The organism is Sphingobium sp. SCG-1 (assembly GCF_002953135.1).
Taxonomy (GTDB): Bacteria; Pseudomonadota; Alphaproteobacteria; order Sphingomonadales; family Sphingomonadaceae; genus Sphingobium.
Genome location: NZ_CP026373.1, coordinates 113,452 through 169,043, shown reverse-complemented (window position 1 = coordinate 169,043; position 55,592 = coordinate 113,452). Strand labels below are relative to the sequence as shown.

The window sequence follows — 55,592 nt, the reverse complement described above, 5'->3', positions numbered from 1 at the left end:
TTCTACTTTGGAGCTATGGGAAAGAATCACAGCAACCCGACCAAGCGTCTGGGCGTGGCGGCTATTGCGCTGTTCATCTGCAGCAGTCCCGCTGTCGCAGAAGTTCCAGCCGATCCGCTCCAGTCGCCTGTCTGGAAGGCGCTAGGTGAAACCTTTTTCGGAGACAGCGACGTTCGCTTCGACCCGCGCGTACGCGTGATCATGCCGCAGATCGCCGAGAACCAGCGCAGCTTCCCTGTAGCTGTGGACGCGCGAACAATTAGTGGCGTTAAGCGCATCCTCATTTTTGCAGATCTCAATCCGATACCGCTGGCCATCGACTATGTCCTGGCCGACGCCGCGCCCTATCTCGCGACCAACATCAAACTGGATCAGCGAACCCCGGTACGTGGCGCAGTGCAACTGAAGGATGGTTCCTGGCTCGTAAGTGGTGCGTGGGTGGATGCAGCGGGTGGCGGATGTTCGATGCCACCGCTGAGCCGTGCACGGGGCGATTGGTCACAGCATCTTGGCGAAATCCGCGGCGGTGCTTGGCACACCGAGGGCGGCGATCGCGTTCGTCTCGCCATGCGTCATCCGATGGATACCGGTTTTGTCGCGAATATTCCGACTTACCATCTCGAAAGTTTGGCGCTGACCGACGCGGATGGAAAGATATTCGGGAGCCTCGCTATAGAGGCATCCGTTGCCGAAGATCCAGTGATTACGGTAATTGTCGCTCCTTCCAAAAGCGCGAAGCTTCTGGTCACCGGTCGCGACACCAATGGGATCGACTATGATGCGACGCTGGCTATTATGGATCGTCCGGTTGGCTTGGCCTCTGCCTTGAAGTGATCAGTCGGCGCGATCTATTGGTCGCCACGGTGGCTTTGCCGGTGGCCGGCGCGGCATGGGCACAGTCGCTTCAATATACGATCACGCCAGTTTCAATCGGTGACGGGCTCTGGATAGTCCGCGGCGCGGACGAGCCGATAGCTCGTTCCAATGGCGGGGCAATCGCAAATATCACTATTCTGGCGACTCCCAAAGGCACCGTCCTGTTCGATTGCGGGCCGTCCCTACGCTATGGCACGGCGCTCAAGGCTCTGGCTGAACGATTGACGGGCATGCCAATCATTCGGGTTTTTCTTACCCATCTGCATCCTGACCATAGCTACGGTGATGGCGCATTCGACAAGTCGCTCGTGGCGGCCACGCCCGAACTAAATAGCGACCTTACGAGTGAGGGCAGGGTCTATTCCGATGGAATGTATCGTATCCTCGGTGACTGGATGCGCGGCACAGAACTGGTTTTACCAGGCCATATCATCTCATCCGATGTGGAGGACTTTGGTGATCGTCGCATTCGCATTCTTCCGTTAAACGGCCACAGCGCGGCAGATGTTGCTTATTTCGACGAAACGACTTCAACGCTCATCGCGGGCGACCTTGTCTTTCACGATCGCGCGCCTAGCACGCCCAACGCGGACCTGAGTCGATGGCAAGCGACGCTCGATACGCTCAAGTCGCTTGGGCACCGTTCCGTTGTGCCCGGTCATGGCCCTTTCGACCCAACCGCTTCCACTGCAATCGACCAGACCAAGGACTGGCTCGCCTGGCTGCAGACAGCGATCGAGACGGCGGTAGCGAGCGGCTTGGACCCTGTCGAGGCCGGTAACATCGAGATACCTGCGCGCTTCGCCGACCTCAAGGCCACGCGTTACGAACTTCAGCGATCGATATCGCATCTATTCGCGATAACGGAGGCGAGGATGCTTCCACGCGTCGACAACCGTTAGAAATAAGTGTCGCTGTTTCAAAGCCCGCAACTCTGAACTCGGGAACACAAGCTACTGTTGTACTTCTTGATGCACATTGGTGAAGCGCACCCATTCATGGAGCAGTTGTCAGACCAAGCGAATATTCTGCGAGCGTCGAGGACGTTCCACAATAATCTGTTTGGATGATAATAAAGCTTCTCGCGGTTGGACGTTAAGCTAACCACAAGTTGGCACCGGTGTCGCGCGCTCTAGAACGCAGCGCGCCGTACTTCTTTACATACTTTCTACAGATTGGTCGGATCTATAACCGGGCATGCAGACGTCGAAGGGCGGCTGACCAGGTACAGCATTATCGGCCGAGGCGGGATTAATCGCAAGGTGTGAAAGCTAAAATGACCGAGTTCAAACAGTGAATGAAGTATCGCGGGTTGGAGGAAAGCTCGGCTTTGCGGCGATTGCCGGGGCGATTGCAGTCGGCATTCTTGCGCAATTTCTGTACCAACCCGCCATTCAGCCAACGGCTGATGCGCCACGTGCTGTTGGATTGAATGAGGCGTGCGCTACTGGAAGTCGTCGCGGACACATCGATTTAGGCGACGAGCTGAGGACGAGCTCGGGGCTGCGGATCTGGGTTCGAACGCCACATAATTATAACGCCACCACGGCCTATCCACTGCTCGTCATATTTGCTCCGGCAGGCTTTGACAGGCATCGATCAGAATCATTCTACAATCTCACCACGGAGGCAACCCGGCGCGGCAACATCGTGGCCTATAGTGATCATGTTAGTCTTTCGCGCCGCGCGCTCGAACTCCAATCGGCTGTGGCGTCAACGATAGAACAAGGATATTGTGTCGACCAAAGAGCGATCGCTTATCTCGGTCATTCCGACGGTGGGTCCATGGCTGAAGGCATTCCCATATTTGCAACTAAGCAATTGCCAGTGCGTGCGGTTGTCGCGACCGCCGCTGGAATTGCAGAAGACGATCTTCAAGGTGCCAAATGTCCCGGCATCCCGGCTGTTTTGATCATCCACAACCCTGCCGACGAGCTGTTCCCCGACTTTGGGAGCGGGACCGCCGCCTGGTGGGCAAACTGCGCCAGGTGCACGCCAATCCCAGATCATTCTCTGGTGTCCGGGTGCCGATCCTTCAAGGGATGCGCCGCAGGCAAAAGCGTCACGTACTGCAGTTCGGCCACTCCGCACAGAACGTTTCCGAAAATGGTGCCGCAAATGCTGAACTTCATCGAGAACGAGGAACTGAATGTCGTCGCCCGGAAACACTCTGCACACTAGCCGATTCGCGCGATGCTATGGCTGCCAGGCGACTGCGCCAGCTGAACCGATCGGTGTTGTCCAACCAGCTGGTTCCGACTGGGGGGTTCGGATGCTTCGTAAACGGTTCTGCTCGCCTGAAAATGAGTTCGTTAACACTCCTGATATCGCAACTTGTGTCCGAGAAGTGTGATTCTCGGACAGTAGATTGATGCGCGGAAGGGGGTGCGTTAGGATCGCGTGATGAGTGATGACATGGACCCGTCGCGGCTGTTGCCGGTGGTGGCCGAGCAGCCCGCGCTGCCCGACATCCTCCACGCGCAGATCGCGCGCGCCGCCGACTACGCCAAAGCCTCGCGGGCGTCATCGACCCGGCGCGCCTATGAGGCCGACTGGAAGATCTTCACCGCCTGGTGTCAGCAGCACGGCATCCAGGCAATGCCCGCGAGCCCCGATGCGGTCGCGGTGTTCGCCAGCGCCGATGCCGATGCCGGCACCAACCCTCGTACCATCGGCAAGCGGATCTCGGCGATCGCCTATTATCACCGCCAAGCCGGTCATGCGCCGCCGAACACCGTGCCCGGCTCCGGCCGGCTGCTCGAGGTGCTCGCCGGCATCCGCGCGACCCACGGCAAGCCCAAGGTCCGCAAGCGCGCCGCCGACGCTGCCGCGCTACGCCATATGCTCGAGACGATCCAAGGCGATGGCCTGCGCGCGGTGCGCGACCGCGCGCTCCTCGCGATCGGCATGTCGGCCGCGCTGCGCCGGTCCGAACTCGTTGCGTTCGATGTGCCCGACGTCGGGCTCGTCGACAAAGGCATCGAGTTGATGATCGCCAAGTCGAAGACCGACCAGACCCGCGAGGGCGTTATCGTCGCCATTCCGGAGGGCAAGCGGATTCGTCCCAAGGCGTTGCTCCTAGCCTGGATGGCGGCGGCCGGCCATGCCGAGGGACCCCTCTTCCGGCGGCTCTCTCGCCGCGATGAGCTCACCGACGATCGCATGTCGGACCGCGCCATCGCGCGCCTGGTCCAGCGCTGCGCCGCCGCCGCCGGCTACGACCCGGCGCACTATGCGGGCCACTCGCTGCGCGCCGGATTCCTCACCGAGGCGGCTGCCAACCGGGCGAGCATCTTCAAGATGCAGGACGTCAGCCGCCACAAGTCGGTGCAGGTGCTCTCGGAATATGTCCGCAGCGCCGAACTGTTCGACGATCATGCCGGGGCGCAGTTTCTGTAGCGCACCCGGCCGCTGCCTGCTTGTAATTGTTGCTCAGTTGAGCTACATTTAATTAGAGATTTGACGAGGAGTCACACATGGCCGCGACCGCCTTCGTGCGCGCACGCATCGACGAAGCTGTAAGGGATGAAGCCGCCGCCGTGCTGGCTGAGTTGGGACTTACCGTGTCCGACGTCGTACGCATGACTCTCACGCGCGTCGCCCGCGATCATGCATTGCCGTTCGAGCTCAAAGTGCCGAACGCCGAAACGCGGGCAGCCATTGAGGAATCGCGCGCCTTGATGAAGGGGCGCCGCGCCCGTTTCACCGATGCCCAGGACGTTTTTGATGCCCTCGACCAAGACGCCCGCCAGCAGTAAGCGAGCGTCCCTTCTCCGAGAAGCCGCCTATACCAAAAGCTTCGTGAAAGATTGGGACAGGCTCTCGCGTTCTGGTCGGTACAATATGCACCAGCTCAAAGAGGCGATGCTTCTCCTGATCGCCAATGATGCGCCGCTTGGACCGGAGTGGTTGGACCATGCTCTGAAAGGAGAATGGGCGGATCACCGCGAGTGCCATATCGGCGGCGACTTCCTACTGATCTACATGGTCGAGAAAAATAGAATCAGCTTCACGCGGGCCGGAACGCACTCCGAATTGTTCGCGTGAACCAATAGGCCGTTGGCGAGGTCGACAAACATTAAGTAACTCTTGCGGGCAAGTGAGGCCAACCGTGGCGAATGAATATAAGACCGTTCCCATCGATGACGTTTTCAACAGCATGTCGGCGGAGCGGCAAGCACGCGTCAAGACACGCGCGAGCGCCTTGATCGCTGAAGAGCTGACACTGCGCGATCTTCACAAGGCGCTCAACGGAAATTAGCGGTCACAGATCCCCACATCCCCACCTGGGTCGGACCGGACTTGTCGGCAGGCTTGGGTGCGATCTTGATTGAGTCACGGCAGCCATGCCGTCGAGCATCGAACTGGCGATGGCTACGGGCACGGCCAAGGAGTCCGTGAGCCCCGGCGCGCCTCACTGGGTTGCGGCAGCATCCGGCCTGGGCACGCTTACCCGACTCCACCGAGGGCGCTTTCAGCCATCGGCTGTCTCGATATGCCGATTGTGGACAGCTTGCGGGTGCGGGTGGGCGGCGTGCTGTTCTCGAATATCGTCTTCATACTGAATCGACAGCAGTCGGTGGGCAGACGCTACGGCCGGGCTGACAGCCGACGCCGCTGCCTCAGCCTCCTGGCGCGCGCGCCGCTCATAAAATGCAAGATTTTCCTCGCACATGCTCGCCTCCATCGTGCGACTCACCTGCTCAGAGAGGTCGGTTTATGCGCCCATTGCGCGGTACTGAAAACCGCCTGAATCAGGCGGCGGGGCGGGGCGATGGATTCACACGTGTAAATAGGCGTCCAACCGGAACCCCTTATCGGCGTCGAACAGGGACCCCCTTTTCGATTGGCGGGACGAGGATGACGGGCGCTCCTTTCGCGCTGGTTGCGCCTCCGGTCGGGCTACGCCCGCCCTACGCCGCAAAAACCAGCGCGAAGCACTCCTGATCGACTGCCTGGGCGTCAGCTGCGGTGTTTGAGGCGCCAGCTGTCGTTGCCGGTCTCGGCGATGTCGCAGTGGTGGGTGAGCCGGTCGAGCATGGCGGTGGTCATCTTGGGATCACCGAACACGCTCGGCCGCTCGCCGAACGCCAGGTTGGTAGTGATAATCACCGAGGTGCGCTCGTAGAGCTTGCTGACGAGGTGGAACAGCAGCTGGCCGCCGGAGCGGGCGAACGGCAGGTAGCCGAGCTCGTCGAGCACGACCACATCCAGCCGCGAGAGGTGGGCCGCCAGGGTCCCAGCCTTGCCGATCCGGGCCTCTTCCTCGAGCCGGTTCACACTCATGCGCGACAAGAACGATCGGTCTCTGGTTGCCGCTGGATGAAAGGCGGCGGTCACGTCAGCCGCTGCCGAGGTGCCCCCGGATGATCGGGACGCGCGATGCCGGCCCGTCATCACCATTTCCGCGACCTCCGTCGTCTCCGAGAACTTGAGGCCGTTGTGCCCGTACGGCCACCCATCCGTATTTCCTCAATCGACAAGACGGCATGGACGGAGGCGTCGCGCCACGGCTTCCTGACGGGCGACCATCGCGGCATGGCCGCTGTTTTGGCCGCCGCGGCAATCCGGCGCGACCTCGCGCCCGAAGCGCGCATCGGTCCTGCCGGCGTCGCCATGCTGCCTCAGCGCGCCGCGCCAGAGGGCCAGCGCTACCGCGTGACGCTTGTCAAAGCGCGGGAGGAGCTGGACTGCTACCTTCCAGCCGCCCGTCTACAAGCCGCCGACCGGTTGCGCGGCTTGATCGCGGAGGGCGCCCCTTCTGCCGCGATTCGCTAACGCGCGCACGGAACTCGCCTATGTCCGGCACGCCAAGGGACCGGTCTACCAATCGCACCTGCTCACCTACCTCGGCGTCCGACAGGTCGATGCCGTTATCTCTTCCCAGCAGACGCCGCTCGCGCGCGTGCGGGAGATCGGCGCGGCGCTTGGGGTTCAGATCGACAACCAGCAGCCGGTGCAGCTTCAGCGCGCCGTCCGCTCCCTGGAGCGCCCCGTCTTGCCACCCGGGCACTCGCCGGGGCAGGAACAGCTCGCGGCGGAGTTCCTGAAGAACACGCCCGAGAAGAACAAAGCCGATCCACGCCTCGCCCCGCCCAGGCGATCGTCGATACCGCTTTGAAGACTGCGCGCGATCGGGGGAGAGTGCGCGCAAGGTCAGCACGATCGTGGAGTCGACGTGCCAGCCTGTCGCCGAGCGCATCAAGACGGGCGGCACTCTCGATGCCGAGATCGGCCGGGCGCCCAATCGTGGCCCCACGCCTGAGCCTCGCAACAGGGGCCGGAGCCACTAACCAGCCTCGTGGCGCACCGGCGATCCGCCAGTTGGCGGGCGCACCCTGCCATTTTAGGTCAGCGCCGCTTACCGCGCAGCGAAACTGCGTTCGAGGCAGTGAAGATGGCCTCTACGGCTTCCGCAAGCGCCCGCTGATCGAAAGGTTTCTGTAGCGTCGGGAGCCGGTGCGGCTCGTCTGGCGCGAACTCCACGTAACCACTCACCAGCAGCACGGGCAGGCTTGGCCTGCGCTTGATCAAAGCACCGGCCAACTGAACGCCCGTCATCTGCGGCATCATCTGGTCCGTGAGGACCAGATCAACTTCGAGACCATGATCGAGCTGCTGGATCGCGTCTGGCCCTGAAATAGCGGGCGCAACGCGGTGGCCGAGATCCTCCAGCATCGCGACTGTGTTAGCCAGCACCAGCGGATCGTCATCCACGACCAGGATAGCGCGCGATTCCAACGCCGGCAGCGAGGCACTTGGCTGCTGCTCGCGATCGTGGGCCTGCCCTGTTGCCGCCTTGGCGGCGGGAAGCCAGATCTCCGCTTTGGTGCCGTGGCCAACCGCACTTTGGAGCGTCAGACGTCCGCCCGATTGTGCTGCAAAGCCCTGCACCATCGAAAGCCCCAGGCCTGTGCCCTTGCCTACCCCCTTGCTCGTGAAAAAGGGCTCCGATGCTCGGGTGAGCGTCTCGCTGTCCATCCCCTCGCCGGTGTCTGCAACGACCAATCGGACGTAGCTCCCCGGCGCGAGATCCTCATTTGCCCCAACAATTTCCTCGGTAGCCGAAATCTCGACATCACCGCCATCCGGCATCGCATCGCGCGCGTTCACAGCAAGGTTAAGGATCGCAAGCTCTAGCTGGTGAGGATCGACTTCGACGGCGCTCAAGGCGAGGGGCAAACGAGTGCCGATCTTTATCATCGGGCCGAGTGAGCGCTGCATCATGTCGGACATGCCGCGCACGAGTTGTGAAATGTCCACCTGCTCAGGCTTAAGATCCTGCTTCCGCGCGAAAGATAGCAGCCGTTGGGTCAGGGTTGCTCCACGTCGGGCACCCTCGAGGGCGCTCTCCAGGAAGCGGGCCGCCTTAGGATCATCAGGCAACCGCTTCCTGAGCAGGTCGAGATTTCCGATCACTATGGCGAGCAGATTATTGAAATCGTGAGCGACACCTCCGGTGAGGTGGCCAACAGCTTCCATCTTCTGCGACTGGCGCAGTGCCTCCTCAGCCCTCTTCCGTTCCGTTACGTCAGTAAGCCCCGCGAGGACCTGGACGAAATTACCCTCGGGGTCACGTTCCACGCGAGCCGAGATCACGACGTCCAGGATCGCGCCTAATTTGGTGATGGCTCGATGCTCCCCGCCGCTAAGGTCCCCCTTCGAGAGCAGGCCGGGCCAGTCCTCTTGCAAGAATCGCTTGGCGGAGGCTTCCGTGAGAAAGTGGACGAAGGGTCGCCCGATCACCTCCCCGCGATCGTACCCAAGCAGCGCGCACCACGCATCGCTCACATGCTCAAGACAGCCAGCCTTATCGGTCGAATGAAGGGGAAGTGGCGTTCCCTTATAGAGCCTCCGAAACCTCTCCTGGTTTTGTCGCAGGAACTCTGCTTCGCGTTCGGCCATGGACGCCAGGCGACGGTCGAACATCGCTGCCGCAAGTGCCGTCGCGAGTATCAGAAAGGTCGCGACCGACACCGCAACCGCAATCGCCGCTTGCCCCAGCCCGGTTGGTCCGCTGGCCCTATCGACATGGCTTTTCGCTACGAAGACGGCCGCCTGCATACCGGCCAAGTGCATGCCGGAGATCGCCCCGCCCATAACGATGGCGGCGATGATCCGCTCGACATGTCCGCTTCGGCGCGAGGCGAGCCATAGCGCAGCCGTAGCTGCGCCAACGGCCACGAGGATGGAAACAGCGACCCAAAACCTGTCGTAGCGCAAGTCGGCTGCCATGCGCATCGCCGACATGCCCATGTAGTGCATCGCGACCACGCCAAACCCCATGATCAGGCCAGCGCCGATCAGCCTTGGGCCCGTCGGCAGCGAGTGGCGGCTCATGATGGTGAAACCGATGCCGGTCGCCGCAATGGCTACCAACAGCGAGGCGAGTGTCAGCCCCAGGTCATAATCGGCTTCCATACCTGGCATGCTGAAGGCGAGCATCGCGACGAAATGCATTGCCCATATTCCGCCCCCCATTGCCAAGGCGGCGGCCGCCAACCAGAGCCGCTTTGCCCTGTCCTCCGACGCCCGGACACGGCCGACGAGGTCGAGGGCCGTATAAGAGGCGGCAATGGCGATGAGGATTGAGATCCAAACCAAGGCAAAATCGTGCGTGCCGGTAAGCGTCATACTGAATTTGAGTCCCTGTGCGCCGTCTGCCAAACCTCGCGAGGGCCCATCCTAGGCGGATCACAGGCGATCACAAAGGCGGGGCGATGCCCTTCCCTCCGAAGGCTGGCCGTCGCCCGGTCAGCCTGACGACCACGCTTGTTCATCGTCCTGAGCGCTGTTCGTGCAGCTGAGCCTTGATGTACATCTCCTTCCATGCCGAGGCGGCACGCAACGAGCGCTCCCTCACGCACGGAAGGGAAGCACCCCTAGCTTCTTCGAGGCACGCGTTCTTGCGGCTTAAGTAGAGTTCGCTGTTGCGAGCGAACGACTTGACAGGCGACCTTGGCGACATGTTGTCGTACCTTTCTGAAAAAGGACAAGTGATGATCGAGGGCGATCCGATATTCCGCTGGACTATGTCCTCTTGCGGACAAACTCTGCGCGCAGGACGAGCCCCTTGATGCCCTCATAGCGGCAGTCGATTTCTTGACTATCGCTGGTTAGACGAATCGATTTGATCAGCGTCCCGCGCTTGAATGTCTGACCAGCGCCTTTCACCTCTAGATCCTTGATCAGTGTGACCTGATCGCCATCTGCAAGCAGATTACCAACTGAATCCCGGACTTCTGTCCGCTTAACTGCTGCTTGGCGGGATGCTAGCTCGCTAGGGGGCATCCATTCCCCTGAGGCGTCATCGTATACGTAATCGTCATCACTCATGGAGAGATCCTATTGCTGTCGATGCATCGCATTTGAATATAACTTTCGCCAAGCGGGGGCCCGTCCCCGCAGGCTTCATACTAACAAGTCAGCCTTGTCGCGCAGGAGCTTGCCGAGCTCGAGCACAGAGCACGCCGCGAAGAAGCTGCTCAGGCCGCAACCGCGCCCAGTCCCGATTGCATCACCGCCAAAGCGGTCATGTTGGAGATTCCACGAGCTGTGACGGATGGCGAAAGCACATGGAGTGGCTGCGCTGGCCCCAGGAGGATCGGCCCCACCACAAGCCCCTCCTCTGCGGCAGCCAGCAACGACAACGCGATATTGGCGGCATCAAGCGTCGGCATCACTAGCAGGTTTGCCGATCCGAGGAGCGGGCTGTCGCGGACGATCCGCTGGCGGAGCGCCTCGGACAAAGCCGCATCCGCCTGCATTTCGCCGTCAATCTCGAGTTCGGGTGCAGCGGAGCGTATCAGCGCCAATGCCTTACGCATTTTATGTGCGCTGGGGCTATTCGAGCTACCGAAGCTCGAATGCGATAGCAGCGCTACTTTGGGCGACAGTCCGAAGCGGCGCACCATATCGGCCGCGAGCGGCACCATCTCAGCGATCTGCTCTGCGGTCGGATCGACATTCATGTGCGTGTCGCAGATAAACAGCGTGCCGCTACCGATCACCAGCGCCGATAACGCATAAAGCCGATCCATCCCCTCCGCGCGCCGGACGATCGGCATCGCCTCGGTCATATGGCGCCACCAATCTCCGGAGCCTCCTACCAGCGCTGCGTCAGCGAGGCCTGCGTCCAGCAGCATCGCTGCGGTGACAGTAGGGCGTGTCCGTACCCGTCGCTCCGCTGCGGGCGGCAAGATGCCACGCCGGCCGACGAGGCGGGTATAAGCTTCAACCATCGGCGCCATCGTTGCCTCGTCAAAGCCGGGATCGACGATGTCGAGGTGCTCGCCTTCCTGCAGACGAAGACCGAGCGCGGCGATCCGCTCCGTGATTACTGCACGCCGGCCGACGAGCAGCGGTCGCGCAAGGCGTTCATCGACAGCACTTTGGGCAGCGCGCAACACGCGCTCATCCTCCCCCTCTGAATAGACCACGCGCTTGGGGGCGAGGCGCGCACGTTCGACCACTGGCCGCATCAGTTGGCCCGATCGGTAGACGAAGCGCTCCAACTCCTGCGCGTAGGCATCGAAATCGGTAATCGGGCGCCGTGCGAGCCCGGCTGCCATCGCTGCTTTGGCAACGGCGGGCGCGATTGTCAGCATGAGGCGCGGGTCGAACGGTGCAGGTATGATGTAGTCGGGGCCGAAGACCGGCGTTTGTCCGCCATAGGCGGCCGCTACCACCTCCGAAACTTCGCTTCGCGCGAGTTCGGCGATCGCTTCTGCGGCAGCGAGCTTCATCGTCTCATCGATCGCGGTCGCGCCGACGTCGAGCGCACCTCTGAAGATGAACGGAAAGCACAACACGTTGTTGACCTGATTGGGGTAATCCGCTCGTCCGGTTGCTACGATTGCATCGGGGCGCGCGGCCCTGGCCAACCCCGGCAGGATTTCGGGTTCCGGGTTCGCCATTGCCAGGATCAGCGGCTTGTCGGCGAGCAAAGGCAGCCATTCGGGCTTAAGCACGCGCGGCGCCGACAGGCCGAGGAACACGTCCGCGCCCGCGAGCACTTCATCGAGCGAACGCGCGTCGGTTTCGCGAGCATAGCGTGCCATGTTTGCTGACATGTCAGGGTCGCGGCCGCGGTGGACCACGCCGCGGATGTCGGTCAGTGTGACGTTCTCCGCCGGCAACCCCATTGCAACCAGCAGGTCGACGCAGGCGAGCGCGGCCGCACCTGCGCCTGAGGTTACAAGCCGCACCTCCTCCAGCTTCTTGCCCTGTAGCAAGAGCCCGTTCCTGACGGCTGCTGCGCATACTATGGCGGTGCCGTGCTGGTCGTCGTGGAAGACCGGGATTTTCATCCGCTTCCTGAGCGCGGCCTCAATCGCAAAGCACTCGGGCGCCTTGATGTCCTCAAGGTTGATCCCGCCGAAGGTCGGCTCCAGCGCCGCCACCACCGCGACGAAGTGGTCTGGATCATGCGCGTCGACCTCGATGTCAAACACGTCGATGCCGGCGAATTTCTTGAAGAGCACCGCCTTGCCTTCCATCACCGGCTTGGAAGCGAGCGGGCCGATGTCGCCGAGGCCGAGTACGGCAGTGCCGTTGGTGATGACGGCGACGAGATTAGCGCGCGCGGTATAGCTATCGGCGCAGTCCGGGTTGGCGGCGATCATGTCGCAGGCAGCGGCTACACCCGGCGAATAGGCGAGCGCCAGATCGCGCTGGCTCACCATCCGTTTGGTCGGGCGCACTTCCAGTTTTCCTGGCCGCGGCAGCCGGTGGTAATCGAGCGCTGCCTTGCGGAAGTCCTCGTCCATTGCTTTTGTCCTATTCCAAATTTCGCAGATCGGTCCCGAGGATGGAGCCAATGCCTATCCTCTTGAAGTGCGAGGCATTCCTGAAGCGTTCAGCAGCACTCCGGCGCCACTGGCGAGCTGAGCCGTCAAGGTACGAGACGTACTCGACATCCCGCCCGCACCTACGAACCCTGGCGACCGCCTCCCGGCACGCGCATTCATCCCGAATGGGCCCTTCCACAGAAAAGGTTCTGGCGCTTCGATCGAACACCACGACAAGGAAGCTTACGGGCAGCGGCAGATCGCTTATCACGCTGCCGCACCATTGGGTTGGATAGCGGGCGACAGAGCCTTTCCGATCTCGGTGATCAATTTCCGGCGCGCGACCTGCTTTGCAATGCGCTCGGCGACCTGTGGTAGGAAGCCGGCATGGCGCCCGCCATGGACCAGTCTGACTGCTTCGTAATCGGGCGATAGCGAACGGTTGCTCCCTTTCCGCGCGAACACAGCACGATTGTCACCCCGTTCCGTCTGCACAACCACGATCGCATTACCGAACGCCTTGCGCAGCCGGTTGACGCAAAGTTGGTGCTTCTCCCACAGGTTCGCGACAAGGATGCCGCCAGGGGCTAAATGGAAATAGCAGTCTTCATAGAACTCCTGGGAGCATAGCTGTGGCGGCTGCCCATTGATGTCGAACCCGTCGACGAGAAGCACGTCCGCTCTGCGCCTGTCTTGCCGCCGGTAGTCGGCACCATCTCCCCAAAGCACCTTGAGGCGGCGATTGTCCTCGGGAATGAAGAAGCGGCTTCGAAGAGCTATGACCTCCCGGCTGATCTCTACGGCCGTGATGACGCTAGAGGGCACTCTGTAATAGCAATACTTAGCGAGTGAGCCCCCTCCCAGGCCGATCATGTCAATGATGCCGGGCTTCGGATTGAACAGCAGGAAGCCCATCATCATCCTGATATAATCGAACTCCAGGCTGAGTGGATCGCTCATGCACATCGAACTCTGGATCGTGCGATGATCGAAATGAAGAGATCGGCTGTCACCGAACTCCGCAATGTAGGGACCGCTGTGAGCGGAACTCGGCGGCATCCTCGGCCAGAAGCCCATGGATTGCAGCATCTGCGCATCCGTGTCGCTTAGAGCATCTATGTCGTTAGATCTGGCCTGATATTCAGAGCGGCTTGCGCATTGGTCTGTCATTGAGACACGTTCTTGATCGATCCAGGGTACGAAGCCTCACTCGACGGGAAAGATGGTGAGGGAGGAAAGTATAGATCGCCATCATCTCCCTTTGCCCAGGTAAACGCGGCCTCTATGTCGTCGCTGTTGGCGGGCTTGGCGAGGCAACAACAAGCACCTAATCCGATCGCCGTCGTCGCGGTTGCGACACTCGCGAAGCCGGTAAGCACCACAATGAGCGTGTTCGGGTCCGCCGCACGTAGCGCCTGTATGCAGGGCAATCCGGAGGCAGAACCAAGATTGAGATCCACCACTGCGTAGCCAGGCGTGCAATGCGGCAACAGCTCTTGGAGGGTGCTGAGGTGGGGCGCGACCCTGACTTGATAGCCGCGCCGGATCAAAGAGCGTGCCAGCACGCCTGCGAACCTGGCGTCGTCCTCGACGAGGACCAGCGAGTGAGCGCATCCCATCTTAGCGGACTGTGTCTGCGGCTCTCGATGCCAACTGCAAGGCACCGGCAAAATCATTGGCATAACGGAGACCGCCATCCGCTTTGTCAGAATGACGCACCGAAGCATCTCCTGCGGCTGCCATCTCGACCTCTCGGCGGTGAAGGAAAATGACCGGGGGCGTCACGCCAGCTCCAGCGCGATAGCTGTAGCTTCACCACCCCCGATGCAGAGGCTGGCTACGCCTTTGCGGAGACCTCGGTTTTCAAGGGATGCGAGCAGCGTAGCGATCAGTCGCGCTCCGGACGCGCCTATGGGATGTCCAAGAGCGGTGGCACCGCCGTTGACGTTGATGCGATCGTCGGCAATGCCGAGATCCTGAGCGGCAATCATCGCAACCATTGCGAATGCCTCGTTGACTTCGAACAAGTCGACGTCGGCGATCGACCATCCAGCTTTCGCCAAGACCTTTTTGATGGCGAAAACCGGTGCCGTCGTGAACAGCGCCGGAGCATGGGCGTGCGCGGCCGTGGCAACCACCCTAGCTGCGATAGGAAGGCCAAGTTTCTCGGCGATGCTCTGGCGAGTCATGACCAGCGCCGCCGCACCATCGGAGATAGATGCCGAGCTGGCTGCCGTAATCGTCCCATCCTGGGCGAAAGCCGGCTTGAGCCCTGGAATCTTCTCGGGCTTTGCCTTGCCGGGCTGCTCGTCGGTGTCCACCACGACAGTACCGCCCCGCCCGGAAATTGTTACGGGAGTGATCTCTTTTGAAAAAGCGCCGGTCGCTATGGCAGCCTTAGCCCGCTCGAGCGAACGCATTGCATAGGCGTCCTGCATCTGACGCGTGAATTGATACTCGTTCGCGGTGTCCTGCGCGAAGGCGCCCATCGGCTTGCCGGCCTCATACGCGTCCTCAAGGCCGTCCATCATCATTGTGTCGATGATACGACCATGCCCAAGACGCGCGCCGCTCCGATGCTTGGGTAGCGCATATGGTGCGTTGGTCATGCTCTCCATGCCACCGGCGACCACAATATCGATCGCGCCAGCAGCCAGCGCCTCTCGGGCCATAATGGCAGCTTGCATCCCGGAGCCGCACATCTTGTTGACGGTGGTCGCCTCGACGGACGCGGGGAGCCCGGCGCCAAGCGCAGCTTGCCGCGCCGGTGCCTGACCTAGACCCGCCGAGAGCACGCAACCCATGTAGATCCGCTCAATATCTTCGGGCGCTACCCCGGCACGTTCGACGGCGGCCCTCACGGCCGTTGCGCCAAGCGCGGTTGCCTCTGCGCCGGAAAGTGCACCTTGAAATCCGCCCATCGGGGTGCGGGCGTAGCTGACGATGACAACGGGATCATATGACATTTGGGTAACTCCTATTCGGCTAACCGGAGCGCCGCGGCAAAGTCGTCCGCGAACCGGATGCGCTTGCCGTCGGGACTGAGGTGAACCCGACGAAGCATCTCCTGCGGCTGAGGCTGCACGCCCGACAGGATCACATGGATCCCTGCACGCGTGGCTTCATCGACTAGCCTTTCAAGGGCAGTCGCGCCTGAGGCGTCGATCATGGGGACGAGGCGCATGCGGAGGATGATCGCACGGGGCTGCTGACTCATCGCCCGGAAGGTGTCCATCAGCCCGCCCACGACGCCGAAGAAGAAGGGACCGCTCATTCGAAATACCTCGACACCGGGAGGGATCGTGTCGCGCTGGTGCAGGTCCTCGTCTTCTGTGTCGAAGCCGGTTCCAAACTCCACGGTTGAGCTCATCCGCGCCATGAAGATCAGCGATGCAAGGGTAACACCGACGCCGATCGCCACGGTGAGATCGACCAAGACGGTCAGCCCGAACGTCAGCAGCAGCACGAGGCGATCACCATTCGGCATGCGAAGGTAACCAAGGAAGTGCCGGTACTCGCTCATGCCCCAAGCGACTATGAACAGGATCGCGGCTAGGGCTGCCATCGGGACGAATGCCATCAGCTTCGAGCCGAAGAGGATAAAGAGGAGGATGAAAACCGCGTGCGATATGCCTGCGACCGGAGAACGCCCGCCCGCCTTGATGTTGGTGGCGGTGCGCGCAATCGCGCCGGTCGCCGGCAGGCCGCCGAACATAGCAGAGGCAAAGTTCGCCACGCCTTGTCCGACCATCTCCTGGTTGGAGCGGTGTCGGAAACCGGTCATGCCATCGGCGACGACGGCTGACAGGAGGGACTCGATGCCGGCGAGGAACGCGATCGTGAAAGCGGACGGCAGCACCTGCCGAACCTTCTCGGTCGAGAAGTCCGGCAGGTGCGGCATGGGCACGCCTGTTGCCATGTGCGGGAAGCGAGACCCGATTGTGTCAACGGGAAGCGCAAATGCCGCTACGACGACCGAGGCGAGGACCACGGAAACTAGAAATCCTGGTATCCGGGGAGCCATTTTCCGCAAGATGATGATTGTCGCCAGTCCTGCCACGCCAATGGCGATCGTCAGCGGGCTGATCGTCTCGATTGCCTCCAAGTAGGCAGCCCACTTGGCAAGAAAATCGGCCGGAACCGCAGTTATGCGAAGGCCGAGAAAGTCCTTTACTTGGCTCGACGCGATGATCACCGCGATGCCTGCGGTGAACCCCGTTACGACGGGATGCGGGATGAACCTGACGAGGCCGCCGAGCCGCATATATCCGGCCAAGGCCAGAATGATGCCGGCGAGCAGCGTGGCGAGCACCAAGCCGTCGTAGCCGTGCTGCGCGATGACATTGAAGACGATCACGACAAAGGCGCCAGTAGGCCCGCCTATCTGAACCCTGGAGCCGCCCAGCGCTGAGATGAGCAAGCCAGCGACGACGGCCGTAATCAAACCTTTGTCCGGGGTGGCGCCGCTTGCTATTCCCAAGGCCATCGACAGCGGCAGCGCGACGATGGCGACCGTCAGGCCTGCGGTCATATCTGCTCTGAGCCGCGCTGTATTATATCCTTCGCGAAGAACTGAGATAAGCTTGGGCGTGAACTCTGTCGGAAATGCCCTAGGCAGCATGGTTAGCGCTCTCCAGGCGGGCGCCCTCGCGCGCCGGACGACCATTCAGGCGTTCGCCAGGTCGCGACGCTGCCTCACGCAAACGCACCCCACGCCCGCTCCCCATCGAGGGGCTGTTCTCTCCAATCAACTCGACGCCGGCATCTTCGAGTGCTTGGATAACCTTCATGAGCGTGTCGATGATGCCGCGCACCTGCCCGCCCGAGGCTTCCATGCGCTGGACGGTGGGCAACGATAGCCCGGCCAACTCAGCCAGTGCTCGCTGATCGAGACCTAGCATCGCTCGCGCGGCTCGCATTTGGGCGGATGTGATCATTCTTCCAACGCTCCTGAGGCGCACAGCGTGATGTTTCATACATCAACATTTGGCTTTCTAGCACGAAGAAGATATGTAAGAAAGCACTTCTAACGGCAGACGGTATGGCGCGCTGCTATTGGAGCGGAGGGAGTGTCCATGGTTTGCGAAGCGCGTCGAACACCCGATCGGCACCGGTCTTTGGAAAGACTCTCGTTGAGGTTCGGGACTGCCAAGGGTTCGCAAGAGGCCTTGGCCGTTGCCAGCTTCACCCTCGTTCGCACCCGAGGGAAGATGGCAGCCGTAGGATCTCAATCGAGATCGGATCAAGTTTGGAGGTATCGGTGATCGACCTGACCGCAGGCGAAGCAGCCGAATTGATGTTCGAATTCGGCGCGGCGCTCGAACAAGCCGCGCGTGACGAGAAGCGTGCCTTGCACGATCTGCCTTGGCTTTCAGCAGTCTCAGGAGGGCGCGCATGACCGCTTTTGTTCCCGAACCCGGATCGCGCTTCTTCTTCAAGCAGCGCGCTCAGATCAGCCACAACGCGAATATACCTTTTCTTGTTGAAGAGGCGCTGCGGCACCAGGAAGGTCGTTTGGCTGCGGAAGGCCCGCTCGTCGTGGAGACGGGGGTTCATACCGGTCGCTCCCCCAAGGACAAGTTCATCGTGCGCGACCGCGTTTCCGAGGAAAACGTCTGGTGGGGCGCGATCAATCAGCCGATGTCGCCCGACGCTTTCACGCAGCTGGAAGACGATTTCCTCGCACACGTTACGGAACTCGATCGGGTCTATATCCAGGATCTGCACGGCGGATCGCAGCCCGAGCACCGTATTGGGGTACGTGTCGTAACCGAGCTGGCCTGGCATTCCCTGTTCGCCCGCACGATGCTGGTACGCCCCTCCCCCGGAGATATGGCGAGCTTTGCGCCGGACTACACCATCATCGCACTGCCATCCTTCCGCGCGGATCCCGCACGGCATGGCTGTCGCTCCGGAACAGTGATCGCCGTCGATTTCAACCGCAAGACGGTGTTAATTGGCGGAACCGCCTATGCCGGCGAGATCAAGAAGGCGGTCTTTTCAATCCTTAACTATGAGCTGCCGCCCACGGGGGTGATGCCGATGCACTGCTCGGCAAACATCGGGCCAAAGGGAGATACGGCCATATTCTTCGGCCTATCGGGAACCGGCAAGACGACTCTGTCTGCGGACCCGGGGCGTACGCTGATTGGAGATGATGAGCATGGCTGGTCGGACACCGCCGTGTTCAATTTCGAGGGTGGTTGCTACGCGAAGGTCATCGGGCTTTCGGCCGAGGCCGAGCCGGAGATTTTCGCGACCACGCGGCGGTTCGGCACCGTGCCTGAGAATGTCATGATGGACCCCGATACGCGGACGCTCGATCTCGACGACGCTACCTTGGCCGAGAACACACGCGCGGCTTATCCGATCGGTTTCATCCCGAACGCATCCAGGGACAACATCGGACCCGTTCCCCGCAATATCATCATGCTGACCGCGGACGCGTTCGGAGTCTTACCACCGATCGCGCGCCTGACGCCGGCACAGGCAATGTATCACTTCCTCTCTGGTTACACGGCCAAGGTGGCAGGCACCGAGGTGGGCGTGACCGAGCCGGAAGCGACCTTCTCGACGTGCTTCGGCGCGCCGTTCATGCCCAGGCACCCGTCAGTGTACGGCAACCTCTTGAAGGAGCGGATCGCACGCGGGCACGTGACGTGCTGGCTCGTCAATACCGGTTGGACGGGGGGTGCGTACGGCACTGGCAGCCGGATGCCGATCAAGGTTACGCGCGCCTTGCTGAACGCAGCTCTGAGCGGCGATCTGACAGCCGCGGAATACCGCCGCGATCCTTTTTTCGGCTTCGAGGTGCCTATTTCGGCACTAGGCGTCGATATAGCCCTGCTCGATCCTCGGTCGACGTGGAGCGACCCCGAGGCCTATGATGCCGCTGCCCGCAAGCTGGTGGACCTGTTCACTGGCAATTTCGCTCAGTTTGAGGAGTTCGTGGACGCGGGCGTCCGCCAGGCGGCACCCTCTGGACGAGCCTATGCCTGACTTCACAAGCCCTTTCGATCGGCAACCGGATAGCGCAACGCGTCGGCCACTGACGGGTGTGCCGCGCCGGCCTCGGCTCGCGCGGGTCAAGAGTTTCGAACCTCCCAGTGATCCTGCCACGATATGGTCGGCTCTTTGGCGTGGAGCGCGCAACCAATGCCCTGCATGCGGTGGAGCTGCCCTATTCGCTTCATTCCTGAAGCCTGTGGCGCAATGCAGTGCTTGCCAGGAGGACTGGACCCTACACAACGCGGACGACTTTCCGCCTTACATCGTCATTCTGGTGATAGGTCACGTCGTCGTGACCGGTATGACGTCGGTCGAAGTTGCTTTCCATCCACCGATGTGGGTTCAACTGGCGATCTGGATGCTGACGATCATCGCCCTTGCCGTCGGCCTGATCCAGCCGGTGAAAGGGGGCGTCATTGCCTTCCAGTGGTGGCACCGTATGGGCGGGTTCGAGCATCGCCGTTCCACAGTCACGTTGGACGTGGCCGGTCCGGATGCTTCAGCCCCCGAGGCTGATTCCCCATACTGCTCCAACATCACCTCGTTTCGGGTCGCCAAGCATGGCCCGCCAGCGCCGATCTTACGGCGCGGATCTCGATCAGTTGCGCGCATGGGAGCTCACCGCCGACTGCATGCGCGTAACGCGGTGAGAAAGGTACATAGATGGCCATCGTCGCGACAGTCATATTATCGACTTTGCTGATGATACTGTTCTTCGCAGTGACGATCGCTGGAGGAAGGGCGCACGACAAAGCGAATGCCGAGGCAGCAAGGAAGCGGGATAACCCACCCAAATAACTTCATCTGCACGCCACGCAAGTTATCCAGGCTCTAGGGTCAGGACTCATTGGTCACAGCCAGAAGAGGACGGTGGCTGCGAGGGCGACGGCGGAGAAGAAGACGGTTGGACACCGGTCGTAGCGGGTGGCGACGCGGCGCCAGTCCTTCAGGCGGCCGAACATGATTTCGATACGGCTGCGGCGCCTGTAGCGGCGCTTGTCGTATTTGACCGGTTCGAGCCGCGATTTTCGGCCCGGAATGCAGGGCTGGATGCCCTTGGCCTGCAACGCATCTCGAAACCAATCGGCGTCGTAGCCCCGGTCGCCCAGTAGCCACTGCGCCTTTGGCAAGTCGTCCAGCAGAGCTGCTGCGCCGGTGTAATCGCTCACCTGCCCAGCGGTCATAAAGAAGCTCAAAGGGCGACCATTCGCATCGGTAACTGCGTGAAGCTTCGTATTCATGCCGCCCTTGGTGCGGCCGATCAGCCGGTCTGGGCCCCCTTTATGGATGGCTCGCCCCTTATCCGAACCGTTGTTATCCTGTGACATCGGTTCGTTTGAGGAAGGAGAAGGTCATGGACATATCGGTTCTCGGGATTGATCTGGGCAAGAACAGCTGCAGCGTGGTCGGGCTGGATGCGACGGGCAAGGTCGTTGTGCGACGACGGATGCGGCGCGAGACCGTCATCACCTATGCGGCGAGCCTGCCGGCTTGCGTCGTGGCGATGGAGGCTTGCTGCGGCGCTCATCACATGGGCCGGGCGCTGGCACGACAAGGCCATGCGGTGCGGTTGATGTCGCCGGAATATGTCCGTCCTTACGTCAAGGCGCAGAAGAACGACGATCGCGATGCCGAGGCGATCGCGGAAGCGGCAACTCGCCCGACGATGCGGTTTGTGGAGCTGAAGACCCAGGAGCAACTCGATATGCAGACGTTGCACCGCATTCGTGATCAGCTCGTCGGTGACCGTACCTCGCTGATGAACCAGATCAGGAGTCTTCTCCTCGAGCGCGGCTACATCGTTCCGCAAGGGCGCGCAAAGCTTGCTGCACGATTGGGTGAGATGCTGGATGGCGACGAGCCAGTGCTTGGTCCTCGCATTCACCGGCTCGTCAGCGATATGCGTCTGCGCTGGATCGCCCTTGATGAGCGGATCTCAGATCTTGATGCCGAGTTTACAGAGGCTGTCCGGACCGACGAGCGGGCGCGACGCTTGCTGACCATTCCAGGCATCGGTGCACTCAACGCGACCGCGCTGGTGGCAGCGGTCGGAGACGCCCGAACCTTCGGTCGGGGTCGCGATCTTGCCGCCTGGCTGGGGTTGGTACCGCGCCAGGCGACCACTGGGGGCAAGCCGCGGCTGCTCGGGATCACCAAGCGCGGGAGCCGATACCTGCGCAAGAACCTGATCCAGGGCGCTCGTGCGTCGCTGCCGACGATGAGCAAGAGCGATACGCGGCTCGGTGCTTGGCTGCGGGGCTTGCTTTCGCGCTCCCACCCCAACACCGTCGTAGTGGCGCTGGCGGCCAAGATGGCGCGCATCGTTTGGGCGCTGCTGCGTTACGAACGCACCTACGAACCCGTCGCGCAAGCGGCGTGAACGAGATCGGCCGATGCGGTGTGCACCGGCCGGATGATGTCTGCGGGAGGTGAGTGACAGATGGCCTGACAGTCGACCGGTGTCCTGGAACCCTATGGCTAAAAATGGCACTCGATGCCGGCCCCTTTATGAGGACCAGAACGCGCGGATCTCCATCTTGGCCAACGACCTCGCGTCGAAAGGCCGGATACGTTTTAGCAGACTGATCGGATCGTCAGACACAAACCGCTTGCCGACGGGGCGAGCCATACGTTTTTAACCGCAGGCTGGATGCCGTGCGGTGAGCCTTCAGATAAGTCGCATCGATCATGACGGTCTTGGGTTCCGCTTCGGCGGCAGCCAGACCCTCCATCATGCGCACAAAGACGCCCATCTCGCCCCAGCGCTTCCAGCGATTGTAGAGCGTCTTGTGCGGACCGTAGTCCTTTGGTGCATCCCGCCATCGCAGCCCGTTGCGGTTCACGAAAACGATGCCGCTCAGCACCCGCCGATCATCGACCCGCGGCTTGCCATGGCTCCTCGGAAAATACGGTCGCAGACGTGCCATCTGCTCATTCGTCAGCCAGTACAGTTCGCTCATTCCCGGTCTCCTCACGGAGCCTGAATCAGATCGCGACACTCACATCAATGGGTCCTGACCCTAGCGACGAGTCCCAACGAACTCGTTCTCGTCGACACCGTCGTGCACAGGTTGGAACGGCGCTGGGGGCAGTAAGCTGCCAAATCGCGGCAGCTAATTGGCTTCTTCGACGAAACGTCGAAAGAGTTTCGCCGGAGCAACCCTACCACCGAAGCGCGAAAGGATCTGTTGAATGCTGCGTGACCGACCGCGATCTTTGACAGGCGAAAGAACCGCGAGGCGTTATTCCAGCTTGGACATGAGGCGCCCCGCAGCCCCCTGTTCCGCTGCAAGGTTGCGATTATAGGCGAGCGCCATACGCGGCGACTTCCACCGCAGCGCATCCATGATTCCGGCGAGGTCCTCGCCGCTCGTAAACAGGTCCTGGTTGAGCCCCACCCGTGTCGAATGCGCGCTGATCCCCTTGAGCAGCAGGGCGAGATCATCCGTGGTCAGGTCGGCCAGCGCACCGGCGTCGAAGGCCCGCCGGATCATCGACCTATAGATCGGCCCGACCGACGCGGGATGGAGCGCCCCCTCCCCCACATCATACTCGACCCGCGCTGGCACAGCCCGCTTCGGCAGCGTCTTGCGGAGATCCCACGCCTCCCGTGCGGAGATGCTGTCGATCGACCGACCGCGCACCGCCGCCTTCGCCCTGTAGCGGCGCACATTCACGCGCCGAAACACCGCCCCCTTCTCGATGCCCGCCGCCTCCAACCACGCCGCGATTGCACGCACCGACCGGGGGCTGAGATAGGCCGTCGCCCCCTCGCCTTCCTGATCGCCCTTGCTGCGCGGAATGCGGAGCAGCCGCGCGTCGGGATCGATCGCCTCGATGATATGGTCAACCTCGATCGCCACCAGCTCCGAGGCGCGCAGCCCGGTGTCATAGCCAGCTGAGAGCAGCGCGCGATCGCGAAGACCCGGCAGATCTACTGCGCAGTGTTCGAGCAAGGCGCGCACATTGAGGCCCCGGGGTTCATCGCGCTCGACGTTGCGCACCGGCCCTTTAAACCGAAGCGGCCGCGCCTGCTTCTGCGCGGTGCCAAGACGCCGGCGGATCGCCGCCAAGCGCAGCTCGACCAATGACGCTGGCGTCGGATCCTTAAGGTCGAGCAGCAGGTGGATCTTGGCAATTGATGCCTTGTAGCGGCCGAGCGACGCGGGCTTGCTCCCCTTCTCGGCGCGCGCGTCGAGATAGTCGGCCACGGTTTCGGGGGTCGCGGGCAGCGATATGCGGTTTTGGCGACGGCACCAGAGGTCGAACGCCTCGAGGTCGGACTTGAGCGCGCGGATGCTGTGCGGCGAAGAAGCAGCCTGGTACGCGGCGATCAGCGGTTCGTTGACGACGATGCGCGCGACCGCGTGCATCCTCACCACCGCCCAGGAAAGGGGTAACTACACGAAAGTGCATTTTACGTACGCTAGGCGAGAACCTTTAGCGAACGGGAAGCCTCGTCAAGCCGCGAGGAGCGATGATGGCGTGCGCAACGGGCGAAGCTGGCCTGGATCGGGGCGGCTTTCGACATTCCAGCGATAGTCGCCGGTGAGCGAGATATGCTCCCATCCCAACGGTGCGATGTGACGCGTGATATCTTCCGGGATCGCCAGCGCCCCGACCGCCTGTTCGAGATAGCGGGTATTCCACAGGATGATGGCCGCGGCGAGCAGACTGAGGCCGGAGGCGCGATAGGTCTGGTTCTCGAACCGCCGGTCGCGCAGCTCGCCGAGCTGATTGAAAAAGAGCGCGCGGGCGAGCGCGTTGCGGGCCTCGCCCTTATTGAGCCCGGCCTGGGTGCGCCGGCGCAGGTCGAGATCGCGCAGCCAATCGAGCATGAAGATCGAGCGCTCGATCCGCCCGACCTCGCGCAAGGCCAGAGCCAGTCCGTTCTGGCGCGGGTAAGCGGACAATCTGCGCAGCATCGCCGAAGCAGTGGCGGTGCCGCTGCGGATCGAGGTGGTGAGACGAAGCAGTTCGTCCCAATGGGCGGCGACATGCCCGATGGCGACGGGATCGCCGGTCATGCCGGCCAGCAGCGGCCCGGCTTCCTGGCCCGGCAGCAGATGCATGCGCCGGTCCTTCAGGTCGCGCAGGCGCGGCGCGAAGCGGTAGCCGAAGAAGGGCATGAGGCCGAACACATGATCGGATGCGCCGCCGGTGTCGGTGTAATGCTCTTCGATCGACAGGCCGGTGGCATGGTATAGCAGCCCGTCGAGAACATAGGGAGCCTCGCCGGCGGTCGCCGCGATCACGCGGCTCGCGAACGGATCATATTGGTCCGTGACGTGGGTGTAGAAGCTGACGCCGGGTTCATTGCCGTTGCGCGCATTGATGTCGCCGATCGCGGCGCCGCGCCCGCCCGCATGGAAGAGCTGGCCGTCACTCGAAGAGGTGGTGCCGTCGCCCCACAGCGCGGACAAAGGCACGGTGCGGTGGACATCGATCAATCGTCCCAGGGCTTCGCCATAGGCGGCTTCGCTGATATGCCAGTCGTGAAGATGGGCGAGCTGGCGCAGGGTCGCCCCCTGACAGGTCTCGGCCATCCGTGTCAGCCCGAGATTGATGCCATCGGCCAGGATCACGGTCAGGAGCGCGTTGCGGTCATCCGCCACGCGACCGGAGCGGCGATGGGTGAAGCACTCGGAAAAGCCGGTCCAGCTATCGACCTCCAAAAGGAGATCGGTGATCTTCACGCGCGGCAGCCGATCATAGGCAACGCGACGCATCTTCTCTGCATCCGGCGGCGTGATCGCCTTGAGCGGGGATACGACAAGGCCATTGTCGTCAAGGCGCACCTGGGGCAGCTCTCCCTGCCGGGCGAGGATCGTCACCCGCTCGATCGCGGTGTCGAGGCTGGCGCGGCGACCGGCGACGAAGCTGTCGAAATCAGTATCGATCGCCAGCGGCAGCGGTCCTCGCGCGCGCATTGCATCGAAGGTTGCAGGCGGCAGGAGATAGCTGTCGAAGGCACGATAATGGCGGCTCGCCGCCACCCATATGTCGCCGGCGCGCAGCCGGTCGCGCAGTTGGGTCAGAACGCACAGCTCATAGGCGGCGCGGACGACCACGCCATCGCGCAGCACGAACGGCCGCCATGACGGCGGCACGAAGCGGAGCGGCGGGTTGTCGGGCAGGCGCCGTCGTCCGGTGCGATAAATGTCGGCGATCAGCCGAACCGCATCGAGCAAGCCTTGCACCGCACCGGCCCCGCGAAACTCGAAGGCGTTGAGGAACGGCCCGATCACGGAGCGCAGCGAGCGCTGCCGTTCGATCAGTTCGGCCGTGCGGTCGATCGTTTCCGGCGCGATCAGCAACTCGGCGTCCATGACCGCCGTTCCCAGCCTTTCCCAGTCGATCGAACTGATGGCGGCAAGAGAATCGACGCCTCGCGCCCGCGCGTCGAGCAAGGTCCGGCATGAGCCGGTGAGCAGGCGAAGCTGCGCCTGCAATGAGCGGATCGTACCGATCGCCTTGTCCTTGGTCCGATTCTCTGCCCGGCGCATCATGCTCCCCAGGAGCTTGTCCATCATCGTCAGCACCGCATCGGTCAGGCTTTCCTCAAGCCGGATACCGGCAGCGGCAAGGATCGCATGACGGCGCCGGTCGGGCAGTTCCGCCAGATGCTGCGGCGTGATGCGCGCCGCCTCGTCCGCGATCCGGTTGAATGCCGTCTGCGGGATAGTCGCGGCGCGCGAGCCCGCCAGGCCCAGCGCACGAACATAGTTGAGCCGTTCGATCAGTCGCAGGATATTGCGCGGTGCCGGCGACAGGGGCGGGTTGCGCAGCCATGAGAGCCAGGTTGCGCTTTTGTCGTCGCGCCGCGACAAGAGGGCGTCAAGGCGTGCGCGTTCGGGTTCACCGAGATCCCCGGCGAGTACGTCATGGACCAGATCTCCGGCCTGCTGCCGCGCCCGTCGCACGATCGCCTCAATCACCGTCACGGGCGGCAACAGCAATCGCCGGCGTCGCATCTCGTCGATGACGATGTCGGCAAGTCGCGTGGGCTGAGTGACAGTCTGCGCGATCGGCATGGCGAATGCGACCAGCGCGTGGAAATCCGCGCGACTGAAAACGAGATGACCGAAGCGCCGCGATAGGTCAGCGAGGTGCGTCCGACGCGTTTCGTCGCGGCGGGCATAGCAGCGCCATGACGCGGGCGACACATCCAACTGACTGGCCACGAACGCGAGGATCGTCATGGGCGGCGCTTCGCCGGCTTCCAGCACGCGCCCCGGGCAGCGCAGATACAGCATCAGCATCGCATAGCCGAGGCGGGTGGCGTCGCCACGCCGGGATGCGATCAGTTCGAGGTCGTCACGGGTCAAGGTGAAGTGACGCGCGATCTCGCGTTCATCGAGCGACGGATCATAATGGCCCGCAAGCATCTCGCGGGTTAGCAGGTGTCTTCTGGCCAAGGTCGAACCCCTCCATGTCGCTGTCCGTCAGACGTCCGTTGGACGGTCACTGGGAATGTGTCCGTCAACTCTGGACCTTTGATGGCGATTCGGACAAGATCACATGATGATGGGAAAACGGACACTATTGAGCAGCCCATGGCGCTGATCGGCTATGCGCGGGTCTCTACCCCCGACCAGAAGCTTTCGCTCCAGCACGATGCACTGGAGCGAGCGGGATGCGAACGGTTCTTCGACGATCAGGCGTCGGGCGCCAGGACCGACAGGCCCGGTCTTGCTGCAGCGCTGGCTTATCTGCGCTCCGGCGACACGCTGGTGGTGTGGAAGCTTGATCGGCTCGGCCGCTCGATGAGCCACCTTATAGACAAGATCGGCGAACTGGCGGCGCGCGACATCGGATTCCGCTCGCTCACCGAGAATATCGACACCACCACGCCGGGGGGAATGCTGGTGTTCAACATCTTCGGCTCCCTCGCGCAGTTCGAACGCGACCTGATCCGCGAGCGCACCCAAGCCGGTCTACGTGCCGCACGCGAGCGCGGCAGCAAGGGCGGTCGCCGGCCCGTCGTCACACCCGACAAGCTACGTAAAGCTCGGGCACATATTGCGGGGGGCCTCACCGTCCGTGAGGCCGCGGCTCGCTTGAAAATCGGCAAAACCGCCCTCTACAAGGCCCTCGAGCAGACCGTCACTACCGTCGAGACGTGATGTTCCCGGCCCGTTCTCCCTTGGCGTACGCAAAACGCACTTTCGTGTAGTGACCCCCAATCGCGCGGGCGACTTGCAGGAAGACGGTCACAACCGTTGGGTAAGCCGGGGGCGTTCCCTGATGCGAAATGAACAGCGCGTCGCTCTGGGTCGTCTCCGTCATGCGCTCCACCAAATAGCGGTCCAGGGCCTGCCTGGTCGTCGGATGAAGCGGCAACAACCTGCTCTTCTTGAACTTGGTCTGGGAGATGATCAGCCCGTCATCAGTCACATCCGCAAGGCGAAAGGAAATCGCCTCCGAAACGCGCATGCCGGTTGCCGCGATCAATCCGAACATGGTGCTGTACGTGCGTGGCCTGATCGATCCAATCGGCCCGAGCGATAATGCGCCATCGATCAGTCGTCGGATATCGGCCTGGTGATAGATAAAGGGAGCGCGCCGCCTGTGCGCCGCCCGCCCGAAAAGATCAGCGGATGGCACGTCGTTGAGCGGATCTTCCGCATGCAGCGCGATCGCGAAGCGACGCACCGCCAACAGGCGGTTCCGGCGCTGCTCCGGAGAAGGCGCAAGGAGTGCCCACTCTCGTACGCGCGCCTTCATGACATGGCGGTCGCCTCGTTCCTCAGCGTAGGCGACGAAGTTGCGAAGGAGGATGCCCGGGGTTCGGAACTTGAAGCCAAGCGCCTGTTGGAGTGCCGTGTGGTCGGCGAGGAGCTTGCTCAGCATGCCAACTCTCCCGGCCAAGGCTGAGCGATCCGCTCAAGCATGGCTATATCCACCTTCGCGTAGTGCGCGGTCATATCGAGCGAGCGGTGCCGCAGGACCGTGCCCACCGCTTCGAGCGTAGCGCCGGATCTCAGCATGGCGGTTGCAGCGGAATGACGAAGTAGGCTCGCCCCCGTCGACGGGGCATCCGTAATCCCCGCCCGCTTCAAGGCATGGGCGACAATAGTCGAGATAGAGCTCGATATCGCGAACGGCTTGTATGGGGCAATCATCGTGAGGAAAACAGTCTCCTCTCCGACGCGAGGCCGCTCCTGCTCGATATAGGCCAGGACGGCGTCGCCGACGTCCTGCGGAAGCGGCAGACGCACTTGCCGCCGGGCCTTGCCGCTCACATGCAGCATGCCGGCCGTCCAATCGAGATCCTGAAGCTTCAGCGTGGCGACGTCGCCAGCCCGAAGCCCCAGGCGCGCCAGAAGAAGCAGGATCGCCCGGTCGCGGAGCCGACCGTTGGAGAGCTGATCGCACGAAGCGACGACACGTTCGACATCGTTCGCCGACAGGTATCGCGGCAATGACGAAAGCCGCCATTGCACAACGGCCGAGATGGCATGATCGAGGTTGGGCCGGCAGAGGCCTGCGGTGGCCAGGAAGCGCAAATAGCTACGCAGCGCACTGGTTATCGTTCTGAGGTCCGCGGGACCCGTTCGCTCCCGCCACTCCCGCACCACGCCGCGGATCAGAGCCGCGTTATAATCGTGGGTCGCCCCACCGAGCGCCGGCAGCAGCTTGGTCAGGAGTCGGCGATGACGAGCAATCGTCCGCTCTGATAGCCCGCGGTGAACGCGCAACCATCGCTGATAGTCGTCAAGCAAGGGATGGGCCGGAGCCGAGGGCAGCGAGACGGGTGCTGGCGCAACACCAATATCCTGCAGAAAGGTATAGAAGCGCTTGGCGCGCCGGAAATACTTGGTCGAGATGCACGGCCATCGCCGCCCACCGGAACACTCGCAACGATGGTCGGCGAAACGCCGAAGCGAACCGGCATCGACCATCTGGATCGGCGTCGATGTGCTGTTGACCCAGGCAGCGAAGTGCCGGGCTGCATCGGTGTAGCCTGAGATGGTCAACCGTGAATAGTGGCGGCCGGCCAGTTCCGCACCGAACCGGTCGATCCACGGTGCCAGCGGACCGGGATCAAGAAACCAGCGACAATGATCTTCCTCGCGCATTTTTACTCTCCTTGTCATGTTCGACATCACAAGGGATCATAGTTATGCGGTGATCGGTGACGACCTAGCCGGACCTAACCGACGAGAAAGGTAGCCGAATCTTGGCCGAGAACTCGCCGACTCTGCATAATCATGGTCGGCGCATAGTTCCTCTTATGTGGTGCTCCACATAAGCGCAAGGGGATGCAGGGGCTGGCATTGCTGGTGCAGCAACATCTGAAGCGGGATCCGCATGCGGGCGATCTTTACGTTTTTCGCGGGCGTGCCGGCGGACTGATCAAGATCATCTGGCACGACGGGATCGGCATGTCGCTTTACGCCAAGCGGCTGGAGCGCGGGCGGTTCAGCTGGCCGTCGACCGATGGTGGTGCGATCGCCCTCACGCCAGCACAATTGGGCTACATGCTGGAGGGGATCGACTGGCGTAACCCTCAAGTCAGCTGGCGTCCGGCGAGCGCCGGATAGGCGAGGATTTTCTTCGCCGGAGCTGCATTTTTCGCTTCATGATAGCGGTTTTCTATGATTCCATCGTGGCCATGGAAGCTACCATTTCGCGCATTCCGGACGATATCGAAGCCCTCAAGGCGGCGCTCGCGGCCGTGACCGCACGGGCCGATCAGGCCGAGGCGGAACTGGCTGGCGCAAGGGCCAGGGCTTCGGATGACCAAGCCCTGATTGCGCATCTCAAACTCCAGATCGCGAAGTTGCAGCGCGAACGGTTCGGGCCGCACGCCGAGCGGACCCGGCGGATTCTCGACCAGCTTGAGTTGCAGCTCGAAGAGCTGGAAGCGGCCGCCAGCGAAGACGAACTCGCCGCCGAGATTGCGACCAAGGCGACCAGCGTCGCCGCATTCGAGCGCAAGCGTCCGGCACGCAAGCCGTTTCCCGAGCATCTGCCGCGTGAGCGCGTCGTTCTTCCCGCGCCCTGCTCGTGCCCGGCCTGCGGCGGCACCCGGCTATCAAAGCTCGGCGAGGACGTCACCGAGACGCTGGAGGTGATCCCGCGCCAGTGGAAGGTCGTCCAGACCGTGCGCGAGAAGTTCTCGTGCCGGGATTGCGAGCAGATCACACAGCCGCCGGCACCGTTCCATGTCGTGCCGCGCGGCTGGGCCGGTCCCAGCTTCCTCGCGATGCTGCTGTTCGAGAAGTATGGACAGCACCAGCCCCTCAACCGCCAGGCCGAGCGTTTCGCCCGCGAAGGCGTGCCCTTGAGCCTGTCGACGCTGGCCGATCAGGTCGGCGCGGCGTCAGCAGCGCTCATGCCGCTGTACCGGCGGATCGAGGCCCACCTTCTGGCGGCCGAGCGATTGCACGGCGACGATACCACCGTGCCGGTACTCGCCAAGGGCAAGACCGATACCGGCCGATTGTGGGTTTACGTCCGGGACGACGCCCCATTCGGTGGGCCGGCGCCGCCTGCCGCGCTGTTCCATTATTCGCGCGACCGGCGGGGCGAACACCCCCAGGCACATCTCGCGACATGGTCCGGCATCCTGCAGGCCGACGCCTATAGCGGCTATGGCGAGCTATATCTCGCCGGTCGCCAGCCCAGACCGGTTCTCGAAGCTGGCTGCTTCGCCCACGCGCGTCGTAAATTCTTCGAACTGGCGGATGTCGAGGGCGCGGCACGCAAGAAGAGCCGGGGCGAGCGGACCGGCCAGATCTACCCGATAGCGCTCGAAGCGGTGCAGCGGCTCGATGCTCTGTTCGACATCGAGCGGGCGATCAATGGCAAGAGCGCCGACCAGCGTCTCGCCGCCCGCCAACAGCATAGGGCTACGCTGATGGACGATCTCCACGCCTGGCTAACCGAGCAAAGGGACAAACTCTCCCGCAACCATGACCTTGCCAAGGCCATCAACTACATGCTCCGCCGCTGGGATGTCTTCACCCGCTTCCTCGGTGATGGGCGGGTCTGCATCACCAACAACGCTGCCGAGCGCGCCCTGCGCGGCGTGTGTCTGGGCCGCAAGTCGTGGCTGTTTTGCGGTTCGGATCGCGGCGGCCAGCGTGCCGCCATCATGTACAGCCTGATCGGCACCGCAAAGCTCAACAATGTCGATCCGCAGGCATGGCTCGCCGATATCCTCGCACGCATCGCAGACCATCCCGCCAACCGCCTCGATGACCTCCTGCCATGGAACTGGTCGAAGTCGGGAACCGCGCTCGCTGCTTGAAAACCTTCATCCCGCGGCCTTCCGCAGATGCTTACCCTCATCCTGGAACCAAATCTATATGGGCTTGCGCTTCGGGAGGGTTGCCCTGACCTTTGCCAGCTCGGCTGCCGTCACGCTGTGGAACACCGTCTATCTCGGCCGCGCCGTTCAGCATCTGCGCGCCAGCGGTGTCGAGGTGCCGGACGAACTACTCGCCCATGTAGCCCCGCTGGGCTGGGAGCACATCGGCCTCACCGGCGACTATCTGTGGAGCGAGATGGACAAACCCCGCGAACGGTTCAGGCCGCTCCGTCTTCACCAGACCGGCCGCGACGCTTAGCGTACGTTTCCGAACATCCTCTCACCCGCCCCCGGCATGGGGTAGCCAGGCCGAGGATCGCGGAGGCGACGGCGCAGCGCGTAAAGCGGGATAAGGACCCCCCCGGAGCCGGGGAGCGCCGCCGATCGCATTGCATCGCGCATGGGGAGTAAGGGCGGCGGGTCGGATCACGACCAGGCCGAGCGCGATCGGAAGCGGGATCGCTCGAAGGAACGGGACAGGGGCCGCGAACGGTAATGGCGTCAGGGTTGACAAACGTACATACAGACGCCATTCTTCATCATGGATAGCAAAACTGTCGCTGGCTTCGATTGGGACGAAGGCAACCAGGCCAAATGCCAGAAGCATGGTGTCACGTTGGCGGAAATCGAAAGCGTGTTCGCCGGTACGCCGTCCATAGGGCCAGATGCCGCGCATTCTACGGTGGAGACGCGCTTTCTGGCGATCGGCCGCGCCAGCAGCGGACGACATGTGTTTCTGGCCTTTACCTGGCGCGAGCGGAACGGGGCCAGATACATCCGCCCGATCAGCGCCCGTTACATGCACGCCAAGGAGGTGCAGCACTATGAGCAAGGATAAACCCCTTCCGCTGTTGTCCAGCGATGAGGAAGCCGAGGATTTCGTGGATTCGGCCGATCTTACCGGCTATGATCTTTCTGCGCTCACGCCCACGCGGTTTGAGTTCGGCAGCAAGGACGCGCGGGTCAATATGCGGCTGCCCGCGCAATTGCTGGAACAGGTCAAGGCGACAGCGGCCAGCAAGGGCATGCCGTATCAGCGGTTCATTCGCCAAGCTCTGGAGCAGGCGCTGCACCGTTAAGGCGATCGAACATCATGGATGACAGCGACGATCCGGTGATGGCGCTGCTGGCGACCCAGCGGGCAGTGCTGGCGGCGGTGGAGAATCTGGCAGGCCAGGTCGAGGCGATTCAGTGCAAGGTGGACGCCATGGGCGAGACGCTAGCCCAGCTTGTCGCCGGCAGTGCCGGCGCTTCGGGTGTCGGCGTCGGTCGCGCACTGGCCTTGGGCGACAGGTTCAGGCAGGCCACCGACAAGGAAGCGGCGGCCGACCCGGAGCTACGCTCGGCGCAGGGAAATTATGTGGTGGCCCAGGCGATTGCCAGCAAGTTGCATAAGGGCGATTCTGAAGGCGTAGCGCGCGAGAATGCGCGGGTACGGGAGTGGATCGCGGATCAGCTCGACCAGGGCCGGGTGTTCGAGCCGGGTAAAGTGCGGAGCAGTGAGAAGGGCGTAGCGGCGGTGGTGGAGCCGATCCATGAAGAGATGTTTCCGAGGCGCATCAGGGCACCGCAGTCAGAGCGGGAGCGGTAGTTCTCGGCTCGTAGAGTGTGAGGATGATCGACGGCATTATCGCGAACATGGCATCCTCGTCGGCCGAGAGGATTATGTCTTCAATGGCGAGGTTTTCGCGGATTCAGCCATGTCCTCGCGCCATAGCGCCACCTCGTCCGGCGTGCCGCGCAGATAGTCAATCGCCCGCACCCGGGTGCGCAGCGTCCACGTCGATCGGCACCATCAGGCCGCTCCCGCGATCCTGATTTCCAGTGTCAGACCGGATGCCGTAGCAAGGTTCACCAGCGCATCGAGGGAGAATTTGCCGAGCTTTCCACGCAGCAGCTCGTTGAGCCGAGAGCGCGTGATGCCAGGGCGGGCCGCTGCTGCTCCCTGCCGCATGTCCCAGGTGCGGATACGGCTTTTCAGGGCCGATAGCAGTTCGGAGCGCGCCTTCATGTTTGCGGCCTCTGCCGGGGTGTCGGCCAGTGCGTCAAGGACGCTATCGAAAGTCTGGACTTCCATCACCTATTCCTTCCTCCATGCCTTATACCCATTTGTATTGTCGTTCAGACGATCGCCTAGAATCTTCACCGGGACAATCCCGTCATGGCAGAGCAGGAGCAGGAAATGATGGGGCGTGGGAGTGGATAGCGATCAACTCGACCAGGGCGACGGTTCGACCAAGCGCCATTATTGAGCCGGCTCATGAAAAGATGTTCGGTGAGCGCATCAGGGTTGTACGTTAGACAAGCCGAGAGCGGGAAGCAAACGGAATGGATGTATGTTCAACTACATGACAGCAATGTTGTCCTTCATCTGGAAGGCGTATCGGGTCCAATTAGAAATTGCCATGCAAGGATGACTGACATCAATTTCCATTTTCTCGATAAATTTAAATAATTCCGTCTCTTCTAATGTTAATCTCACCAGGAATAGATCGACGACATCAATTGCTGATTTGCGGTAACTTGACCAGTTTATTGTATCAGAGGACGGCCATTTTTGCATATGATCGATGTATGCGTCGAACCGGCGCCGCAAATCTTTTTTCGATCTATCAAAATACCGATTGACCTCAGGTCGTTCATCTAGCTCCAATTTTGTGTAGATGTAACGTTCTTTTGTCGCGAGAAGCTGCATCAGGGCGCTGGCGAAAGCCCAACGCGCGGACGCAAGTTGCTGGACGTCAGGCCGAACGTCCTGGCCAAGCAGGCCCTTGAGACGGGTAGCTTTGGTACGAACGTCGTCGTGATTAAACGCCAATTTCATATTCATGATCATCGCCCGGCGCTAAATTAATTAGCTACAGAGCTCACCATAGAGCTTCCCGGTATAAAATTGATTAATCCGGTCTCCAAATGTCGCGGCGTCCAATGCAGAAATCACAAGTTTTGCATCAGATCGAAACCCTAAGAAAACCAGTCCCTTTCCTGATGCAAAAATCTGATGCACGATTCCGGCCATGATCTACGGCTATGCGCGCGTCTCAACCACCGGCCAGGACTTGGCCCAACAGCTCGCCCAGCTTACCGCTGCCGGGTGCGTGAAAATCTACCGCGAGAAGATCAGCGGCGCGACGGTCGAGCGGCCCCAGCTTAAGCGCGCGATCGGCGCGCTGGACGATGGCGACGTTCTGATGGTGACGGCGACCGACCGCCTTGCCCGCAATACCCGCGATCTATTGAAGATCCTCCATGCGGTGAAGGAGGCCGGGGCTGGCTTCCGTTCGCTGGCCGAGCCGATGGTGGATACGACATCGCAATTTGCCGAGGTGATAATCGCGGTACTGGGGATCGCGGCGAGCTGGGAGCGAGAGCGGATCACCGAGCGCACAGCCGCAGGTCGTATCCAGGCTAGAGCGCGTGGCGTAAAATTTGGACGTAAGACGGCCCTCACCCCACATCAGCAGGCAGAGGCGTTGGATAGGCTGGCTGCCGGTGACAGGCAGCGCACCGTCGCCGCGCCGTTTGATGTCAGCCAGGCAACCATATCGCGGCTCGTCGCGCGGTAGCGTCCTCTTTACTATTCTGGCGAATTAGAGCTTTATGGTCACATGCAAACATGTGAACATGAAGGGGGGGCCACATGCCAACAATCGCTATAATCAGCCAGAAGGGTGGCGCAGGGAAAACCACCCTCGCCCTTCACCTGGCAGCCGCCGCAGAGGATGTGGGCCATACCGCCCTAGTGATTGACCTCGATCCGCAGGCGACGGCCAGTCAATGGGCAGCGTGGCGAAAAGATGCCCCGCCCGTGGTGATCGACAGCGCGCCCCCTCGCCTTGCCGCCAAGATCGAGCAGGCTACAGCCCAGGGCGCGGACTTTATCGTGATCGATACCCCGCCCCATGCCGACAGCGCCGCCAGTGCCGCCGTTGAAACCGCCGACTTGGTTCTAATCCCATGCCGACCGAGCGCCTTCGATCTTGCTGCCGTGCAAACAACGGCCAGCCTGGTGAAGATGCGCGGCAAGCCCGCCTTTGTGATCTTCACCGCCGGCAGCCCAACCGCCCCGCGCATGTATGATGAAGCCGCCCAGGTAGTGCAGGGCTACGGCCTTGAAACCTGCCCCTATATCATTGCCGACCGAGCCGCGTTTCGTCACGCAGCCGCTGAGGGCAAGACCGCCATGGAGATCGAACCCAATGGCAAAGCCGCTGAGGAAGTGCGTGAACTTTCCAAGTGGGCATGTCAGCATGTAAACATGCAAGCATCTAAGAAACGGAGGAACGCCGCATGAGCCGCAAAGGATCACTGCTCGCGCTTCGAGACCGCGAACCCGCACCAACACCCGAAGCGCCAGGCAAGGCGGCGACCATTCCGGCGGCAGCCAACAGCACCAGCACAACCAGCAGCCCGACCGCGCCGAGCCGTCAGGGCAAGATGGGCATGACGGGCTATTTCAGCCCCGAAATGTCGTTCGCCATGCACATGACCGCTCGCAAGAACGGCATGAGCCTACAGGACGCAATGGGCGACGCGTTTAACGACTGGCTCCGCAAGATGGGGGAAAGTCCTTAGGCAAGTAAGCATGTTCACATGCAAACATTGTAGTAGCTATAGAGACCACAGCGGGCGATGAAGCTATCTTCCGACCAGAAGAAAGCGAAAACACGGAGCGCGCCTTGAAAAAGACCTACCACGGAAGCTGTCACTGCAAGGCAGTCACTTTCGAGGCCGACATCGACCTCGCCAACGGCACAGGCAAGTGCAACTGCACTTTTTGCTGGAAGCAAAGGATGTGGAAGACCGCTCCGATGGAGCTTAGCGATTTCCGACTTCTGACTGGCTCCGATGCTCTTGGGGACTACGGAAGGTCAGGTGACTGGGGCGAGCAGCACCATCGCTTCTGCAAGCGATGTGGTATTGCCACACACAACGATGGCAATATGCCAACGCTAGGCGGTCATTTCGTTATGGTGCACGTAGCTGCACTCGATGACCTTTCGCCCCAAGATCTGCTGGCCGCGCCTATCCGTTGCGCCGATGGTCTTAATGATGCTTGGCAAAATGAACCCGATGAGGTGCGGCACTTGTAGGCCCGCTTTCAGGTATTGCGCGCCAAAAGCAGCCTGTCAGCCAGTCGCGTTGGACACTCAGAGTTAAATGTTTGCATGTGAACATGACGGCTTACCGGGATAAGTAGCGGATCAGCGCATTGGCTTGCGTTCATGCCGTTTCTTGCAAAAGCCGATGAAGGCACCGGCGGGGCTTTTGAGTTCGGGCTTGCCCATGTCGTGCCACCACGACACCCATTCGTCGTAAAGCGCGTAAACGTCATATCCCGGCGCGGCGGTTTTGGCGTCGTGCATGGTTTCAGGGTCGATGTAGGGCGAATCGTTGGCGATGCTGACAGGATCGGGCTTTGCCTTGAGGCCGGAGCGATTGCGAAACAGAATGACGTCATCGGCCATCGTGACGGCACAGTCCGGGAAATGGCCGTGGGCGGCGTCATGCTCGCAGACCTTCTTGACCAACGCCCGGAAAACCCGGAGCGGGCTGTTGGAGCCGCATTTCTTCTGTAGAAGCTCCAGTCCGATCTTCCATTCGTCCTTCATTCCGCAATGCTTGCGGGCCAGCTCATACATGCGCCGCTCGAACGGCTTGCGGAGCCGAAAATAGTCCCGGTGGAGAGTGAGGACGTTTTTGCTGATGACGGAGCAGTAAACCCATTCCGACAGGGTGATTTCGAGATCGAGCATCCGGCCATCGAAGGCCTTGCGGGTGATCTTGGCTTCCTCGAATCAAGCCGAAAATCCGCGTTTCCTCAACGCCACAGGTCTGAATGTTGGTCCGCACGGTGGTTCCACGCAGGCGGGTGAGAGCGTCGGCCATCAGCCGGTAGAGGTCATCGCAACGGATGTGTTCTGAATTGCGTTAGGTGAGAACGGGTACGGACGCGCCTTCAAGCGGTTCGCCGCACGCCAGCTAGGGCCATTTCCCGGTAGATGGTGGCGCGGCCGAGGCCGAGTTGCCGCGCGGCTTCGGTGGGCGACACCCCGGCTTCGACGAGCTTGAGCGCCGCGCTCGCCTTTTCCGGGCCGAGCGGACGGCGTCCTGGCAACTTGCCCTTGGCGCGCGCGGCGGCGATGCCGTCCTTCGTGCGTTCGGCGATCAAACGTCGCTCGAAATGCGCGATCGAGCCGAACACATGAAAAATCAGTTCGCCAGCGGCGGACGAAGTGTCGATTTCCTTGAGAAGCGGTTCGACAGCTTTGAAGTCTTGATCCAAATGGCCTAGAGGCGAGCCACGATATCCAGATATGAAACCGGCCGTGTTACGATTCAAAGCTGCATCACGTTTCGCCTGTTCGATCGGCAGCCGGACAAGGGCCTGATTACCGGAAAGATAAACCGAGCCTTCAGGCACGGCATATTTCGCACCGACGTCGGTCTTATGACCAGCCATGTGGTGTTCCCTCCACGTTTTGCCTGCGAGGCATTTGTCCGACGCACCGGCCCTTTCGCGCCCATCGCGACCGTCGGTCGCGATGGGCGCGTGCCACGGCGCCGTGTTCGAGTGTCTAAAAACGACCTTCCTGGCCAATCACGCTTCCAAAGGAGTTTCAAACGGCTTGGGAGGCGGCGCTACGGCTAGCGCCGCCCTTCACATCGCTTCTGCCGCCTCTGCGGACCTGGCAAGATCCAGGGCGACGTCCACGATCATATCCTCTTGACCCCCCACCATTTTCCGGCGGCCAAGTTCGACCAGAATCGCGCGCGTATCGAGGCCATGTTCAGCAGCAGCCTTTTCGGCATGGCGTAAAAAGCTCGAGTACACTCCGGCATACCCAAGTGTTAGAGTCTCGCGGTCGACACGCACTGGTCGATCCTGCAGGGGCCGAACGAGATTCTCCGCAGCGTCCATCAGAGCGAACAGGTCAGTTCCGTGATTCCAGCCCAATCGGTCTGCTGCAGCGATGAATACCTCAAGCGGCGCGTTTCCAGCCCCCGCTCCCATACCAGCAAGGGAAGCGTCGATACGCACTGCGCCATTCTCGACTGCTGAGATCGAGTTAGCAACACCGAGGCTGAGGTTGTGATGGGCATGAATACCGCGCTGAGTTTCCGGCTTGAGAACCCGATCATAGGCCTGTAGTCGTTCCGCCACGTCGCGCATGGACATCGCGCCACCGCTGTCGGTGACATAGACGCAATGGGCGCCGTAGGATTCCATCAGCGCTGCCTGCTTAGCGAGGGCTTCGGGCTCACTCATATGGCTCATCATCAAAAAGCCCGAGACGTCCATCCCCAGGCTGCGGGCATATTCGATGTGCTGACGTGAGACATCGGCTTCTGTGCAGTGGGTCGCAATACGCACCGAGCGCACGCCCAAGGAATACGCTTGCTTCAAATCATGAACCGTGCCGATGCCTGGCAGAAGTAGGGTGGTGAGAATGCTATGCTCAAGGACTTCGGCGACCGCTTCGATCCAATCCCAGTCAGTATGCGCGCCAAAGCCGTAATTGAACGAGGATCCCGAAAGACCATCGCCATGCGCAACCTCAATCGCATCGACCTTGGCGGTATCAAGCACCTTGGCAATCGCGCGAACATGATCCAGTCCGTATTGATGACGGATCGCATGCATGCCATCACGCAGGGTAACGTCCTGGATGTACAGCTTGCCTTCGGGGATGCAGGCCGTCGAAAGAGTATCGGTCATGCTGCTTCTTTCTGATAATGGCGGTTGGCGATACGCTCAGCGGTCCTGAAAGCCGCCGACGTCATAATATCGAGATTTCCTGCGTAGGCTGGCAAATAATGTGCCGCGCCTTCGACCTCCAGGAAGATAGATACTTTTGTACCGGTGAACTCGCCACCCATTTCCGGAATCTTGACCGGGGCATTGTTTCCGATACTTTCGAATTGTACGTCCTGTTTGAGTCGATAACCGGGTACATAGGACTGCACCTCCTTCACCATTTGCAGCACGTACTCTTCGATGGCGTCGGTGTCAGCTTCTGGACCAACCAAGCAGTACACGGTGTCACGCATAATGAGGGGCGGTGCGGCGGGATTCAGGACAATGATGGCCTTACCGCGCTTGGCACCGCCCACGCGTTCGATCGCCTGGCTAGTTGTCTCGGTAAATTCGTCAATATTCGCACGAGTTCCGGGACCCGCAGACTTGGAAGCAATTGACGCGACGATCTCACCATAGATGACAGGCGAGACGCGATTGACTGCAGCAACCATTGGAATCGTTGCCTGACCGCCACAGGTGACCATATTGACATTGATCTCGTCAAGATTGTCCATACCGTTAACGGCCGGGATCGTAAATGGGCCAATAGCGGCCGGGGTCAGATCGATGATCGTCTTGCCAAGTCCTCTGAGGATTCGATCGTGTTTCTCGTGCGCACCCGCCGAAGTCGCATCAAACACGATCTTGATATCGTCGAACCCAGGCATGGCCAGCAACCCTTCAATGCCCGATGACGTGATCGGCACGCCTAGTCGCTCGGCACGCTTAAGGCCATCAGACTCAGGATCCACGCCGACAAAGCATCCCATCTCTAGAATCTCGGACATCCGCATGATTTTAATCATGAGATCTGTACCGATATTGCCTGAGCCGATAATCGCTACCTTCGTTTTTGCCATCTGGCGTCTCCTTGTATGGTTATGAACGGCCAGGCACCGCTGATATTTCTAAACTTGATGCTTCATCGGGACCATGTCGCGACCCTGCCCACGAATGGCTTTGCCGACGCCTGCTTTGACGTAGTTCTGATTATGCGGTCGATACCTGACAGGATCGCCAGCGCATTTCGCAATGCCTTGGCCGTTCGCAATTATTTGCTCGCATCCGTGGCGCTCGCGCGACGAAAAACAAGCGACTCCGATTTACCTCACCAAACAGGAGGGTATTCAACATCGTCTCCCTTCACGCCGGCTCTTGGGCGGTGCTCCCGCACTGTATACTCGGGCGTTGCAGGGCACAAACTCCGGCGCTAGATATGGCCCATATGATGGAACGGTTCAGGCGGTCGGAAGAACGAAACGGCGTCGAAGCCCTGGCAAAGGGTTTGGATCTATTTCGGCTGATCGCAGACGACGGTGGTCAATCACGAATTTCCGAACTTGCGAGATATCTTGCCATCCCTCGGACAACATTGCATCGACTGCTCGGTGAACTCGCACGGCAAGGAATGATCACCCGCGTCGGCCATGGTCGGTATTCACTCGGCATTACGTTGGCAGAACTGGAAGCCACAGGACAGTTCAACGAGCATCTCATCTCAATAGCACGCTCGCCACTTCAACGCTTGGCGGATGCACATGGCGGCTCGGCGCACCTCGGCGTTCTCCAGAACGCAATGGTGACATATCTGGTCAAGACGAGCCACGTAATGGAGGGCCCTGACTTCACTAAAGAAGGCCGTCAGTTGGAGGCTTATTGCTCCGGGATCGGAAAGGTTCTCCTTGCAAATCGCCCCGCAGACTACATTGAGGCTTATCTAGCAGATGGTCCTTTTGTGCCCTTCACCCAGCACACCATAACATCGCCAAACGATCTGGAAAAATGCCTAGTCGCAGTGAGGCATCAAGGCTGGGCGTCAGATGATGAAGAGGCGGCAGATCACTTGCATTGTCTCGCCGTTCCGCTCGGCCGACCTGGCCGCAAGCCTGTAGCTGCCATATCCTTTTCCCGTTACGGGATCGTTTCAATGGGTAAGGATAGCAATATAATTTCAGCACTGAGAAGATGCGCAGAGGAAATTGCAACACTTCTTTGAACTCTTTCCCCCAAACCTCGATCAGAGAGTATCCTCTGCCGGAGTTGGGCTGTGATCTACCGCAACTCGGAACCGGATTCGAAATAGGCGCAATAGAAGCTTTGGACAACCGCGATCCTACTTTTACTCAATGGCAAAATAATCCATTCGTCGGTCCTCGGCCAGAAATAGGTCGACGATCTGCGTGAAACGGTTCGCATGCTCAATCTGGGTCCAATGACCGCAACGGCCAAACACATGGAGTTGTGAATCACAGATCAGTTCGTTTAAGCGGAGTGACGTCGCCAAGGGGATAACACGATCATCCCGGCCATGCAGAATGAGCGTCGAGTGTTTGAGCATGCGAATATCCTCGTCAGCACTCGCAAGAGCATCGACCCAGCGCTGCCGTGGTGCTGGAAACATGGCAGCAAAGGCATCCTGCACACCCGTTTGCATGCTCGCGCGATAGCGAAGCTCGGCCAAGTCATCATTGACGAGCCCCTCGTTAAACGCGAAGAAGTCCATGATGCGACGCATGTTATGGATGGAGGGCTCATAGCCCCATACGGCGTCCAACCCTTCAGTTATCTCGAAGGGGACACCGACGGATCCCATCAAAACCAATCGATTAACGCGTTCGGGATGACGGATCGCGAGCGCCAACGCCAGCGCCCCACCGAACGAATTGCCAATTATATCCGCGCTGGCAATCTCCAGGGTGTCGAGAAGACCTACAATATGAGTGAGCCAGGTTTCGAGATTATAAGTGATACTTGATGGACGATCGGTATATCCGAAGCCGACCATGTCTGGTGCTATGACGCGGCGTCCCTTTGCTAATTCGGGTATAACGAGGCGCCAATTCGCCCAAGCGGTAACGCCCGGGCCCGACCCGTGAATGAGGACGACCGGACTCCCGGCGCCAACGTCATGAACGTTTGTGCGTAGGCCATTGACCACGACGTTCTTACCGACTTCAGGGTTAAGCTTGTTCAACCTGAAATTCCCTTTTTCCACCCCTGCGAGCCATGTCGCCCCAAGAAGCTTAGATCGCACCGAACCGGATCGGTGCGTTTCCGCCACCGTCGCACGTCCGGTTTGGCGCCGACGGCTCGGCGCTCGCTTCGCACGTTAACCGCTGGAGTGAGCGGTTATCGATCACGCAGTAATCCATAACCGCTCTATTTTTGTTCCGCAGTCATTTTCGAACTACCCTGTCATCACGGTTGTGCTGCGTCTTCCTAGAAGCTCAGTCTGTAGCCAATCGAAAGGTTGTTCTGGGAATGTGTCACGCTGAGCGGCTGTGAGGTATTGGGTAGGCCATCGTTCGATACCCTTTCCTTAAAGGCATGTGAATATGCGAAGTCGATGGCTTGGCGCTTGCCAAGTTTGTAAGTCATGCCGGCCGACGCATGATATTTCGGGATGCCGGGAACAACCGCCAGAAGCGTGGCGCCCGGCGTTGCTTGAGAGGCAAATCTCGCGCCTGCGCGGAACGTCATAGGACCCATTTCATAGGCCCCGCCAATTGCCACAATGTCCTGGTTCCTGTAGTTCTGCGGGAGGAGCACGTTGATGTCTCCCCCGGCGTCGGCTTCGAATCCGACATTGATATTCTTCATGGCATCTTTCCAGAACACTCGTTGATACTCAGCAGTGATCAAGAGCTGAGCGCCAAATCTCTGAGTGACACCTACGGAAAGCCGCGCAGGCATCTGAAAGTCGCGGACACGGATCCTGCCGGTGAGCGGGATTTGCCCGGCGATAGTCGACACTGCCGTAAGTGTCGCAGGACCTTTCAGATCTGCGACATCGGTTTTGAAATTATATGCGCCGCCGATCGTTGTGGAGGGCGTCAGCTTGTAGGTGAAGCCAACACGTCCTCCGAGGCCCCAGCCGTCTACGCCGTTAAGTAGGTGATTATTCCGGGTTAAGCCAAAGTGGGCGGCGTCGAGACCGGGAATCCCACCAAGCACCGGTACGAGGCTACCACTGACTCTTCCGCTGCCGATAAGCGATCCCACCTGATCGGCCTGGAGTTGTAGGCCAAGGTTCAGCCCGATCCACACCGCATCGATCGAACCACCGATCGTCAGCCGGTCGGTTACTTTGACGCTCACCGCGGCAGGAATATCCAAGGCCAGCATGCGGCTTGAGTTGTCCAGACCCGTCGGCGCACCCGAAAGTCCGTTAGAAAGAAAGCTGCTCTTCCCATATTCGGTCCCAAGACCACCAAGCGCAAACGCGCCGATCCCGAAGGTAAATTTGCCCGAGCGCCTGATATACGCTAGCTCCGGGGCGAAATATGGCCCACGATTGCGTGAATGCGTGTGTGAGGCGGCTTTTGCTCCGGTGGCATCGTTGTAAGCATCGATATTGGTGGCTACCATGTCGAGACCGATGAGCAGCTGAGAATTTGAGTCGGGATCCAGATTGTCTGTTGAAAGTGATAAAGTTGCTGGATTGCTCATGATACCAGCAGGCCCTACGTCAAGCGAGACAGCAGCACCGCCCAGGCCGCGTGAGATCGCGCCAAATCCCTCCAGTGTAAAAACGTCGGTTGCCCAAGCCGGCGAAGCTGTGCCAGCTGCAAGAAGAACCAGTACCGTCGTGGTTTTGATTTTCATATTCCCTCTCCCTTTTTTTGTTTCTCATCGCAAGACTATAGCACTAGGGCCGAATAAGCATTTTCATGGCGCCATCAGCCTTGTCGTTAAACGTAGAAAATGCCGTTCCAATGTCTGCGAGCCTAAACTCATGGCTGAAGTAAGCTTCAGGCTGCAACCCGCCTCTTTCGAGCAACCGAAGTCCTTCCCACATTGCTGGTTGAACGTTTGCAAATCCGTTCATGTGAAGACTTATGTCTCGCAGAAATACATCAGCGGTGTTGAGAGCGAACTCCGGGTCGCAGAAAACTCCGATCGCAGCAATGGTGCCGCCAGGTCTTACCAGTGCGAGGGCGGCGTCCAGTGAGTCCTTCGTACCGACCACTTCGATCACCTTGTCGAACCCGCGACTCCCCGTTTCTGCCAACGCACGCTCGAGCCAACCCTCTTCGTCGACATTGATAATGATCGCGCCCTTGGCTCCGGCCAAGGCCAGGCGATGCTCAACCTTATCAAACACAACCACCGTTCCAGGCCGCTGGCCGAGCGCGAGGTCCAATGCCATAAGCCCGGTTGGGCCGCAGCCGATGACCGCCACATTCTCACCTGGCTCAATTGCGGCGAGACGCGCGGCAATCATCGCGGACGGCAGGTTGCATGACAAGGTGAGCGCAGCAGCGTCTGATATTGCTTCCGGTACGTGCATTGCGTGAGCATCCGCGTATGGCACGATCAATGCTTCGGCATGCGTACCATTGAGATCTCCGAACGGGACGCCAAACCCGTAAACCGCCTTTTTGGTGGTCTCACAATGCGCCGTCTGGCCGACATGGCACATGTAACAGTCGCCGCACGACGCTGAATAGGCGATTGTAATACGATCGCCACGTTTAAATTTAGATACGGCCGAGCCGGTCTCAGCAACGATCCCAATAAGTTCATGCCCCGTGGTCGATCTGCCTTTCTCCATGATCGCGTCCAGCGTGCCCCGATATATATGCAAATCGGACCCGCAGATCGAGGTTGCAGATACTTCGACCAGCATCTGATGATCCTCATTCAAGCTAGGCGCCTTGACCTCTTCGCATCGTATATCGTGCGGACCATGGTAAACTGCAGACTTCATGAAGCGAACCCTCCTTAAAAGAACCGGTCGAAGTGGATTTGCTCAAACGGGACCTTCATTTCGAGCATCAGCGCGGACTGCAACGCCGTCGCCATGGGCGGTGGACCAGCGAAATAGATCTCATGATCCTTTACCTTCTCGCCAAATTGTCTGATCACGCTTTCGTGGACGAATCCGGTCTCTCCGGTCCAGCCGGCCGCGTCCGCTGCTGCTTGGTCAGAGACGACAGAATGGAAGCGAAGTCGCTCGCCCCAGCAAGGAAACTCGTTAAGATGCCCTTCCCCGCAAAGATCAGCAGGCGTGCGTCCTCCGTAAAATATATGGATTTGCTTTGCTGCATGAGCGGGGTCAGACGCGAGCGCGCGAGCGATGGAGATTATTGGGGCAAGGCCTGATCCACCTGCGATACATATGACATCTCGTTGCGATGCTTCGACAATATGTGCCAAGCCTACAGGCCCATCAATCGTAAGGGCCTCGCCGATTTCAAGTCCAAACAGCCAGTTTGAAAACTCGCCGGTGACCACCCGCTTGATGATGAATTGCCAGTTACCCTGATCGTTGGGTAAATTGCTCATCGAGTAGCACCGGGTCTGGTTGGCCGGTCCTTCAAGAATAGCATATTGTCCCGGAAGGAACATTGCGGCCTTGGGTCCAACAAACGTAAACTCGCGCATGTCTGGTGTGAGATCCCGGAGCGCCGTCAGTCGCGCCGCGAATCTGTTGAAGCGGTGCTTCGGTTCGAACTCCCGCCGCGTTGTGACGCTGATCGTGACGTCCCCGACCGCACTGCTTTGACACGCAAGACGGAACCCCTTTCGCTTGTCACGCTCGCTTAAGCCGCCCGGATCCAACGAGAGATCCGAAAAGTCGCCTTCAACTGGCTTAAATCGACAACTACCACAGCCGCCAGAACTGCACTCATAGGGAAACCCTATCCCGGCTCGCAGCGCCGCCCGCAAGATCGAGCCGTCGACATGACTTTGAAGAAAGCGTTCGCCGGTTTCCTTGATTGTGATTTGACCGCCGGCCACTGCCTACCCCTAATCTTGAGCGTCGGTGCCCCCGCGGCTTATGGCCGCGAGGGACCGTGGCTTTAATCTTGCAGATTCAGACTGTTGTGGAACTGCTGCACTCGGCTCTTTGCTAAAGCAGCAACTTCAGCGTCGTCCGGTAGTCCCGCTGCAAAGGCGTCGATCGCAGCCGTTGCCATGGGCATCCATTTCGTGATCCACTCTGAAATCCGCGAACCATTTTCAGGTTCTGAGGTTGTAAAAGCGACCAGAGCGGTAGACCACCTGCGGTGACGCTCAGCATCGCGCATTTGGGCCTGAGACAGAAGGCTGTAGAGGGTGTCGCCAGCGTCGGTGGCGGCCTTCGTGAGCGCCCCAAACATGAGCTCCTCAATAGCAGGCTTGGCTACCAGATTGAGCGCGACGAAATGCTCTGCCCAATCCCAGGTTACCAGAACGCGCTCCATCATCTCGCGCAAACCCTGCCATGCAGGGTCCTCTTCCCACAACGATCGTTCGGCGACGCCAAATCCCGCCTGTGGGTATTCGTTCGCCAATTCACGCGTACGATATGCTGTATGGGTGAGCCAGCGCAGCGAATCCGCGGCCTGAAAAATCGCGCAGTTCGATATAGTGCTCGAAGGGGCGATCTGCATAAGATAGGCCGACGACATTTGAAGGGTGTGGAAAAGATATCGGGCCGGCGCATAGAGCTGTGAGAGCGTTCTTACCCAGTCGGCATCCAAGCTCTTGTCGTGCTCTCTATCGCTAAACTGATCCAGCAAACCGCCTACATACTGCTCCTGGCCGTCTTGGAGGATATTGTATGTACGATAGATTAGAGTGTCAGGATCCCGAAACTCATCCCAGTTCGTATGTTTGAGAGGGCTAGAATTGCAATATGTTCGGTACCATTCGTTCATGTGGATATTAGGATCGAGCTCCCATGGGCTCTCAGGATTGTTCTGGCGGTAATGGAGATTGGTAGACACGATTTCATATTCAGAAGGCCGCTTGCGACGTTCCGCTAAATGAGACCATGTCTTGAGGGGTTTCAGAACCTCGGGTGGAGCACTTGCCATAAATATCTTCCTTTATGTCCTAATATGTCTTCGTCAGGTAAAATCGGACGCGTTCCTGCGAGACATCAATTTGCCCTGAGAAAGACGTAAGGTTTATCTCAAGCTCCCGTACTTCAAACTTGCGGCCGAGCACCTCTTCCATGGTTGCCTGAGTAAGAAGACACTCTTGATCACACTCAATACGAATGTAGACGCCGCGATCGTCGATGAAGATCTCTTTGCCTGGATTGTCGATCTCTATCGCCTCTTGAGCGGCTTTGGCCACATCACCGGCTCGAATGACGGGCCCCACCCGGTTGTTCTTAGTCTCTGTAACAGCAGTCATATCCTATTTCCTCCCCTGATCGGGCTGTTATCAAGCCGTCTTACATTCGATCGTCTAAGTATGGGCCTTGCAAGGCGTGACACCGTCGGCATCCACATAAACGTCATCGCCATCCACCTTGACCGGATACTCAGATATGCGGCAATCAGTGGGGTTCAGGCCTTGTCCGGTATGCGCGTCAAATTGCCACAGATGGGCACGACACGTCAGAACGCCATTATTGAACGTGCCTTCGACCAGAGCAATTTCCTGATGCGGACAAATCCCCTGGAACGCCTTGATCGTTCCTCCAGGCAAGCAGACGATGAGGATTTCGCTGCCGTCCGAGGTTTCAAAGGCTTCCATTTCGCCTTCCCAAACGTCGTCGAGAGAGCAGACTTTTTCAAATGTCATCAGCCTTCCCTTCTCACACGTCGGAGAAGATGACGTCGATGGTTTCGGTCGGCAGCAAGCCAGCGTCCTTTAAACGCATCGCGCGCGGGAAAACCGTGCCAGTTGTATGCTGGCGCACACGCAACACTTTGCCAGGCTGTTGTTGAACACGGCGATCAACCGAATGTTCGGCACACGCAGCTGCCACCTCATCCATGGTTGCCTCGTCATCGACAGCTACGAGCTGGATGACGAAATCACCCTCGAAATTTGAACCAAGTGGAAACATTGCCATTCAAGATATCCTTCTCCGTAGGAGTGTCGGCATCGCCATTACGATGCCGACACTGTCGATCATTCCGCCGCGATGCTCATTTCCTGCAGCGCCCAAGCATAACCATGGGCGTCGTCACCCATCTCGCCCGGTCGCAGGCCCATGTAAGCCAAGCCTCCATTTAGGTCTGCGGGCTGGACCTTGCCGGCCAGGAACCGATCGATGAAGCTCATATGGCCTTTGTACCGGTTAGGATCTTGCTGGAAGCACCAGCGGTCTCCCTCCGAACCGAAGTGATAAAGGCGGCCCTCATGGACGAGCGGATAGTCTTTCACGTTCCACGCGTTACCAGGTGCGCCGACAAGCGGCAGATTGCACATGTTGCAAATCATCGGGAGGGTGGCTGGACCCGTCAGATCCATTCGGCCCTTTCGGACGTTGTCCGTGATCACGTCCCAGCATTTGCCGAAAGAGTCGTTCCAGCCGGGATACTTGTCCTCGAGCCAGTCACGCTGATCTGGAGCGACACCTGCCGCTGGGTTCCACCAGACTGTGGGGCGCCAATACCAAACGCCCATATGCATCGCGTGGTGCGTTTCATCAAGCGCGCGGAGAAACTCATCCCAGTACCACGGGGTATCAAGACCAAGGTCGGTGATCTGCCGTTCGAATTGGCCGATAATCCACTCTTGCATGAACTCCTTGAACGACTGCTTGCGGTGTTCAAGGGGCGTGTAATAGTCCATCATCGGACCCGTAAGCACACTGAATAGCTTCCACGAACGCCAGAATGCGACATCGATCATCTTCTGAGCATCTGCCTTTTTGCCGTTCTCGAGTAGGATCTTTAGCGCAGGCCCGCCCTGCTGCGCATGCCTTGCCTCGTCCGTCTGGATGCTTGAGATCAGGCTGGCAAAAGTATGATCGCCGGCTTCCGCTGCGTCGGCAGCAAGACCAAGAAACTGCATATTGGTGAAGCCGGTTTCGAAGGCGAATGTGAGCATAATTGAAACACTGAGAGCATCGCGAGTCATCATGATGTCATCAAAGAAATGCCGCGCGGCGATTGCAGCCCACTCGTTGGTATGCATCGCGCGATGCGCCCAGTCCCATTGGCGGCCACGCTTTGTGTGCTCGTGCGGGAAGAACAACTGGATTTGCCCATGACGGGTCTCGTCCATCATCCCGAAAGTCGCCATATTCCGGTTCCCCGGTGCCTTAGAAAAGCGCGCCATGCGCGCTTCGGCCGTCGCTGCTGCATATTCAGGAACCGCGATTGCGCCGTAATGCGCCTGAAGCGTGCTGATCCAGCCAGGATCGGCAGTTGCGACAAAGTTTGCACGCTCAAGTGCGGCCTTGACGGAATAGGCGCCGGCATCCTTCTCACGCTGTGTGTTCACGTAATCGTGATAGGTAACCTTGTAGGGCTCATCGTAGCTCTCCCACTTCTCAAGCGGAATACCTCGAGCACCTGTCATAGCCTCGGGGAAGAGTACGTCCTCGCTCACATATTTCGGTGTCCAGTTTGTCGCGCGCGTGAGGTCGTAATAGTCCTTTTGTGCCAATTTACTCATTCATCTCACTCCTATTATGTGAACGAAGGAACTTCGTGCCGCTTCTTACGAGAGGTAATCGCAAAGCGCGTGAAAATGGCCTGACAGAAAGATTTCCATGAATTTGGGCGAAGGCAGAATCGTGCTCGGCCGAAGCTGCTAAATTCCAATTGTTCAGTTCGAACGGCCTGACTCATCGCTATCCTCAATCCTGGTCCCTGTTCTGCTGTCAGGGTGAAACGCGCTTGCGTTCGTCTCATGCACGGACTGTGCCAACATGGCGTGCCGTCACACGTTGATTGCAACCCGATGAGAATGCGCCATAATTCTCTGCTATTCCGTTGAAGACTGACGACCTCGACGTTAGCGCGTTCGGTCAGATGATTAAAGCCGGAACGTCGCGCGTTGCCATTTGATGAACTGGAGAAGGCATCAGCCGCGATGCCAGAATCCGCAGGATGAAATATCTAGCAATCACGTGAGCGCTGACCCGAACGTAAGCGTGGGCTGGAGACCGCAGATCAGGCGGCTGCGGCGATCGGTTGCTGATCGGGCCGCCAGTTCCACGGCATGAGTTCATCCCAGCGGGCAGCAGGCCAGTTGCCAGCGATCCTGGCGATGACGTCGGCGATATAGGCCTGTGGTTCGAGGCCATTGAGTTTGGCGCTCTCGATGACGGAATAGATGGCAGCGGCCCGATCGCCGCCTGCCTTTGAGCCTGCGAACAACCAGTTTTTGCGACCCAGCGCCACGCAGCGCATGGCGCGCTCGGCTATGTTGTTATCGATTTCCAGACGTCCATCATCGAGAAAGCGCGTCAACGCGATCCAGCGTTTACGGCCATAGGCGATCGCCTTGGCCATCTCGGACTTGGGCGAGAGGCGGCGCAGGGCGTCGTCGAGTGCCTGGCGTAGCGCGTCGATCAATGGCTTGGTGCGGTCCTCCCTGCTTCGTCGTCGGATATCGGGTTGTTGGCCGCGAACCTCGGCTTCGATCTCATAAAGTTGACCGATACGCGCGAGCAGGTCGGTGGTGAGCGGCGTGGGCTTGGTGGCGTGGATGTCGAAGATCTTGCGGCGAAAATGTGCCCAGCATGCAACCTCGGTGACGCGGTTGGTATCGTAAAGCTTGTCATAGCCGGCATAGCCGTCGGCCTGGAGATAGCCGGTGAAGCTGGCGAGTTGCCGCTGGGGATGCGTGCCGGTGCGATCGGTTGTGAACTCGTACCAGACCAGCGGTGGCGTGGTGGCGCCCGAGCCGCGATCATCAACGGCATAGGCCCAGAGCCGGCCAGTTGCGGTCCTGCCACGACCCGGATCGAGTATGGGGACCGGCGTGTCGTCGGTATGGATCTTGGACGCCGTCAGGCCGACTTCGCGGATACGGCTGACGATCGGATCGAGCAGCGCGGATGCCTGGCCGACCCAGCCTGCCAGCGTCGAGCGGTCGATCTCGATGCCTTGCGCCGCCATCATCTCGGCCTGGCGGTAGAGCGGCAGATGATGGTCGAACTTGGAGACAACGACATGGGCCAGCGTGCCGAAGGTGGCCTTGCCGCGGGCAATGGCCTTTACCGGCGCGGGCGCCTGCACGATCTTCTCGCAGGACCGGCAGCTATACTTGGGGCGAATGGTCCGAACGACGCGCCATTGCACGGGCACGGCATCGAGCATCTCGTCGCTGTCCTGTCCCAGCGGCCGCAGCGCGCCACCGCAGTCGGGGCAGGTGCAGTTGCCCTGCGCTGGCTCGATCCGCTGTTCCTCGCGCGGCAGATGTGCCGGGAGCGCCCGAACAGGCGATGGCCGATCGGCTTCTACCGGATCGGCCCGACGCGCAGCGGCGGCAATGGCTTCGCCTTCGAGTTCTTCGAGCGCCAGCTCCAGCTGTGCGATCTGCGTGTCGAGCTTCTCGGACGACTTGCCGAACTGCATCCGCTTGAGGCGCGCGATCTGCACACGCAGCGTGTCGATCAGGATGTCGCGGGCGAAAATATCGGCACGGGCGGCCACCAATGCAGCTTCAAGCTCGGCGATCCGAGCATCTTTGTCAGGGGTGGAAAGGCCTGCGTCCGACACCGCGATCCTATAGCAGATCGGACACTCGAAGGCCAGCAAAAGTACCGGAAACTGGGCGTTTTATCCTGCCAATGATGGAGTGAATGTGCGCTCCGGCCGCCGCCAATCTATGCCCTCCAACAGCATGGAAAGCTGGGCCGCGGTCATCACCACCGACCCGGTCTTGGTCGATGGCCACACGAACCGGCCACGGTCCATCCGCTTGGAGAACAGGCACATGCCCTGACCGTCATACCAGAGCAGCTTCACCAGATCGCCGCGCTTACCCCGGAAGGCGGTAAGCGCCGAGGGAAGGGGTCGTTGACACGGGCTGTCAGGCTTTTCGGCGTGTCCGTGGCGCCCATTTTTTCGCGAGCGCTTCCAGCCTTGCCTCTATCAGGGGGATATCGGGCTTGGCGTTAGGATCATGGTCGTCGCCGAGGGTGTCCAGCGCCTCTTCGTAATATTCATGATGTGGGTCGCCGAGCGCTTCGAGCTTTTCGGCGTAACCCCATGGACCGCCACAGTCCTCTGGCGGCCGCATGCCTACTGCATCGAGGATGAGCGGATATGTCAGGTGCGGGCTGGCCGGGCTGATGCGCTCGATCTTGACGCTATGCTCCCAGGCATCGCCAAAGTCATAGAGATATCGGAAGGTCTTGCGCCTCGTATCCGCCAGGACCTGGGCGAGAGTGACCTTACGGGCGTCGAGCGGTCCGTCGAAGCCATATTCAGGATCAGGGATGCCAAAGCCGGTCTGTTCGAAGCTCATTTCCCACAGGTGAGAGTCCGTCCAGGAGAAGGCGGTCTGGATAATGGTGTGCAGACGGTCGAGCCGGATATTGAGCGGCACCTCCAGCGTTCGGCTGACGGCCGGCGTGACATCGTCCAGCGTAATCTTCATCCGCACGACAGTGCCGTTGCTCACGCAGCCTTCTCCAGATCGTTGGTCAGCCTTGATGCCTGCCATTTCCACGGCAAAAAGTCATCGATCCGATTGATCGGGTGGTTGCCGATGCGCTCAATGACGTCAGTGAACCACGCCTCGGGCTCGACGCCGTTGAGCCGGCATGTACCGGCCAGGGCGTAGAAGAGCGCGGCGGCCTCTCCCCCCTTCATGGAGCCGACGAACATCCAGTTCCGGCGCCCGAGCGCGACACCGCGCAGGGCATTTTCCACCAGATTGTTGCTGATTTCGAGCCGACCATCATCGCAGTAACGGATCATGGCCTGCCAGCGGTTAAGCGGATAGCGACACGCACGCGCCAGATTGCTGTCAGACGACAGGCCTCGGTTCTGGGTTTCGAGCCAGACGCGCAGCGCCTCCAGCTTCGGCACGGCCTTGATCTGGCGGATGCGTCGTCGCTCATCGGGTGGCGCGCCCTTGATGTCGCGCTCGATGGCGAAGAGCTCGGCGATCCGCACAACCGCCTCCGCCGCGATCGGTGACGGGCTCTTGTCCAAGATGTCGGTAAATTTCCGGCGCGCGTGGCTCCAGCATCCCACTTCGACGATATCCTTGGGCGCCTTGGTCTTGGGGTCACGGTAAAGTGCGTTGTACCCGGCAAAGCCGTCTGCCTGGAGATACCCCTGATAGCCGGCGAGATGTTCCGCCGGATGCGCTCCGCCACGATCGGCGCTGAAGCGGAAGACTACCGCGGGCGGGCTCATGTCGCCGCTTGAGCGGTCATCACGCAGATATACCCAGAAGTGCCCGGTCCGACTGCCGTCGCCATTGCCCAGCAAGGTGACCGGCGTGTCGTCACCGTGGATCTTGGCGGCTTCCCGGATATAGGCGAACAGTCGCTCGCCCAGTGGCGCCAGCAGCCATGCCAGTTTCCGTGCCCAACGGCTCATCACATCCCGATCGATATGAAGCCCCACCCGTCGGAAGATCACCGACTGCCGGTGCCAGGGCTGATGATCGACAAAGCGATTGACGATAAGGTGAGCCAGCAAGGCGCTGCTCGCCATCACCTTGGGCAGGGGCAGATCGACAGCGGGCGCCTGGCGGATTTGCTCGCAGGACCGGCACACCAGCCTGGGCCGGACATGGCGGATGACGCGGAAGCGCGCCGGGACATAATCGAGAACCTCAGTGACGGCCTCGTCGATCTGGACTGAGGGTCCGTTACAACCGCCACTGCACGGGCTGGGCTGATGATCGAATGTCTGACGCGGGAAGTGCGCAGGAAGCGGAACGCGGCCGCCGGGTTTGCGAGCCGATTTCGCCACAGGCGGCGCCGGCACCTCATCGTTGGCGGGTTCCGGTGCCTCGACCTCCTCGAGCATCAGCCGCAGCTGGGCGATATCCATTTTCTCGGAGCTGCGGCCGAACTGGACGCGCAGCAGCCGCGCGACACGATGCTCGAGCTTTTCGATCCGCAAGGTCTGGGCTTTGACCGTGGCTTGCGCCGCCGTCAGTTCGGCCCGTTCCTGCTCCATTACATCGGCCATCTCCAGCAGCATTTTCTGCAGGAGAACTGGGTCTGTGGGAAGGCGATCAAGGGCGAACCGCATGACGCCGATAATAGCGGAAGCCGACGGCAAAGCCTACATAAAATGGCGGTTTTCCTGATCTTTTTCACTATGCGAGGCTCGGCGTGATGACCTCGTCGTGGACGATCGCCTGCTTCCAGTTCAGGCCTTCGAGCAACATCGCAAGCTGGGCTGCCGACAGCCGCAGCGCACCCTCATGGGCACGTGGCCAAACAAACTTTCCGCGCTCAAGACGCTTCGCATACAGGCATAGCCCTGAGCCGTCCCAGACCAAGGCCTTCAGCCTGTCGCCCCTCTTCCCGCGGAACAGGAACACCGCCCCCGAGAAGGGATCGAGCTGAAGAATATTGCGCACCTGCGCTGACAGCCCGTCAAACCCCTTGCGCATGTCGCACGGTGGCAGGGACAGGTAGATCTTCGTCGAAGGCGGGAGCGCCAGGCTCAATGATCCAGCTCCCGCAAGACATCGAGCACCTGTTTCAGGGCGGCCCGATCAACTTCGCCATCCACCGACACCGTCAGGCCGCACCGCCCTCGAACCTCGATCCGCCCAGCTTCTCGGGCTTTGGCCGACGGCGATGATGCTGCCAGTTCGACAGGCACGAAGCCTGCCATCGCTCCGCGGAGCAGTTGCTTGCGCCAAGTGTACAGCTGACCCGTGCCTATCCCATGCCGCCGCGCTACGGCCGATATGACAACGCCCGGCACCGTCGTCTCCTTCAGGATCGCCAGCTTCTCCTCGTCGCTCCAGTTCCGACGCCGCTCCACCTGTACAAGCGCTCCGCCATCCCCGCGACCGCTCATACGAGGCTCGTTTGACTGCTCACTGTCCATGCTCCCGCCTCCTTAAAGGCTGCGAGCTTTCCTATTTCGGTGATGCCGACAAGGCCACGTTCCGTCGGCGCTTACGGAAGGCG

The 55,592-nt window shown here is 60.5% G+C and carries 57 protein-coding genes and 6 pseudogenes (1 of these 63 running past the window's edge); 24 read left to right on the top strand and 39 right to left on the bottom strand.

The window, feature by feature from the left end:
• Window positions 1–15: 15 nt before the first annotated feature.
• The 7 genes from C1T17_RS20590 (at window position 16) to C1T17_RS21480 (ending at window position 5,137) form a co-directional block, all read left to right on the top strand.
• Window positions 16–834, top strand: coding sequence for a quinoprotein dehydrogenase-associated SoxYZ-like carrier (locus C1T17_RS20590; protein ID WP_104955515.1), 819 nt, complete (start codon window positions 16–18; stop codon window positions 832–834).
• Window positions 831–1,778: a quinoprotein relay system zinc metallohydrolase 1 gene (locus C1T17_RS20585; protein WP_104955514.1), complete on the top strand. Its 948-nt coding sequence runs from the start codon at window positions 831–833 to the stop codon at window positions 1,776–1,778. Before C1T17_RS20590 ends, C1T17_RS20585 begins: the two co-directional genes overlap by 4 nt.
• A gap of 391 nt (window positions 1,779–2,169) precedes the next feature.
• Complete coding sequence (locus tag C1T17_RS20580) at window positions 2,170–3,057, top strand: hypothetical protein (protein ID WP_104955513.1); 888 nt, start codon at window positions 2,170–2,172, stop codon at window positions 3,055–3,057.
• Between the two features lie 222 nt (window positions 3,058–3,279).
• The gene (locus tag C1T17_RS20575; protein ID WP_223262970.1) at window positions 3,280–4,275 is read left to right on the top strand and encodes a site-specific integrase; all 996 of its coding nucleotides are present in this window, start codon (window positions 3,280–3,282) and stop codon (window positions 4,273–4,275) included.
• 77 nt (window positions 4,276–4,352) lie between these two features.
• Window positions 4,353–4,634, top strand: coding sequence for a type II toxin-antitoxin system RelB/DinJ family antitoxin (locus tag C1T17_RS20570; protein WP_104955512.1), 282 nt, complete (start codon window positions 4,353–4,355; stop codon window positions 4,632–4,634).
• On the top strand, window positions 4,603–4,923 hold the full coding sequence (locus tag C1T17_RS20565) for a type II toxin-antitoxin system YafQ family toxin (protein ID WP_104955511.1): 321 nt from the start codon (window positions 4,603–4,605) through the stop codon (window positions 4,921–4,923). The genes C1T17_RS20570 and C1T17_RS20565 overlap by 32 nt, the downstream gene beginning before the upstream one ends.
• A 64-nt stretch (window positions 4,924–4,987) precedes the next feature.
• Window positions 4,988–5,137 carry a hypothetical protein gene (locus C1T17_RS21480; protein ID WP_189338624.1) on the top strand — a complete coding sequence of 50 codons (150 nt, stop codon included), beginning with the start codon at window positions 4,988–4,990 and terminating at the stop codon, window positions 5,135–5,137.
• A gap of 213 nt (window positions 5,138–5,350) precedes the next feature.
• On the opposite strand, the gene C1T17_RS20560 is transcribed toward C1T17_RS21480, so the two are convergent.
• From C1T17_RS20560 to C1T17_RS20510, 11 genes and pseudogenes are all read right to left on the bottom strand, one after another.
• On the bottom strand, window positions 5,351–5,575 hold the full coding sequence (locus tag C1T17_RS20560) for a hypothetical protein (RefSeq protein ID WP_145959054.1): 225 nt from the start codon (window positions 5,573–5,575) through the stop codon (window positions 5,351–5,353).
• Window positions 5,576–5,838: 263 nt separating this feature from the next.
• Window positions 5,839–6,156, bottom strand: a pseudogene (locus C1T17_RS20555) (ATP-binding protein); the annotation flags it as partial.
• A 388-nt stretch (window positions 6,157–6,544) separates the two neighbouring features.
• Window positions 6,545–7,078 (bottom strand): hypothetical protein, encoded by a 534-nt coding sequence (locus C1T17_RS21475; protein WP_189338623.1) that lies wholly within the window; start codon window positions 7,076–7,078, stop codon window positions 6,545–6,547.
• A gap of 149 nt (window positions 7,079–7,227) precedes the next feature.
• Window positions 7,228–9,510 (bottom strand): MHYT domain-containing protein, encoded by a 2,283-nt coding sequence (locus C1T17_RS20545; protein ID WP_104955509.1) that lies wholly within the window; start codon window positions 9,508–9,510, stop codon window positions 7,228–7,230.
• 396 nt (window positions 9,511–9,906) lie between these two features.
• On the bottom strand, window positions 9,907–10,212 hold the full coding sequence (locus tag C1T17_RS20540; protein ID WP_104955508.1) for an alkylphosphonate utilization protein: 306 nt from the start codon (window positions 10,210–10,212) through the stop codon (window positions 9,907–9,909).
• A gap of 149 nt (window positions 10,213–10,361) precedes the next feature.
• The gene (locus C1T17_RS20535) at window positions 10,362–12,644 is read right to left on the bottom strand and encodes an NADP-dependent malic enzyme (RefSeq protein WP_104955507.1); all 2,283 of its coding nucleotides are present in this window, start codon (window positions 12,642–12,644) and stop codon (window positions 10,362–10,364) included.
• A gap of 288 nt (window positions 12,645–12,932) precedes the next feature.
• Window positions 12,933–13,724 carry a transferase gene (locus tag C1T17_RS20530; RefSeq protein ID WP_189338622.1) on the bottom strand — a complete coding sequence of 264 codons (792 nt, stop codon included), beginning with the start codon at window positions 13,722–13,724 and terminating at the stop codon, window positions 12,933–12,935.
• A 107-nt stretch (window positions 13,725–13,831) separates the two neighbouring features.
• Window positions 13,832–14,230: a response regulator transcription factor gene (locus tag C1T17_RS20525; protein WP_411269252.1), complete on the bottom strand. Its 399-nt coding sequence runs from the start codon at window positions 14,228–14,230 to the stop codon at window positions 13,832–13,834.
• A gap of 216 nt (window positions 14,231–14,446) precedes the next feature.
• Window positions 14,447–15,631, bottom strand: coding sequence for an acetyl-CoA C-acyltransferase (locus C1T17_RS20520; protein WP_104955505.1), 1,185 nt, complete (start codon window positions 15,629–15,631; stop codon window positions 14,447–14,449).
• Between the two features lie 11 nt (window positions 15,632–15,642).
• A complete protein-coding gene (locus tag C1T17_RS20515; protein ID WP_104955504.1) occupies window positions 15,643–17,286 on the bottom strand; it encodes a SulP family inorganic anion transporter in 1,644 nt (547 codons plus the stop codon).
• Window positions 17,276–17,602, bottom strand: coding sequence for a helix-turn-helix domain-containing protein (locus C1T17_RS20510; protein ID WP_104955503.1), 327 nt, complete (start codon window positions 17,600–17,602; stop codon window positions 17,276–17,278). The genes C1T17_RS20515 and C1T17_RS20510 overlap by 11 nt, the downstream gene beginning before the upstream one ends.
• A 323-nt stretch (window positions 17,603–17,925) precedes the next feature.
• On the opposite strand from C1T17_RS20510, the gene C1T17_RS21470 reads away from it, so the two are divergent.
• The 3 genes from C1T17_RS21470 to C1T17_RS22180 are packed head-to-tail and all read left to right on the top strand — an operon-like array spanning window position 17,926 to window position 20,376.
• Window positions 17,926–18,063 (top strand): hypothetical protein, encoded by a 138-nt coding sequence (locus C1T17_RS21470; protein ID WP_189338621.1) that lies wholly within the window; start codon window positions 17,926–17,928, stop codon window positions 18,061–18,063.
• A complete protein-coding gene (locus tag C1T17_RS20505) occupies window positions 18,060–19,664 on the top strand; it encodes a phosphoenolpyruvate carboxykinase (protein ID WP_104955502.1) in 1,605 nt (534 codons plus the stop codon). The genes C1T17_RS21470 and C1T17_RS20505 overlap by 4 nt, the downstream gene beginning before the upstream one ends.
• Window positions 19,549–20,376 carry a DUF983 domain-containing protein gene (locus C1T17_RS22180; protein ID WP_104955501.1) on the top strand — a complete coding sequence of 276 codons (828 nt, stop codon included), beginning with the start codon at window positions 19,549–19,551 and terminating at the stop codon, window positions 20,374–20,376. Before C1T17_RS20505 ends, C1T17_RS22180 begins: the two co-directional genes overlap by 116 nt.
• Window positions 20,377–20,524: 148 nt before the next feature.
• Here C1T17_RS22180 and C1T17_RS20495 read toward each other — a convergent pair.
• Window positions 20,525–20,962, bottom strand: a pseudogene (locus C1T17_RS20495) (IS5 family transposase); the annotation flags it as partial.
• A 65-nt stretch (window positions 20,963–21,027) separates the two neighbouring features.
• Between C1T17_RS20495 and C1T17_RS20490 the strand changes: the two are divergent.
• Complete coding sequence (locus C1T17_RS20490) at window positions 21,028–22,053, top strand: IS110 family transposase (protein ID WP_104955500.1); 1,026 nt, start codon at window positions 21,028–21,030, stop codon at window positions 22,051–22,053.
• A gap of 235 nt (window positions 22,054–22,288) precedes the next feature.
• On the opposite strand, the pseudogene C1T17_RS20485 reads toward C1T17_RS20490, so the two are convergent.
• The 3 genes and pseudogenes from C1T17_RS20485 to C1T17_RS20475 form a co-directional block, all read right to left on the bottom strand.
• A pseudogene (locus C1T17_RS20485) lies at window positions 22,289–22,633 on the bottom strand (transposase); the annotation flags it as partial.
• Window positions 22,634–22,915: 282 nt separating this feature from the next.
• The gene (locus C1T17_RS20480) at window positions 22,916–24,046 is read right to left on the bottom strand and encodes a tyrosine-type recombinase/integrase (protein WP_104955499.1); all 1,131 of its coding nucleotides are present in this window, start codon (window positions 24,044–24,046) and stop codon (window positions 22,916–22,918) included.
• An 87-nt stretch (window positions 24,047–24,133) separates the two neighbouring features.
• Window positions 24,134–27,091 (bottom strand): Tn3 family transposase, encoded by a 2,958-nt coding sequence (locus C1T17_RS20475; RefSeq protein WP_104955498.1) that lies wholly within the window; start codon window positions 27,089–27,091, stop codon window positions 24,134–24,136.
• Between the two features lie 138 nt (window positions 27,092–27,229).
• Between C1T17_RS20475 and C1T17_RS20470 the strand changes: the two genes are divergently transcribed.
• The gene (locus C1T17_RS20470) at window positions 27,230–27,799 is read left to right on the top strand and encodes a recombinase family protein (protein WP_104955497.1); all 570 of its coding nucleotides are present in this window, start codon (window positions 27,230–27,232) and stop codon (window positions 27,797–27,799) included.
• On the opposite strand, the gene C1T17_RS20465 is transcribed toward C1T17_RS20470, so the two are convergent.
• Window positions 27,783–28,526 (bottom strand): tyrosine-type recombinase/integrase, encoded by a 744-nt coding sequence (locus tag C1T17_RS20465; RefSeq protein WP_104955496.1) that lies wholly within the window; start codon window positions 28,524–28,526, stop codon window positions 27,783–27,785. The genes C1T17_RS20470 and C1T17_RS20465 overlap by 17 nt on opposite strands.
• Entirely contained in the window at window positions 28,520–29,755 is a 1,236-nt protein-coding gene (locus C1T17_RS20460; RefSeq protein WP_104955495.1) for a tyrosine-type recombinase/integrase, read from the bottom strand. The genes C1T17_RS20465 and C1T17_RS20460 overlap by 7 nt, the downstream gene beginning before the upstream one ends.
• 183 nt (window positions 29,756–29,938) lie before the next feature.
• Between C1T17_RS20460 and tnpB (C1T17_RS20455) the strand changes: the two genes are divergently transcribed.
• The 6 genes and pseudogenes from tnpB (C1T17_RS20455) (at window position 29,939) to C1T17_RS20430 (ending at window position 33,583) form a co-directional block, all read left to right on the top strand.
• Entirely contained in the window at window positions 29,939–30,220 is a 282-nt protein-coding gene (gene tnpB, locus C1T17_RS20455) for an IS66 family insertion sequence element accessory protein TnpB (protein WP_104955494.1), read from the top strand.
• 71 nt (window positions 30,221–30,291) lie between these two features.
• Window positions 30,292–31,932, top strand: coding sequence for an IS66 family transposase (gene tnpC / locus C1T17_RS20450; RefSeq protein ID WP_104955568.1), 1,641 nt, complete (start codon window positions 30,292–30,294; stop codon window positions 31,930–31,932).
• A gap of 100 nt (window positions 31,933–32,032) precedes the next feature.
• Window positions 32,033–32,251, top strand: a pseudogene (locus tag C1T17_RS20445) (Tn3 family transposase); the annotation flags it as partial.
• Window positions 32,252–32,533: 282 nt separating this feature from the next.
• Window positions 32,534–32,830 (top strand): BrnT family toxin, encoded by a 297-nt coding sequence (locus C1T17_RS20440; RefSeq protein ID WP_104955493.1) that lies wholly within the window; start codon window positions 32,534–32,536, stop codon window positions 32,828–32,830.
• A complete protein-coding gene (locus tag C1T17_RS20435; protein WP_104955492.1) occupies window positions 32,817–33,071 on the top strand; it encodes a CopG family antitoxin in 255 nt (84 codons plus the stop codon). The genes C1T17_RS20440 and C1T17_RS20435 overlap by 14 nt, the downstream gene beginning before the upstream one ends.
• A 14-nt stretch (window positions 33,072–33,085) precedes the next feature.
• Window positions 33,086–33,583 carry a hypothetical protein gene (locus C1T17_RS20430; protein ID WP_104955491.1) on the top strand — a complete coding sequence of 166 codons (498 nt, stop codon included), beginning with the start codon at window positions 33,086–33,088 and terminating at the stop codon, window positions 33,581–33,583.
• Between the two features lie 204 nt (window positions 33,584–33,787).
• Here C1T17_RS20430 and C1T17_RS20420 read toward each other — a convergent pair whose 3' ends face one another.
• Together C1T17_RS20420 and C1T17_RS20415 are read right to left on the bottom strand one after the other, a co-directional pair.
• Complete coding sequence (locus tag C1T17_RS20420; protein WP_104955490.1) at window positions 33,788–34,069, bottom strand: helix-turn-helix domain-containing protein; 282 nt, start codon at window positions 34,067–34,069, stop codon at window positions 33,788–33,790.
• Window positions 34,070–34,336: 267 nt separating this feature from the next.
• On the bottom strand, window positions 34,337–34,822 hold the full coding sequence (locus tag C1T17_RS20415) for a hypothetical protein (protein WP_145959052.1): 486 nt from the start codon (window positions 34,820–34,822) through the stop codon (window positions 34,337–34,339).
• Between the two features lie 187 nt (window positions 34,823–35,009).
• Here C1T17_RS20415 and C1T17_RS20410 point away from each other — a divergent pair, with 187 nt between their 5' ends.
• From C1T17_RS20410 to C1T17_RS20395, 4 genes are all read left to right on the top strand, one after another.
• Window positions 35,010–35,558: a recombinase family protein gene (locus C1T17_RS20410; RefSeq protein ID WP_104955488.1), complete on the top strand. Its 549-nt coding sequence runs from the start codon at window positions 35,010–35,012 to the stop codon at window positions 35,556–35,558.
• Window positions 35,559–35,632: 74 nt separating this feature from the next.
• Entirely contained in the window at window positions 35,633–36,286 is a 654-nt protein-coding gene (gene parA / locus C1T17_RS20405; RefSeq protein ID WP_104955487.1) for a ParA family partition ATPase, read from the top strand.
• Window positions 36,283–36,567, top strand: a complete 285-nt coding sequence (locus C1T17_RS20400) for a ribbon-helix-helix domain-containing protein (protein WP_104955486.1) — start codon at window positions 36,283–36,285, stop codon at window positions 36,565–36,567. The genes parA and C1T17_RS20400 overlap by 4 nt, the downstream gene beginning before the upstream one ends.
• Window positions 36,568–36,671: 104 nt before the next feature.
• Window positions 36,672–37,085 (top strand): GFA family protein, encoded by a 414-nt coding sequence (locus C1T17_RS20395; protein ID WP_104955485.1) that lies wholly within the window; start codon window positions 36,672–36,674, stop codon window positions 37,083–37,085.
• A 111-nt stretch (window positions 37,086–37,196) separates the two neighbouring features.
• Here C1T17_RS20395 and C1T17_RS20390 read toward each other — a convergent pair whose 3' ends face one another.
• Window positions 37,197–37,748, bottom strand: coding sequence for a replication initiator protein A (locus C1T17_RS20390; protein ID WP_262982756.1), 552 nt, complete (start codon window positions 37,746–37,748; stop codon window positions 37,197–37,199).
• Window positions 37,749–37,776: 28 nt separating this feature from the next.
• Between C1T17_RS20390 and C1T17_RS22055 the strand changes: the two genes are divergently transcribed.
• On the top strand, window positions 37,777–37,917 hold the full coding sequence (locus tag C1T17_RS22055; RefSeq protein WP_317617075.1) for a hypothetical protein: 141 nt from the start codon (window positions 37,777–37,779) through the stop codon (window positions 37,915–37,917).
• A 34-nt stretch (window positions 37,918–37,951) separates the two neighbouring features.
• Here C1T17_RS22055 and C1T17_RS22050 read toward each other — a convergent pair whose 3' ends face one another.
• The 3 genes from C1T17_RS22050 to C1T17_RS20375 all read right to left on the bottom strand — a co-directional run bounded on the left by C1T17_RS22050 (window position 37,952) and on the right by C1T17_RS20375 (window position 40,653).
• The gene (locus C1T17_RS22050) at window positions 37,952–38,455 is read right to left on the bottom strand and encodes a recombinase family protein (RefSeq protein WP_317617074.1); all 504 of its coding nucleotides are present in this window, start codon (window positions 38,453–38,455) and stop codon (window positions 37,952–37,954) included.
• A 198-nt stretch (window positions 38,456–38,653) separates the two neighbouring features.
• Complete coding sequence (gene dmpG / locus C1T17_RS20380; RefSeq protein ID WP_104955484.1) at window positions 38,654–39,712, bottom strand: 4-hydroxy-2-oxovalerate aldolase; 1,059 nt, start codon at window positions 39,710–39,712, stop codon at window positions 38,654–38,656.
• A complete protein-coding gene (locus C1T17_RS20375) occupies window positions 39,709–40,653 on the bottom strand; it encodes an acetaldehyde dehydrogenase (acetylating) (RefSeq protein ID WP_104955483.1) in 945 nt (314 codons plus the stop codon). Before C1T17_RS20375 ends, dmpG begins: the two co-directional genes overlap by 4 nt.
• 365 nt (window positions 40,654–41,018) lie before the next feature.
• Here C1T17_RS20375 and C1T17_RS20370 point away from each other — a divergent pair, with 365 nt between their 5' ends.
• Window positions 41,019–41,789: an IclR family transcriptional regulator gene (locus C1T17_RS20370; RefSeq protein WP_189338619.1), complete on the top strand. Its 771-nt coding sequence runs from the start codon at window positions 41,019–41,021 to the stop codon at window positions 41,787–41,789.
• A gap of 123 nt (window positions 41,790–41,912) precedes the next feature.
• On the opposite strand, the gene C1T17_RS20365 is transcribed toward C1T17_RS20370, so the two are convergent.
• From C1T17_RS20365 to tnpB (C1T17_RS20290), 16 genes and pseudogenes are all read right to left on the bottom strand, one after another.
• Complete coding sequence (locus C1T17_RS20365; protein ID WP_104955481.1) at window positions 41,913–42,767, bottom strand: alpha/beta fold hydrolase; 855 nt, start codon at window positions 42,765–42,767, stop codon at window positions 41,913–41,915.
• Between the two features lie 245 nt (window positions 42,768–43,012).
• Entirely contained in the window at window positions 43,013–44,398 is a 1,386-nt protein-coding gene (locus tag C1T17_RS20360; protein WP_104955480.1) for an OmpP1/FadL family transporter, read from the bottom strand.
• Between the two features lie 43 nt (window positions 44,399–44,441).
• Window positions 44,442–45,503, bottom strand: a complete 1,062-nt coding sequence (locus tag C1T17_RS20355; RefSeq protein WP_104955479.1) for an alcohol dehydrogenase catalytic domain-containing protein — start codon at window positions 45,501–45,503, stop codon at window positions 44,442–44,444.
• 14 nt (window positions 45,504–45,517) lie between these two features.
• Window positions 45,518–46,537, bottom strand: coding sequence for a 2Fe-2S iron-sulfur cluster-binding protein (locus C1T17_RS20350; RefSeq protein WP_223262968.1), 1,020 nt, complete (start codon window positions 46,535–46,537; stop codon window positions 45,518–45,520).
• A 62-nt stretch (window positions 46,538–46,599) separates the two neighbouring features.
• Window positions 46,600–47,598, bottom strand: a complete 999-nt coding sequence (locus tag C1T17_RS20345) for an aromatic/alkene monooxygenase hydroxylase subunit beta (RefSeq protein WP_104955478.1) — start codon at window positions 47,596–47,598, stop codon at window positions 46,600–46,602.
• A gap of 19 nt (window positions 47,599–47,617) precedes the next feature.
• Entirely contained in the window at window positions 47,618–47,923 is a 306-nt protein-coding gene (locus C1T17_RS20340) for an MmoB/DmpM family protein (protein ID WP_104955477.1), read from the bottom strand.
• 54 nt (window positions 47,924–47,977) lie between these two features.
• Complete coding sequence (locus C1T17_RS20335) at window positions 47,978–48,316, bottom strand: Rieske 2Fe-2S domain-containing protein (protein ID WP_104955476.1); 339 nt, start codon at window positions 48,314–48,316, stop codon at window positions 47,978–47,980.
• Window positions 48,317–48,329: 13 nt separating this feature from the next.
• Entirely contained in the window at window positions 48,330–48,590 is a 261-nt protein-coding gene (locus tag C1T17_RS20330) for a toluene-4-monooxygenase system B family protein (protein ID WP_104955475.1), read from the bottom strand.
• Between the two features lie 59 nt (window positions 48,591–48,649).
• On the bottom strand, window positions 48,650–50,143 hold the full coding sequence (locus tag C1T17_RS20325) for a toluene monooxygenase (protein WP_104955474.1): 1,494 nt from the start codon (window positions 50,141–50,143) through the stop codon (window positions 48,650–48,652).
• A 500-nt stretch (window positions 50,144–50,643) separates the two neighbouring features.
• Window positions 50,644–52,197, bottom strand: a complete 1,554-nt coding sequence (gene tnpC, locus C1T17_RS20320) for an IS66 family transposase (RefSeq protein WP_189338636.1) — start codon at window positions 52,195–52,197, stop codon at window positions 50,644–50,646.
• Window positions 52,198–52,257: 60 nt separating this feature from the next.
• Window positions 52,258–52,500 (bottom strand): annotated as a pseudogene (tnpB, locus tag C1T17_RS20315) (IS66 family insertion sequence element accessory protein TnpB); the annotation flags it as partial.
• 10 nt (window positions 52,501–52,510) lie between these two features.
• Window positions 52,511–53,104, bottom strand: coding sequence for a plasmid pRiA4b ORF-3 family protein (locus C1T17_RS20310; protein ID WP_223262641.1), 594 nt, complete (start codon window positions 53,102–53,104; stop codon window positions 52,511–52,513).
• Window positions 53,101–54,696 (bottom strand): IS66 family transposase, encoded by a 1,596-nt coding sequence (gene tnpC, locus C1T17_RS20305; protein WP_145959017.1) that lies wholly within the window; start codon window positions 54,694–54,696, stop codon window positions 53,101–53,103. Before tnpC (C1T17_RS20305) ends, C1T17_RS20310 begins: the two co-directional genes overlap by 4 nt.
• A gap of 67 nt (window positions 54,697–54,763) precedes the next feature.
• A complete protein-coding gene (gene tnpB, locus C1T17_RS20300) occupies window positions 54,764–55,063 on the bottom strand; it encodes an IS66 family insertion sequence element accessory protein TnpB (protein WP_051093233.1) in 300 nt (99 codons plus the stop codon).
• A gap of 53 nt (window positions 55,064–55,116) precedes the next feature.
• Window positions 55,117–55,509, bottom strand: a complete 393-nt coding sequence (tnpA, locus tag C1T17_RS20295; protein ID WP_088190067.1) for an IS66-like element accessory protein TnpA — start codon at window positions 55,507–55,509, stop codon at window positions 55,117–55,119.
• A 64-nt stretch (window positions 55,510–55,573) separates the two neighbouring features.
• Window positions 55,574–55,592: pseudogene (gene tnpB / locus C1T17_RS20290) on the bottom strand (IS66 family insertion sequence element accessory protein TnpB) (its annotated part continues 131 nt past the right edge of the window); the annotation flags it as partial.

What these genes read in the sequence shown, in the direction of transcription:
- tnpB (WP_051093233.1), bottom strand. Translation starts at nt 55,063, where the DNA reads ATGCGCAAGGGGTTTGACGGGCTGTCAGCGCAGGTGCGCAATATTCTT.
- C1T17_RS20410 (WP_104955488.1), top strand. Translation starts at nt 35,010, where the DNA reads ATGATCTACGGCTATGCGCGCGTCTCAACCACCGGCCAGGACTTGGCC.
- C1T17_RS20330 (WP_104955475.1), bottom strand. Translation starts at nt 48,590, where the DNA reads ATGGCAATGTTTCCACTTGGTTCAAATTTCGAGGGTGATTTCGTCATC.
- C1T17_RS20515 (WP_104955504.1), bottom strand. Translation starts at nt 17,286, where the DNA reads ATGCTGCCTAGGGCATTTCCGACAGAGTTCACGCCCAAGCTTATCTCA.
- C1T17_RS20420 (WP_104955490.1), bottom strand. Translation starts at nt 34,069, where the DNA reads ATGGAAGTCCAGACTTTCGATAGCGTCCTTGACGCACTGGCCGACACC.
- C1T17_RS20340 (WP_104955477.1), bottom strand. Translation starts at nt 47,923, where the DNA reads ATGACTGCTGTTACAGAGACTAAGAACAACCGGGTGGGGCCCGTCATT.
- tnpC (WP_145959017.1), bottom strand. Translation starts at nt 54,696, where the DNA reads ATGCGGTTCGCCCTTGATCGCCTTCCCACAGACCCAGTTCTCCTGCAG.
- C1T17_RS20530 (WP_189338622.1), bottom strand. Translation starts at nt 13,724, where the DNA reads ATGCCGCCGAGTTCCGCTCACAGCGGTCCCTACATTGCGGAGTTCGGT.
- C1T17_RS20435 (WP_104955492.1), top strand. Translation starts at nt 32,817, where the DNA reads ATGAGCAAGGATAAACCCCTTCCGCTGTTGTCCAGCGATGAGGAAGCC.
- tnpB (WP_104955494.1), top strand. Translation starts at nt 29,939, where the DNA reads ATGCAGGGGCTGGCATTGCTGGTGCAGCAACATCTGAAGCGGGATCCG.
- C1T17_RS20375 (WP_104955483.1), bottom strand. Translation starts at nt 40,653, where the DNA reads ATGGCAAAAACGAAGGTAGCGATTATCGGCTCAGGCAATATCGGTACA.
- dmpG (WP_104955484.1), bottom strand. Translation starts at nt 39,712, where the DNA reads ATGACCGATACTCTTTCGACGGCCTGCATCCCCGAAGGCAAGCTGTAC.
- tnpC (WP_104955568.1), top strand. Translation starts at nt 30,292, where the DNA reads ATGGAAGCTACCATTTCGCGCATTCCGGACGATATCGAAGCCCTCAAG.
- C1T17_RS20565 (WP_104955511.1), top strand. Translation starts at nt 4,603, where the DNA reads ATGCCCTCGACCAAGACGCCCGCCAGCAGTAAGCGAGCGTCCCTTCTC.
- C1T17_RS21475 (WP_189338623.1), bottom strand. Translation starts at nt 7,078, where the DNA reads ATGCGCTCGGCGACAGGCTGGCACGTCGACTCCACGATCGTGCTGACC.
- C1T17_RS20355 (WP_104955479.1), bottom strand. Translation starts at nt 45,503, where the DNA reads ATGAAGTCTGCAGTTTACCATGGTCCGCACGATATACGATGCGAAGAG.
- C1T17_RS20505 (WP_104955502.1), top strand. Translation starts at nt 18,060, where the DNA reads ATGACCGCTTTTGTTCCCGAACCCGGATCGCGCTTCTTCTTCAAGCAG.
- tnpA (WP_088190067.1), bottom strand. Translation starts at nt 55,509, where the DNA reads ATGGACAGTGAGCAGTCAAACGAGCCTCGTATGAGCGGTCGCGGGGAT.
- C1T17_RS20465 (WP_104955496.1), bottom strand. Translation starts at nt 28,526, where the DNA reads ATGCTGAGCAAGCTCCTCGCCGACCACACGGCACTCCAACAGGCGCTT.
- C1T17_RS20540 (WP_104955508.1), bottom strand. Translation starts at nt 10,212, where the DNA reads ATGAGTGATGACGATTACGTATACGATGACGCCTCAGGGGAATGGATG.
- C1T17_RS22180 (WP_104955501.1), top strand. Translation starts at nt 19,549, where the DNA reads ATGATGCCGCTGCCCGCAAGCTGGTGGACCTGTTCACTGGCAATTTCG.
- C1T17_RS20490 (WP_104955500.1), top strand. Translation starts at nt 21,028, where the DNA reads ATGGACATATCGGTTCTCGGGATTGATCTGGGCAAGAACAGCTGCAGC.
- C1T17_RS22050 (WP_317617074.1), bottom strand. Translation starts at nt 38,455, where the DNA reads ATGGCTGGTCATAAGACCGACGTCGGTGCGAAATATGCCGTGCCTGAA.
- C1T17_RS20390 (WP_262982756.1), bottom strand. Translation starts at nt 37,748, where the DNA reads ATGCTCGATCTCGAAATCACCCTGTCGGAATGGGTTTACTGCTCCGTC.
- C1T17_RS20570 (WP_104955512.1), top strand. Translation starts at nt 4,353, where the DNA reads ATGGCCGCGACCGCCTTCGTGCGCGCACGCATCGACGAAGCTGTAAGG.
- C1T17_RS20345 (WP_104955478.1), bottom strand. Translation starts at nt 47,598, where the DNA reads ATGGCAAGTGCTCCACCCGAGGTTCTGAAACCCCTCAAGACATGGTCT.
- C1T17_RS20415 (WP_145959052.1), bottom strand. Translation starts at nt 34,822, where the DNA reads ATGAATATGAAATTGGCGTTTAATCACGACGACGTTCGTACCAAAGCT.
- C1T17_RS20510 (WP_104955503.1), bottom strand. Translation starts at nt 17,602, where the DNA reads ATGATCACATCCGCCCAAATGCGAGCCGCGCGAGCGATGCTAGGTCTC.
- C1T17_RS20325 (WP_104955474.1), bottom strand. Translation starts at nt 50,143, where the DNA reads ATGAGTAAATTGGCACAAAAGGACTATTACGACCTCACGCGCGCGACA.
- C1T17_RS20460 (WP_104955495.1), bottom strand. Translation starts at nt 29,755, where the DNA reads ATGCGCGAGGAAGATCATTGTCGCTGGTTTCTTGATCCCGGTCCGCTG.
- C1T17_RS20535 (WP_104955507.1), bottom strand. Translation starts at nt 12,644, where the DNA reads ATGGACGAGGACTTCCGCAAGGCAGCGCTCGATTACCACCGGCTGCCG.
- C1T17_RS20335 (WP_104955476.1), bottom strand. Translation starts at nt 48,316, where the DNA reads ATGACATTTGAAAAAGTCTGCTCTCTCGACGACGTTTGGGAAGGCGAA.
- C1T17_RS20520 (WP_104955505.1), bottom strand. Translation starts at nt 15,631, where the DNA reads ATGTCATATGATCCCGTTGTCATCGTCAGCTACGCCCGCACCCCGATG.
- C1T17_RS20590 (WP_104955515.1), top strand. Translation starts at nt 16, where the DNA reads ATGGGAAAGAATCACAGCAACCCGACCAAGCGTCTGGGCGTGGCGGCT.
- C1T17_RS20575 (WP_223262970.1), top strand. Translation starts at nt 3,280, where the DNA reads ATGAGTGATGACATGGACCCGTCGCGGCTGTTGCCGGTGGTGGCCGAG.
- C1T17_RS20480 (WP_104955499.1), bottom strand. Translation starts at nt 24,046, where the DNA reads ATGCACGCGGTCGCGCGCATCGTCGTCAACGAACCGCTGATCGCCGCG.
- C1T17_RS20370 (WP_189338619.1), top strand. Translation starts at nt 41,019, where the DNA reads ATGATGGAACGGTTCAGGCGGTCGGAAGAACGAAACGGCGTCGAAGCC.
- C1T17_RS20440 (WP_104955493.1), top strand. Translation starts at nt 32,534, where the DNA reads ATGGATAGCAAAACTGTCGCTGGCTTCGATTGGGACGAAGGCAACCAG.
- C1T17_RS20400 (WP_104955486.1), top strand. Translation starts at nt 36,283, where the DNA reads ATGAGCCGCAAAGGATCACTGCTCGCGCTTCGAGACCGCGAACCCGCA.
- C1T17_RS20545 (WP_104955509.1), bottom strand. Translation starts at nt 9,510, where the DNA reads ATGACGCTTACCGGCACGCACGATTTTGCCTTGGTTTGGATCTCAATC.
- C1T17_RS20470 (WP_104955497.1), top strand. Translation starts at nt 27,230, where the DNA reads ATGGCGCTGATCGGCTATGCGCGGGTCTCTACCCCCGACCAGAAGCTT.
- parA (WP_104955487.1), top strand. Translation starts at nt 35,633, where the DNA reads ATGCCAACAATCGCTATAATCAGCCAGAAGGGTGGCGCAGGGAAAACC.
- C1T17_RS20360 (WP_104955480.1), bottom strand. Translation starts at nt 44,398, where the DNA reads ATGAAAATCAAAACCACGACGGTACTGGTTCTTCTTGCAGCTGGCACA.
- C1T17_RS20430 (WP_104955491.1), top strand. Translation starts at nt 33,086, where the DNA reads ATGGATGACAGCGACGATCCGGTGATGGCGCTGCTGGCGACCCAGCGG.